Source organism: Glaciibacter superstes DSM 21135, from assembly GCF_000421145.1.
GTDB lineage: Bacteria > Actinomycetota > Actinomycetes > Actinomycetales > Microbacteriaceae > Cryobacterium > Cryobacterium superstes.
Map to the genome: position 1 here is coordinate 57438 of NZ_ATWH01000010.1, position 57671 is coordinate 115108.

The window sequence follows — 57671 nt, forward strand, 5'->3', positions numbered from 1 at the left end:
AGGCGGATTCGTGCCCCACTCGGTCGCGCCGCCCGTGACGGTCTCCACGGCGGCACACTGAGCGCCGACCGGCAGGGACGCGAGCTGCGCCGACGCGGAGTCGGGCAGCAGGGTGCCGTCGGGCGCGAAGTGCAGCGTCACCTTGCCGCCAGGGCCATGCAGCGGGTCGTCGTCGAGCTTGCAGGTCACCAGGGCCTCGAGAGGCACATTCGCGAAGGATGCCCCGGCGCCCGTATTGGAGACCGTGACGTCGAGCGCCGCGAGCGCGAACGCGATGTCGATCTCGACCACCGACGGACCGAGCAGCGCGTCGTTGATCGTGACTCGCAGCGTCGCGGCATCCACCACCGTGGTCGGGTCAGCGTGCACCGCTGTCATGGTTGGCACGCCGCCCGCGTCGTCGCCGATGCGCACGTCACACTGAGCGCCGACCGGCATCGCCTCGGAGGCAGCGATGCCACCGGCATGTCCAGGGCTGAACGTCCAGGCGCCATCCGGGGCGGGGTCGAACGCGATGCCGTCGAACTCGCACGCCTCGACGTGGATGATCGCGCCGTCGGAGTACTGCGCGCCCGGGCCGCTGTTGGTGACGTCGAGGTAGAGCGGAGCCGCCTCGAAGGTGTTGGTGACGGTGGCACTCGCGAAGCCGGTCTCGGGGATGACGACGGCAGCCGGTCCGACGACCGGGGTTGGATCCGCGCTCGTCACCGAGGTCACGGTCGTCGCGCCACCATCGGCAGTCTCGGTGACGGTGCACGTCGAACCGACGTCGGGCGTGTAGCTGCGCCATCCACCCTCGGGTCCGGTGCTGAACTCGTCGGCCGTACTATCGGTGCACGAGACTTGCACTGTGTACCCGCTGTTGGCCCAGTGCGAGCCCTCGCCCGCGCGGCCGACCTGCACGTGGAATGCGCCGGGCTGGAACGTGTTGGTCACCGTCGCGCTGGAGTTGCTTGAATCGACGCGGATCGTGCGCGAGGGCGTGTAGGTGACGACCCGCGCGTCTCCCTGGTCCGTCTCAGTGACGGTGCAGTCGGACCCAAACGGGATGCCCGACAGCGCCGCCGATGCACCCACAGCGATCGAGAAGTCGGACGGGGAGAAGCTCACGGGCTGTCCTCCGAGCGTGCACGTCACGGACCCCTGGTACACCGTTGCGGGCGGGGGAGTGCCGTCGCCGTCGGCTGCTTTGGCGATGGTGAGCGAACCGGTGACGAAGTGGTTGATGACCGCGAGGGATGACCCGGTCGCCGCGATGAGTGTCTCGCCCGGCAGCGGCTCTGGCGCTCCGCCGTCGGCGGAGTACTCGACCGACGTTGCGCCGCCCGTCACGGTCTCACGGATCGCGCACGCGGCGCCGACCGGCAAGCCGCCGATCGTGTCGGTCCAGCCCGCGCCCCAGGTGTCCGCACCCGGCACCGTGAACCGGCCGCTGTCCGGCACGGCGAGTGGGTGCCCGGCGACCCGGCACTCGACCTGCGCCTGCAGGTCGCCGAGCGTAATGGCCGTGCCGGGAACTGGGTCGCCGGATTCGTCGACGATCGCCGACGTGAGGCCGAGTTCCAGGTCGCCGGCGGCGAAGACGTTGTCCATCGTCACGGACTTCGAGGAGTCACCGAGGGTGAAAGCCTGCTCGGGAGCCGGTGTGGACGCGCCGCCGGTGCCGGTCTCGGTGACGGTGCAGTGCGCACCCTGCTGCACGTCGCTGAAGGTGTGCGCCTGGTCGGCCTTGAGCGAGAGTGTGTCCTCGAGCACCGTCTGTCCACCGAGGGCGCACTGCACCGCGATGTCGAACGGTGCTGCCGCGTAGCCCGCTGCCGGGCCGGACGCCGTCGCCGTGATTGTGAGTTCGGTCGCGCGCTCGACGATCGGGATGAGCAGCACGAAGCCACTGCCGAAGATCCCGCTCGGCGCCTTCGTGCCGCTCTTCACGCGCGAACTCGCGAGGTACGTTCCGCCCGCGCCGCCGCCGCCGCCCGCGGCCTCGTCATCGTGGTGGCCTCCAGCCCCGCCGGCCGGGTAGCCTGCGCCGCCGCCGCCGCCGCCACCGGTCGCGAGCGAGTCGGAAGGCGGCTCGACCCCGTGGCCGCCGTTGATGCTCAGGTGACCGTTCTCGTGGTGGCAGTTCGAGCATCCGCCGTCTCCACCGCCGGACACGCCGTCGCCGCCCTCCTGACCGTGCGCGGGGGTGGCGCTGTGCGACGAACCGCCGCCAGAACCGCCTGCACCGCCGCATTGACCGCCCGGGTAGGTGTCGCAGTCGCCTTCGTCGCCGCCAGTCCCGCCGCCGCCGCCCGCTACGACGAGCATCTGGCCGTCCGTGGTGGCCAAGGCGCTCGCCCCGCCGCCGCGTGCGCCGTCGTTGCTGTCCGCTGGAGCATGCCCACCTGCGCCGGGAGTGCCGAAGCCCGCGCCGTCGTGGTTGTACCCGGAGCAGCCGACCCAGTAGTCGAGCTGTGTGAGTCCGTGCACGTCGACCAGGCCGGTCGCGAAGGCCCCCATGCCCTCAGGGGCTACGTTGTGACCGTGCTCACCCGAGCCGCCCTGGAGTACGAAGGCGTACCCTGTGACATCCGATGGGATGTCGATTGTGATGGGATCGTGGGTGTCGGTGCACTCGAACCGCTGCAGCGTCTGGTTCGGGTAGATCGTGACCGAGCCATTGCCGAACGGCGCGAGACCGTAGCCGACCGCCTCGTGCACCTCGTCGTCGAGATAGGACGATCCGCCGCCTCCTCCGCCGCCTGAGCCTGCCAACTGCTTGTAGGCGATCTCGCCGTTCTCGCCCCCGCTGCCGCCGTTGGGGAACCCGCCACCGCCACCGCCACCGCCGGAGCCGAGATCCCCGCTGTAATCCCAGCCAGCACCGCCGGAGTAACTGTTCTCGCCGCCGCCCTTGCCGCCGGGGCCCCACACCGAGCTGGAGCCGCTGAGGCCCCGCGTGCCGTTCTGGGCAGGATTGCCCCCAGAACCTCCGTCGCCGCCGTCATTTAAGCCCGACCCGCTCTCGCCGCCGCCCCCGCCACCACCACCGGCGACCATGAGCACCTCGTCGGGCACCTGCGCCGTGTACGAGATCGCAGACGAGCCGCCTGCCGTGGCGCCATCTGAGGTCGACTGGCCTCCGCGACCGCCGGGGAACCAGCCCTTGGATGGACCTTTGAGCCCCTTCCCCTCCTGGCCAAGCCAGACCGTGAGCGCTCGATCCACCGGCAGGCGCAGGTCGATGACGCCGATCACCGAGCCGCCGAGACCCCCAGCGCCCTGGCCGTCGGTGTCGCCACCACCCGACGCTCCGTTGAGCACGATGGTGACGAAGTCAACGCTGTCCGGGATGGTGACTTGGGTCTCGCCGGGATGGTCGTCGTAGTCGAAGGAGCACGGCTCGCCGATCGCGAGCATTCCGCAGTCCATGGACTCGCCGGCGGCGGCGGCCGCTGGCTCCGGCGTGAGCACCGGGATGATGCTCGAGCCGAGCGTGAACGATGCGGCGAGCGCGAAGACCGCCGAACCTCGCAACAGACCCGTTCTCGTGGTGGAGCCCTGGTGCATCCTTGCGGTCATTATTTCATCCCTCGTTGCGCACGACGATCTCTCGCTGATCAATGTAGCGGGTTCCATGTACGCTGTATATGGAAACGGCGACATTTATCGACGCGGTGGGAAACGGGTGGCTGGGAAGCTCATGGCCATAGATCGATCGCACAAGGGTCTGTCGCGCGACGCCGTCGTACGCGCCGCACTGGATCTCGTCGAGGACCAGGGAATTGAGTCGCTCACCATCCGCGGTGTGGCGAGCCGCCTCGGATCGTCGCCGATGTCTGTGTACAACCACGCCGTCGATCGCGATGACCTGCTCGTGGGGATGCTCGAAGCTGCGACCGCCGACATCCCGTTCCACATCGACGAACCGGATGCCCTTGCGCGTCTTACCGCGCGCTATGTCGCGACGCACGACCATCTCGCAGCGCGCGCGTGGGTTCTGCAGGTGCTCATCCGGGGTGACCTCCTCGCGATCAACGCGTTCGCCGTCGCCGACGCGTGCATCGGGGACCTGCTCGAGCTCGGCCTCCCGCCTGCCGATGCCATCTACGCGCACGGGATCGCGTGGCATCTCATGCTCGGCGAGCTGCTCGACCGGCATCCAGCGCCACCGAAATCAACGCCGACGCAGCGAGAACTCGTGCTGCGGAGCATGGACGTCACGATCTACCCGCATTACGCGCACGTGCTCGGCGTGCTCGACCCGTCGGACGCACCGCCACCGTGCCAGTTCGAGAGAACGATCGCTGTCACGCTACCTGGCGTGGTGGAGCGACTGGCGAAACCGCGACCCGAGTAGACCGGACCCGTGCGCGCGGCGGCTCGATCAGTCCGCGACTTCCCAGCAGGATCCTCGCGGCCGTAGACGTCGGGCACGCGGCCCGGCGACCCGGTCGAACCGGAACGTCACGCAGTTGAGGAAGAGTCGTCGGTTCCGTCATCCCCGTCTGGCGTGTAAGTGGCACCTTCATGAATGTCGAGCGGATGCTGCAACTCATCGCTCGGCATCCGGAACAGGAAGATGGCTGTGACGGCCAGAACCGGCGGAACCAGGCCGGCGATCAGGAAGGTCGGCGCCAGTCCGACCGCTTCGCCGACGGGTCCTGCAAGTGCCATCGATACCGGCATGAGCGCCAGCGAGACAAAGAAGTCGAGACTCGATACTCGGCCGAGCATGGCCGGGGGTACCCGTCGCTGTAGGAGCGTGCCCCAGATCACCGCACCAGCCGAAAACGTGAACCCGACCAGGAATAGCACCACGACCATGAGCCACAATTGAGAGGTGAGTCCGATGATCGCGATGGGGATGCATCCGGCTCCCCAGAGCAGGTTCATGACGGTGAGATAACGACGAGGGAGTCGCAACGACGCAACCAGAATGGACCCGGCAGCGCCGCCGATGCCGAACGCCGCAAGTGCGAGCGCAAATCCGCCTGGCCCACCGTGCGCCTGGTCTTTCACCGCAAAGGGGAGCAGCACTTCGATCGGTCCCATCAGCACCAGGGTCAGCAGGCAGAAGTAGGCCAGTGTTCCGAACAGCCAGGGTGTTCGCACCATATAAACGAAGCCGTCCTTGACGTCGACGAGCACCGACATGAACGGATGCTGCGCTGGGGCATCCGCTGCCGGTGGGTCACGTCTGAGCGGTGTTTGCCGAAGTATTACCAGTCCGGCTGCTGCCAGCAGTTGGGCGGCGATGATGAACACGAACGCGAGGCCGGGGGAGAAGGCTGCGATGATCGCACTGGCTACCGCAGGACCCGCTGCCTGCATGATGATGGGACGCAGCATCCCCTCGACGCCGTTGGCGGCGAGCAGGAGTTCTGGCGGAAGGATCGACGGCAACATCGCCGAGTACGCGGGGTAGAAGAACCCCTCCGCGATGCCCAACACGAACGAGATCACCGCCAGGTGCCAGATCTCCAGGCTGCCAGTGAGGGCCAGGAATGCCGCGACGGATATCGAGGCGACCTTGGTGCACTCGACAGCGATGAGAATGCGCCGTTGTGGAATGCGGTCGGCTGCAACACCACCGAACAAGACTGCCGCGACCATACCGATGGCGGACCCGGTCGCAACTGTCGACAGCTCGATGGGGCCTCCGCCGAGCTCGATCACCTGCCAGACGACGGCCACGAGCCACATGCCGGCGCCGAAGAGGGAGAGCGTGAGAGCGCTGACGAGGATGCGGTACTCGCCGTCGCGGAACGGCTGCGCGGCGCGTGGCAATCTCAGCCCGCGCCGACGAAGGGGCGGTGGGGTCTCGGAATTCGTTGGCTGCGGTGCGGCCTGCTCCTCTGCTGGCACAGAATAAACACTGTCACGATCTACCGACAACGAACAGGGCCGAAGGCTCCTGCCCGTACGCTGACTATCGTGAACCGACCCCGCTCCGCGATCGACCGCACAAGCCGGGTGCCAGGGCTGCAACCCGTCCAGGCGCGACTGATGCCGCTGGTTGCCGCCATACTCGGCGGAGTGGCGGCCGGCGCGTTCGCCCGACTGCTTGACTCGGCTCTGCCTGCCCCGTGGAACACCCTCGCCAACCCGAGTGCGTTGTGGGGGCTGCTGCCGTTCGCGGCGGTGACGGCGCTTCGACTACGGGGCTGGCCGGCAGCATCCGTCGGCGCCGCAGCCCTCGTCTCGATGGTCACAGCCTGGATCGTTCTTGCTCCGTCTCCGGCCTCAGGGCGAGAGGTCGTGTTATGGGGTGTCGTCGGCGTCTTCGCCGGAGCCCTCTGTGGTCTGGCCGGCGACTTGGTCCGCCGTAGCGCACCCTGGTTCCATCGCGTCGGCCTGGCGTTCATGGGTGGAGTCGTGCTCGGCGAGGCGCTCTATGGCATCCTCCTGATCGGCGGCCCCCAATGGTTGGTTGAAGGCGCGATCGGACTTGCGCTCCCGCTCGCTCTTGGCCGCCGGGCGAACGACCGGATTGCCGGAGGTGCCGGAGCGGTGTTGGTCGCCGCCGCGCTCTTCGCCGTCTACTTCGCATACGACGCGATCGCGGCGGCCTGACGCTCGCTAACCCCGTGAACGGATGCGGCGGGCCAGGAGGGCGATACCGCGCCAGCCGAGCAGGAAGACGGCCAGGGTGAGCGTGGCGACGATGACGAACGCCAGCTGCGTGCCCTGGCCGGTCGCCACCCGCAGAAGCATGCCGACAAGGACGGTCGATACCCAGATGCCGATGCCGGTCCAGACGATCCGCCGCGGTGAACGCCAGGCACGCATGACGACCCACCCGACGAAGAGGCCGACCAGGAACGGCCACCAGGTTTCGAGCGCTCCGAGAAGACCTTCGTCGTGGGTGGCACGGCCGATCAACACGAAGACGAGCACCAACACCACATCGATGACCGCCGCGACGATGACGGTTGCTGCACGCGCTCGTTCTGATGCCATGCAGCAAGCCTATTGGCCTGGGTGACGCCTGCAGCAGTAGCTGTTCTACAGGGCCGCCAGGCCCGCTTCGGCCACAGTCTGGTCCTGCTCGCCTGAGCCACCACTGACCCCTATACCGCCGACCACGACGCCGTCGCGAGAAAGGGGAATACCCCCGGCGAAGATCATCACCTTGCCGCCGTTGCTGGCGTGGATGCCGTAGAACTGTTGGGTCGGCTGCGAGTTATCTCCGAGGTCTTTGGTCTGGATGTCGAAGGCGCGCGACGTCCAGGCCTTGTTGATCGAGATATCGATGCTGCCCATCCAGGCCCCGTCCATGCGTACGTGCGAGATGAGCTGCCCACCCGCGTCGACGACAGCGATGTTCATCGGCTGGCCGATCTCCTCGGCCCGTTTCTCGGCGGCGGCGATGACGGTGCGGGCATTCGCGAGGGTCAGTGCTGACATGGTGTGCTCCTTTGTGCTTGTGCTTGTGCTTGTGTGTGTGTGCTTTCGTGGACTCTTCCAACGTAGGGCGGTGAGGGCGCGGCGTCGACCCTTCGCTCCCACAGTGACTCGATCGGGGCGGCGCGATCGGGGCAGCGGGATCGGGATCTTTGCGCGCGGGGTGTGAGTCAGACCAGCAGCGCGATGGTGAAGGACGCGGCGGCTGCTAGCGACGCCGCCGCGCGGAGGTGATTCCACCTGGTCCAGTTTCGCAGGTACCGTTCCCACACCGCGGCGGAACCCGGCGTGCCGACATCCGTTGCCGCCAGCGCATTGTTGAGCGGCACGTGGTACCCGGCGGTCATACCGATGGCGCCGCCGAGATAGAGAACGGAGCCAGCCACCAGCAGCGCCGCAGTGGCGGTGCCCCAATTCAGAAACGCGTACAGCGTCAAGACGACGGCAAGGATGGCGGGTGCAAAGAGCATTGTCATGAACGCGGGACGCACGGCCGACACATTGATCGACTGCATCGCCGCCATCCCGTGTTCCGCAGGCAGGCGACCGAGGCCGTGCATGATGAACGTGGAGAACGCCAGGAACGCACCCGCCATCACGCCGCTCCCGAGCGCCGCGAGAATCGCAAGCATGACAAACACGATATTCATACCGTCACCATCCACATCGTCACGCTACCCCGCACGGAAGTGGTTTCAGCCATCAGGATTCAGCCGAGCCCGAGCAATCGGTGGTCCGGGTCGAGCGTGGTCAGCAGGCGTGCGCAGATCTCACTCAGTTCTTCGACCTGGCGCGCAGTCAACGGGTCGAAGACAACCGCACGAACCTCCTCAACATGGCCAGGTGCGCTGGCGACGACCTTCGTCCATCCGTCGTCGGTGAGGGTGGCGATGGAGGCCCGCCCATCGGTGGGGGAGGTACTCCTGGCCAGGAAGCCCTGGTCGTCCAGTCTGCCGACGACGTGTGAGAGGCGCGACAGCGAGGAGTTGGTGCGGGAGGCGAGCTCGCTGAGGGCGAGGACCTTCCCCTCGCTTTCTGAGATCATCGCGAGCACGTAGTACTCGAAATGGCTGAGTCCTGCATCGCGCCTGAGCTCCGCCTCAAGGCGTCCGGGAAGCAGCATGGTCACCGCGACCAGCCGAAGCCAGGCCACTCGTTCGTCATCTGTCAGCCAGCGCGTTTTCGTCATGGTTGAATTCTAACAGTTAACTTGACGCTTCAACCAAAACGGGCTATTGTTTAGTTGTCGCTTCAAGTAAGTGCTTGAACGAGGCAGGTTTTATCACTGACCAGCACGGATGCGACGCGCCAGACCCACCTCAACTTCAGGGAGAAAAATGACTGACATCACCATCATCGGAAGCGGCAACATGGCCCGCGGCATCGGCACTCGCGCGGTGGCCGCCGGACGCGCTGTTCAGATTCTCGACCGCGACGAGACCAAGGCGGCTGCCCTTGCTGCCGAGCTCGGCGACCAGGTGGCCTCCGGTGCCATCCAGGCCACGCCGGCCGGTGCCATCGTCGTGCTCGCCCTCCCGTTCGACGCTGCGAAAGAAGTTGTGACCGCCTACGGCGCCGCGCTCGCGGGCAAAACGATCATCGACATCACCAACCCTGTCGACTTCACGACCTTCGACTCGCTCGTCGTCGCCCCCGGCACCTCGGCCGCCGAGGAGATCGCAGCACTCGCAGACCAGGGCGCGAACGTTGTCAAGGCCTTCAACACGACCTTCGCCGGCACCCTGGTCGAGGGATCGGTCGACGGAATCCCGCTCGATGTCTTCATCGCATCCGATTCCGACGAAGCCAAGGCTGCCGTGTCGTCGTTCGTGTCCGCCGCCGGCCTCCGACCGATCGATGTCGGGCCCCTCCGCCGGGCCCGTGAGCTCGAAGGCTTCCAGTTCGTTCTGATGACGCTGCAGGCCGACCCTGCCCACGACAGCTTCAACTGGAACACCGGCCTGAAGGTTCTCGTCTAGCCTTTCTGGAGCAGGGACGGGTCGACGCAGCTGAGTGGCTCGCAGGAACCGCGTCAGTTCTCGCGGTAGAGTTTCATGTGGCCAGTATGTCTTGATGTCGAGCTACTTTCCGACAACGGATGCTGCGCCGACCCACCCCCACCAGGCATGAACGCTGAACGCGGATTGGAAGAACAGCGTGGATCTTTACGAGTACCAGGCCAGAGACCTGTTTGAACAGTATGGAGTCCCGGTTCTGCCGGGCATCATCGCGGACACTCCGGAGGAGGTGCGCGCAGCGGCCGAGAAGCTCGGCGGCGTAGTTGTGGTCAAGGCCCAGGTCAAGGTCGGCGGACGAGGCAAGGCCGGCGGCGTCAAGGTCGCCAAGACCCCGGATGAAGCTGAGGCAGCGGGCCGCGCCATTCTCGGTCTCGACATCAAGGGTCACACCGTCAACCGAGTGATGGTCGCCGGTGGCGCTCGCATCGCGCAGGAGTTCTACTTCTCCGTGCTGCTCGACCGGGCCAACCGCTCCTACCTCTCGCTGACCAGCGTCGAGGGCGGCATGGAGATCGAGATCCTCGCAGTGGAGAAGCCAGAAGCGCTCGCCCGCATCGAGGTCGACCCGCTCAAGGGCATCGACGCCGCGGCAGCCCGCGAAATCGCCATCGCCGCGAAGTTCCCTGCTGAGCTCGTTGACAAGGTCGCCGACGTGTTCGTCAAGCTGTACGAGGTGTACAAGGGAGAGGACGCGACCCTGGTCGAGGTCAACCCGCTCGTGCTGACAGAAGAAGGCGACATCATCGCCCTCGACGGCAAGGTCACGCTCGACGAGAACGCCGCATTCCGCCACCCCAAGCACGCCGCGCTCGAGGATGCTTCTTCTGCTGACCCGCTTGAGGCCAAGGCCAAGGAGAACGACCTCAACTACGTCAAGCTCGACGGCGAGGTCGGAGTCATCGGCAACGGTGCAGGGCTCGTCATGTCGACACTGGATGTCGTCGCATACGCGGGCGAAAGCCACGGCGGCGTCAAGCCGGCCAACTTCCTCGACATCGGTGGCGGAGCATCCGCTGAGGTCATGGCCGCCGGTCTCGACGTCATCCTCGGCGACCCGCAGGTCAAGGCCGTCTTCGTCAACGTCTTCGGCGGAATCACCGCCTGCGACGCCGTCGCGAAGGGTATCGTCGGCGCACTTGCCGAGCTCGGTTCCGCCGCGAACAAGCCACTGGTCGTACGACTCGACGGCAACAAGGTCGAGGAAGGCCGCCGCATCCTCAACGAGGCCAACCACCCGCTGGTCACCCAAGCCGCCACCATGGACGAGGGCGCCGACAAGGCAGCCGAACTCGCCAACGCTGCCCGCTGAATAGTTAAGGACTAGAGAATGTCAATCTTCCTCAACAAGGACTCCAAGGTCATCGTCCAGGGCATCACCGGCGGCGAGGGCACCAAGCACACCGCACTGATGCTGAAGGCCGGCACCCAGATCGTCGGCGGCGTCAACGCCCGTAAGGCCGGCACCACCGTCGGCCACCACGACAAGAACGGTGGCGACGTAGAACTGCCCGTCTTCGGAACGGTTGCAGAGGCCATCGAGAAGACCGGGGCGGATGTCTCCATCGCCTTTGTTCCACCGGCCTTCACCAAAGACGCGGTGATCGAGGCCATCGACGCCGAGATTCCGCTGCTGGTCATCATCACTGAGGGCGTCCCCGTCGGAGACTCCGCAGAGTTCTGGGCCTACGCGCAGGAGAAGGGCAACAAGACTCGCATCATCGGCCCGAACTGCCCTGGCATCATCACCCCCGGTGAGTCACTCGTCGGCATCACGCCTGCGAACATCACCGGCAAGGGACCAGTTGGCTTGGTCTCCAAGAGCGGCACTCTGACCTACCAGATGATGTACGAGCTGCGCGACCTGGGCTTCTCCACTGCAATCGGAATCGGCGGCGATCCCGTTATCGGGACCACCCACATCGACGCTCTCGCCGCGTTCGAGGCCGACCCGGAGACCAAGGCCATCGTCATGATCGGTGAGATCGGTGGAGACGCCGAAGAGCGTGCGGCAGACTTCATCAAGGCCAACGTCACGAAGCCGGTCGTCGGGTACGTCGCGGGCTTCACGGCTCCGGAGGGGAAGACCATGGGCCACGCCGGAGCCATCGTGTCTGGCTCTGCCGGAACCGCGCAGGCAAAGAAGGAAGCCCTTGAGGCCGCCGGCGTCAACGTCGGCAAGACGCCGAGCGAGACCGCCACGCTGCTGCGCGAGGTTCTCGCCGCGCTGTAGGAACGTTTGCATTCAGCTGAGCCCGTTTCCGCGCTGCGGAGACGGGCTCAGTGGTTGGAGATCGACGAGTGAAGTTCTTCGAACGATGGGCGATACTGGGAACATGGAAACCTTCCTCACCCTCGGCCTTGTCGCGTTTGTCTCCGTTGGTCTGCTGCTCGGAATCGCCGCTACCGTAGCGATGATCAAGGCGCCGTATCGCAAGTAGCGGGCCCGCGCGGAGCTGACCGAGATCCTGTCGGTGACGCTCTCGCGACGACCTTGCCACACTGGGTGACGCGCAGTGGGCGCTTTACTTCCGCAGCGCCGGGAACTCGGAGATGCTGTAGCCCACAGGGATTTCGTTGGTTCGTGGCCCTGAGGTCGCAGTCTTGACAACACTGTCACCGTCTGGCGAGAGCCCGCCGGTGGCAGTGAAGCTGTCAATCACCCATGCCACATTGTCGGCTGTGAGGAGCGGGCCCGCTGCAGTTGGAAGTGCAGGTGCGCTTCGCTCGTGTTGCCCGAGTTGCCCAGCCGACCGATTTCCTGGCCCTTCTTGACGGTGTCGCCGACCTTCACCTGAGCAGAACCCTGCTGCATGTGCGCATAGAGGGCATAGACGCCGTTGCCCAGGTCGAGCACGATCGAGTTCCCGGTGACATCGTCGACGGTTTCGACTTCGGTGAGAACCATCGGTGTTACATCGGGCTGGTCGGAAACCACTTTCACTACCGTCGCCTTCGCAACCGCGATCAGCGGCTGATCGAAAGCGAGATAGCTGGCGTTCAGGGCAGGGTCCCCTCGGTACGACTTCATTGATGTCGGGTCGATACGGAGGAAGTCGATCGCGAACCGCTCTGCAGAAGTGACCCGGCCACCCACGGGAATCACCACATCGCTGTGCGCGTTGAGCGCTTCAGATTCCAACCCGTTGTTCGCAAACCAGTTCTCGCCCGCCAGTGGTGGCCCGATCACCACGGGGGTCTCGGTGCTCACAGCGAGGTAACCCCCGATCTGCGCCACCTGGTCTGGGTACTTCGAAGCGAGCCTCGGATCATTCGGTTTCGCGGGCGCGAACGTGGCACTGATGCGATGCGTGAACGTGGCCGGAACGGCCTTCCTGGTCGGGTAGGCGTCGCGGAAGACGACGATCACGGTGCGTCCGGCCGGAATGTCCGTTTCAGCCAACGCCGACGAATTGCCGCCTGTCATCATCGTGTTGGCCGCGATGTGCTCCTGGTCCAGCGTCGCGATGACTGTGCCGCGGTCGTCGCCGGCAATGGTCTCCACCTTGGTCATCGTCGCATCCCGCGGTGCATCGTTGAAGACGCTGAGTTCGTACGCGACATAGTACTTGCCGTCTGAGGCCTTGACCGGAACGACCTCGGGCTCCAGCGCGCTGATGATGAGCGGCGAGAATTCCAGCTTGGTCTGATCCTGATAACCCGGCAGGATCCCAGTGCCGACGGCACCAGACTTATCGGCCTCGATCGGTGTGGCTGTCGATACGGCACCCGCTCCTGTGCACGCGGCCAACAGCAGCATGCATGCGACGCTGAGCGCCACAACCGTCAATCGGGCCGATGTGTGGAATTCCACCATGTCGGTAGCATCCTCTGGGTCGATTCTGGGTCGATTCCGGTCGATCTAGGCATCGACGCGGTAGCCTGCGTCCTTGTCTCCTCGAACTCTACTGCGGTGGTGCCGTGAGTGTGTCGCTCGGCGGCTGTGCTGCCCGACGAGGGCCTGGGCTCGGAATGTCGGTCGATTTCTGCAACGCACGACGGGTGAGAGGGGGATGCCGGGTGCCTGCGGGTAGGCTCAGAGGCCGATGAACCGCATAACGACAGCCCTGCTCGCCGCGCTCGAGGCGCTCATTGTGGTAGCCATCGGCGTGGGTATCGCCCTCGTACCGCTCACCATTCTCTGGGCCACCCACTTCGGCCTGGCCGTTGACTGGCTGGTGTTCTGGCGCGGGGCGGTGGACATCTGGCTGCTCGGCAACGGCGTCGACCTCACCGTGCAGCTCGACCAGCCCGTTGCGCTGGCACTCGGCCTCGCGGGAGCCGACGCGCCATTCGCGCTCACCATCGCACCACTTGGGTTTGCCCTCCTCGCCGTGCTGCTCGGCGTGCGCACCGGTCGCCGCGCCGCCGGAACCGCCGACGGCATCGTCGGCGTGGTCGCCGCCATCCTCACCTACGGCCTGCTCTCCGCCCTCCTGGCGGTATCGGCCGGAACCGGCACGGTAACCCCGTCACTGCTGCAGGCGATCCTTCTGCCCACGCTCGTTTATGCCGCGGGCGTGCTGATCGGCGCCAGCACAGAGAGGTCCGCTTCTGCCCCGCGACACGGCCAGTTGGGCAGAGGTTCGGCCGCAACCGACCCCGCGGTGCCACTCGCCGGCGCGGTTCGCCGGCGATACTTCGAACTGTCTGGCACGGCCCGCGCGGTCATCGCATCAGCGCTACCCGGCGGTGCGGCCGCGGTCGCCGGTATCCTCGCCGTCTCCGGCGTCGCCGTCGCCATCCTCATCCTCGTCAACTACGCGACCATCATCGGCCTCTACGAAACCCTGCAGGCCGGCATCGTCGGCGGCATCACCCTGACCCTGGCTCAGCTTGCGCTCATTCCGAACTTGGTGATCTGGGCGGCCGCCTGGTTCGTCGGCCCCGGTGTGGCCGTCGGCATCGGCACCAGCGTGTCGCCCGTCGGCACCGTGCTCGGCCCTGTTCCCGGTCTGCCGCTGTTCGGCGCGCTTCCGGGCGGCTCGCTGGCATTCGGCTTCCTCGGGCTGATCGTGCCTGTGGTCATCGGCTTCGCCTGCGCGGTCGTCATCAGGCAGCGGATGACCAGCGTCGGCGAGCCCGCACCACCCGTCTCGACTCTGTTGATGACGGGCCTGGCCATGGGCGTTGTCGCCGGTGTGCTGCTTGGGCTGCTCGCCTGGTGGTCTTCCGGAGCGCTGGGGCCGGGGCGCCTGGCGCAGGTCGGCCCTGACCCGCTGCTCGTGGGCGCCATCGCTGCGGCAGAGGTGGGGATCGCGGCCTGCCTCGGGCTGGTGTTCGGCGGCCGTCGCGACGCACGCTGAGGATGAGTCGCGGGCGCCGATAGCACCACGCGCCATCTGCGCGCGAATGCGCCACGCGCGCATGGCGCATTCGCGCGTAACTGGCGCGCGGTGGGGCATCCGCGGGACTGTCGCCCTCGTCGCACACCGGTGCGCGGAGGTGTGCACCCACCTTCGAACGGTAGGCTCGAACAGTGCTGTCACTGGTCGTGTTGATCTCCGGCGGTGGGTCGAACCTGCGCGCCCTGCTCGAAGCGTCAGAAGACGCCGAATTCCCGGCACGGGTCGTCGCGATCGGTGCGGACCGCGACGCAGACGGCCTCGAACTCGGCGAGGAATTCGGCATCCCGACGTTCACCGTCGTCTACTCGTCGCACGCGAGCCGGGAAGCCTGGGGAGACGAACTCCTCGAACAGATCCAACAGTGGCAACCAGACCTTGTCGTCTTGAGCGGGCTGATGCGATTGCTTCCGCCGCGCGTCGTGGCTGCGCTCTCCCCTCACCTGATCAACACGCATCCGGCCTACCTTCCCGAGTTTCCCGGGGCGCACGGTGTGCGCGATGCGCTCGCCGCGGGCGCCAAGCAGACCGGGGCGAGCATCATCGTCGTCGACGAAGGCGCCGATGCGGGCCCGATCATCGCGCAGGAGCGGGTGCCGGTGCTGCCTGACGACACCGAATCGTCACTGCACGATCGCATCAAACTCGTCGAACGCCGTCTGCTGGTGCAGGCGGTACTCGACATCGCCAATGGACACGTCGATCTCAAGGAGCATTCCGCCGTATGAGCAGTCAGGCAAACATGAGCAGTCACACCACCGCAGCGAGCCTCTACCGCGAGCGGGACACGATCCCGGTGAAGCGTGCGCTCATCTCCGTGAGTGACAAGACCGGGTTGCTCGAGCTGGCTGCGGCGCTCACCGCGACCGGCGTCGAGATCGTATCGACCGGGTCGACGGCTGCGACGATCCGCAGCGCAGGGCACGACGTGACGGATGTCGCATCCGTCACCGGGTTTCCCGAATCCCTCGATGGGCGTGTGAAGACCCTGCACCCCGCTGTGCACGCCGGGATCCTCGCGGACCTGCGGCTCGAGGCGCACGAAGATCAGTTGCGCGACCTGGGCATCGCCGCCTTCGAGCTCGTCGTCGTCAACCTGTACCCGTTTGTCGAGACCGTCGAATCCGGGGCTGAAACCGCCGAGGTGATTGAGCAGATCGACATCGGCGGACCGACGCTGGTTCGTGCGTCCGCCAAGAACCACGCGAACGTCGCCGTGGTCGTCGACCCTGAAGACTACGCCGAGATCATCACCGCGGTCGAAGCGGGCGGCACGACCCTTGCGCTTCGCCAGAAGCTGGCATCGTTGGCCTTCGAGCACACCGCGAGCTATGACCTCAGCGTGTCGGCCTGGTTCACGGAGAACGTGTTCGACCAGTGGCAGGAGAACGGCGATGTCGCGGCAGCTGGTGTTGCGTCCGAGTCTGAAGCACCTGACTCAGCCGCTCCTGATGCAGTCGACGGGCTGCTTGCGACCACCGCGGAGACGTCGTTCGACACCGAGACGCCGTTCCCCGACACCCTTGTGATCGAGGCAACCCGTGGCGCCGTGCTCCGCTACGGCGAGAACTCGCATCAGGCAGCCGCACTGTACCTCGGCGACGGCGGCGCTGGCATCGCGCAGGCCGAGCAGCTGCACGGCAAGGAGATGTCGTACAACAACTACGTCGACGCCGACGCCGCCGTGCGCGCCGCGTTCGACTTCGCCGAGCCGGCCGTCGCCATCATCAAGCATGCCAACCCGTGCGGAATCGCTGTTGCGGCACCCGACGCCGCGGATGCGATTGCCTCCGCCCACCTTCGCGCGCACGAGTGCGACCCGGTCTCCGCATACGGGGGAGTCATCGCGGCGAACCGCACCGTCACCCTCGCCATGGCAGAGACCGTCAGCGGCATCTTCACCGAGGTGCTCGTCGCGCCCGGTTTCGAACCGGCAGCACTCGAGGTGCTGCGCGCCAAGAAGAACATCCGCTTGCTTGAGCTTCCTGAGGAGTACCGTCGCTCGTCTCTCGAGCTTCGGCAGGTCTCCGGTGGACTGCTTGTGCAGGAGTCAGACACGTTCGAGGAATTCGACTCGGCCGGCTGGAGGCTCGTCGCCGGGGCCGGGGCCGATGACGCCATCCGGGCAGACCTCGAGTTCGCCTGGAAGGCCTGCCGTGCCGTGAAGTCGAACGCCATCCTGCTTGCGCACGCCGGGGCATCCGTCGGCGTCGGAATGGGGCAGGTCAACCGGGTCGATTCCTGCCATCTCGCCGTGAGCCGCGCGGGCGATCGCGCAGCCGGTTCCGTCGCGGCATCCGACGCGTTCTTCCCGTTTGCCGACGGTCTTCAGGTGCTGCTCGACGCGGGGGTCACCGCCGTGGTGCAGCCGGGCGGTTCTGTGCGAGACGAAGAGGTCATCGCCGCGGCGACGGATGCGGGAGTGACCATGTATTTCACGGGGGAGCGCCACTTCTTCCACTAGACCGCGAGCTAGACCGTCGAGGCTAAGCTGGAGGCAGCATGCGCGCCATCCCTGCGCGTGCCAATCTCGCCCACAAGGCCGCAGCTGAGGAGTACCACCATGACGCTCACGCACCCATCATCGTCGCTGGATGTAACAGGGACCGGTCCGTTCGATTCCGCTCCGTTCGAGCACGAACGCGTACTCATCACGACGGGAGCGAGATCCGGGCTCATGATGAGCATCGCGGTGCATTCGACGAAGCTCGGCCAGGCTCTGGGCGGCGCACGCATGTGGCAGTACGACACCTGGGCGGATGCCCTCGCTGATTCCCTGCGGCTGTCTGCCGCGATGACCCTGAAGAACGCGGCCGCCGGGCTGAACCGCGGCGGCGGCAAGTCCGTGATCCGCCTGCCGATGGGCACCGTGCTCACCGACGCACAAAAGCGTGACGCGATGCTCGATCTGGGCGACGCGATCGAGAGTCTCGGTGGCGCATATATGACCGCAGAGGATGTCGGCACCAGTGCGGAGCTGATGGCCGTCGTTGCCGAGCGCACGGCCCACGTGTGTGGCCTCCCGCCTGAGCAGGGCGGCGTCGGCGAGCCGGCGGACGCCACAGCGGCCGGTGTCTATGCCAGCATCGTCGCGACGCTGGAGTCTCTGTTCGACAGCCGCGCGGTAGCCGGGCGGCACATCGTCATCTCCGGACTCGGCCAGGTTGGCGGACGCCTGGCCAGGTCGCTGGCCGCCGCAGGCGCCAGGCTCACCGTCACCGACGTCAACCTGTCCAAACAGGAACTCGCTGCAGAGTTGGGTGCCACCTGGATCGATGTCGATGACGCCCACCGCACCTCGGCCGACCTGTATGTGCCGTGCGGGCTCGGCGGGGTGCTGACGGAGCGGGTGATCGGCGAACTCGGTGCGCTCGGGGTTGTCGGCGCAGCGAACAACCAGCTCGCGCATCGCTCTGGCGCAGCGCACCTGCAGGAGCGGGGCATCCTGTGGGCACCAGACTTCGTCGTGAACGCCGGCGGCGTCGTCTACCTGTCGCAGGCGGGCGAGGCGGATGCCGACCTCGACGCAGTCGCTGCCCGCGTCGACGCCATCGGCGAGACCGTTGCCCGCATCTTCGCCGATTCGCACGAACAGGGCGTGACCACGCTGGTGGCTGCGGAGCGCCTGGCGGCTGCGCGCCTCGGCAGCTGACTGAGCCTGCGCTGCGTGAGCCTGCGCTGTCCTGAGCGGCAGTGACTGTGACCTTTGATTTAGTGCTTGCGCGAGTCGTGCGCACGGCCATAGGCTGTAAGGCTGCTCGAACACGGGGCACACGATGAAGCACGATGACGTACCGATGTAAACGACGCGCCCAGGAGGCAGACATGACAAAGACAGCACAGACGACGCTCGCGATGGCTGCGAACAGCGGTGCTGCCCTTGGCGGCTTTCCCTCCGTTCCGGCCCCGGCCCGCGCGGCTTAGCGCCGCACCCGCCCGCGGGCCCGACCGCGCAGCATCCGTTCAGACCGTGAAGTCAGCGTTTCACAACGCCCGTTTCCGACCGTCTGAGTTCCACTGTTCCCTCTCTCGCAGGCCGAGCGCCGAGCGACCAGCCACTATCAGTTCCGGGATCTTCAGGACCCCACACATCAGGACATCACTATGACTGCCATCGCAGAACACGAACATCCTCCCCAATCTGAGAACAACGCATCCGGGAAGCGGAAGAGCACCTTCCGAACCCTGCTGCGCCTCTACCCCTATGCCAAACCGGCCATGCCGCGCATCTACCTCGGCATGCTCGCCGCTCTGCTCGCCGGCCTGGTGGCCCTGGCCATCCCGCAGGTGCTGCAGTGGCTGGTCGACGGTGCGCTCTCCGACGGAGACTCCAGCGAGATCTGGCCCGCCGTTCTCATCGTTCTCGGACTCGGGGTGCTCGAAGCCATCATGATCGCGCTCCGGCGCTGGTTTGTGCTGACTCCAGGCACGCACATCGAGGCCAGACTGCGCAATGGCCTCTATGCACAATTGCAAGATCTCCCGGTGACCTTCCACGATCGTTGGCCGAGCGGGCAACTGCTCTCGCGCGCCGTCAGTGACCTCAACCTCATCCGTCGCTGGGTCTCATTCGGCCTGGTGCTGCTTGTCGTGAACTTCCTCACCATCGTGATCGGTTTTGTGATTCTGATCGCAATGAACTGGTTCCTCGGCCTGATCTTCCTGGTCTGCTCCATTCCGATCTGGATCTACGGCTACGTTTTCGAGGAGAAGTACTCGATCATCGCGCGCCGGAGCCAGGATCAGTCTGGTGACCTGGCAACGGCCGTTGAGGAGTCGGTGCACGGCATCCGTGTTCTGAAAGCCTTCGGCCGTGGCAAGTACGCGCTCAAGAACTTCGAAACGCAGGCGGAGAGCCTGCGCGGAACGGAGATCGAGAAGGCGCGCGCCATCGCAGGGATCTGGCTGTGGTTGTTGCTGGTTCCGGATGTCGCATTCGCGCTCTGCCTGATGGCCGGCGTCTGGCTCGCCGCCCAGGGCCAGCTCACCGTCGGAGAACTCGTCGCGTTCTTCGCCACGGCGACCGTGCTGCGGTTCCCGGTGGAGTCGATCGGTTTCCTGCTGTCGATGACCTTCGACACGCGCACGGCGACCGACCGGTTCTTCGATATCCTCGACACCCCGAACGCGATCACCGATCCAGAGTCACCGAAGACGCTCACCCAGCCTCGCGGCCGACTCGCCTTCAACCACGTGCACTTCCGCTACCACGACTCGCCCGAGCGGTTCCCCGACCTGCTCGACGGGGTCGACCTCATGCTCGAACCAGGCGAGACGATGGCCCTGGTCGGCCTGACCGGCTCGGGCAAGTCGACGCTCACGGCGCTCACAACGAGGCTGTACGACGTGACATCGGGTTCGGTGACGATCGATGGAATCGACGTGCGCGACCTCACGCGCGAAGAACTCCGCGGGCACCTGGCGATGGCATTCGAGGATGCGACGCTCTTCTCGGCATCCGTTCGCGACAATGTGCTGCTGGGTTGTCCGGAGTTCGCCGAGCGGAGCCCTGAATCGGATGCGGCACTCGACGAGGCGCTGCAGATCGCCCAGGCCGGGTTCGTCTACGACCTGCCAGAGGGCGTCGACACCAAGGTCGGCGAAGAGGGCATGAGTCTTTCCGGTGGCCAACGGCAGCGACTCGCACTGGCCAGGGCTGTTGCAGCCAAGCCCGCCGTGCTGGTGCTCGACGATCCCCTGTCAGCACTCGACGTTGACACGGAAGCACTGGTGGAGGCCGCGCTTCGCAAGGTGCTGTCATCCACGACGGCGCTGATCGTGGCGCACCGGCCGTCCACGGTGATGCTGGCCGACCGGGTTGCGCTGCTGGAGAACGGCAGGGTGACGGCGGTTGGGCGGCACTCTGAGCTGCTGAACACGAACAAGCACTACACCTTTGTTATCTCCAGTCTGGAAGACGAAGTACGAAGAGAATCGATGCGAAAGGAGGAGACGCTGTGAGTGTGACCGGTGTTGAGGGTGAAGAGCGCAATGACTTCACCAAGGCGGAGAGCGCGCAGATCCGCAAGCGCTCGCTGCGACTGCTCGGGTCGCTCCTGCAGCCCGTGCGCTGGCAGGTGGCGCTCGCCATGCTCGTCGTCGTCGTCTCGACGGCGGCACAGGTGGCCGGCCCTGCGCTGATCGCGATCGGAATCGACAGGGGGCTCCCTGCACTGCTCTCGCAGGACTGGGTTCCACTGGTCGCGACCGGAGTGATCTACCTCGTCACCGGCGTCATCGGCGCCGTGTTGATCGCCTGGTACACCGTGCTGTCTGCGCGGATCAGCCAGGCGGTGCTGATCGACCTGCGGAAGCGCGTGTTCCTGCACACGCAGAAGCTGAGCCTCGAGTTCCACGAGTCGTACACCTCTGGACGCATCATCTCCCGCCAGACCAGTGACCTCGACGCGATCCGCGAGCTGCTCGACTCCGGTATCAACCAACTGGTGCAGGGCGTGCTGTACATGGTGTTCATCGCCGGCGCGCTGTTCCTGGTCGATTGGACGAGTGGCCTGGTGCTGTTCGCCTCTCTGGTTCCGCTGTTCTTCCTCACCCGCTGGTTCCAGAAGCGGTCTCAGACGCTGTTCCGGCAGTCGCGCGTGGCATCGGCCCGGCTGATCGTGCAATTCGTGGAGACCATGACCGGCATCCGCGCGGTCAAGGCGTTCCGCAAGGAGAAGCGAAACGAGAAGGAGTTCGGCGGGCTGGTCGAGGACTACCGCGATGTCAACGCGAAGGTCATCCAGCTGTTCGGTATCTTCGATCCGGGCCTGATCCTGATCGGCAACGTGACCGTGGCTGCGGTGCTGTTGGTTGGCGGCTTCCGGGTGGTCGACGGGCAGCTGGCCATCGGTGCCCTGCTGGCCGCGATCCTCTATGCGCGTCGGTTCTTCGACCCGATGGAGGAGATGGCGATGTTCTACAACTCCTACCAGTCGGCTGCCGCGGCACTTGAGAAGATCTCCGGCGTGCTGGAGGAGCGTCCGAGCGTTCCCGATCCGCTGAAACCGGTTGACCTTTGGGAGGCGCGCGGCGACGTGGACTTCCAGAACGTGCAGTTCGCATACAAGACCGACCGCGTCATCCTGCCGCACTTCGACCTCGCCATTCCGGCTGGGCAGACGATCGCGCTCGTCGGTTCGACGGGGGCCGGTAAGTCGACCCTGGCGAAGCTGATCTCGCGGTTCTACGACCCGAGCGACGGTCGGGTGTTGCTTGATGATATCGACCTGCGCGACCTGCATCCGAAGGACCTGCGCCGGGCGATCGTGATGGTGACGCAGGAGGCCTACCTGTTCAGCGGGTCGGTCGCAGACAACATCGCGATCGGTAAGCCGGAGGCCGGATTCGATGAGATCACGGCGGCGGCGAAGGCCGTTGGAGCGCACGAGTTCATCGAGGCGCTGCCGAACGGGTACGACACCGATGTGAACAAGCGCGGTGGGCGCGTTTCCGCGGGTCAGCGCCAGTTGATCTCGTTCGCGCGGGCGTTCCTCGCGAACCCGGCGGTGCTCATCCTCGACGAAGCGACGTCGTCACTCGACATCCCGAGTGAGCGGCTCGTGCAGGAGGGGTTGCAGACGCTGCTGGCCGACCGCACCGCCGTGATCATCGCGCACCGTTTGTCGACCGTCGCGATCGCCGACCGGGTGCTCGTCATGGAGCACGGGATCATCGTTGAGGACGGGACGCCGGAGGCACTCATCGCCGGCACCGGACGGTTCGCCCAGCTGCACGCGGCCTGGCGGGACTCGCTGGTGTGAGTTTCGGTGTCGCCGGTGTTCTCGCCAGTGCTCCTGCGCGTCCAGCCAGCGGGCGACGTTCGCGGGGAGTTCAACGTCGACCTGGCGCCCGCCCGACGACAAACGTCTCACCGTCCACCAAGGCCGATGGTTCCCGGCGATGACCGAAGTCAGAGCCGAAGCAGCCGGTCCTGGGCCAACTGCACAGCCCTTCCCCTCGGATCCTCAGTCGCGTGGCTCGCAAATGACCACGGGAATCTCGCGGGTGGTCTTTCGCTGGTAGCCGGCGTAGCCGGGGTATGCCTTGACGATGCCGGGCCACAGCTCGGCTCTCTCGGAGGGAGTGGCGGTTCGGGCCCGCATCGGCATCGTTGTGTCTTTGACGGTCAGGTCCACGTTCGGGTTCGCCAGCAGGTTGAGATACCACTGCGGATGCCGGTCGTCACCGCCCTTGGACGCATCCAGACAGTAGCGCCCCGCTTCGTGCACGGGAGAGTTAAGCATGGTCGAGCGCTGCTTGCCTGTTGACCGACCGATCGTGCGCAGCTCGACCATGGTGACGGATCCGAACGACCAACCGATTCGCCCTCGTGAGACTGCCAGCAGACCCCGGTGGGATCGGCCCATCGACTTCATCAGCAAGTCTTTTATCCGGTTGCGAAGCGTCATGATCTGAGTCTGCCACCGTCGCACCCGTCGCACCGTCGCACCGGTCGACTGGAGGTCACCACGTGGTGCGGTGGCCGAGTGCGAGTCGTTAGAGCTTGACGAGGCCGATGACGATCAGTGCTGCCCCGACGAACAGGATGGCGACGCTGCCGATCGTGCGGATGTGGCGAAGCAGCCACCCCCTGGCCGAGCGCACAGCGCCCTTGACCCGATCACCCCCGAACGCGAAGATCACAACGGGAGCCACGATGGTCAGGGATGCGACGACGCTGAACACGACGACCATGATCGTGACCTCAGCGAGGTCGTGGCCTCTCTGCCCGATGACCAAGCCGGCCGCGACCGAGATGACGAAGTTCTTCGGGCGGAACGCGGCATAGGCGAATCCGACCAGCGAGGCCCTCGCAGGGGACAGCCGGTCTACTCTCGACAGCCAGCCAGGCAACTCGGCGTCTGGTGCCACGCGGGAGCCTCGAACCAGCTGCACTATCCCGAGCGCCACGAACCCGGCGCCGAGCACGATCGGCACAGCGGCCAGAAGGGGATGTGACTCCGCGGCGCTGAGCGACGGCAGGATCACCAGCGATGACAGCGCACTGGCGCCTGCAGTGATGAACGCGACACCGGTCACCCAACCGACGGAGAAACCGATACTGCTGCCCTTGCCACGCGATGAGAGCAGCATCAGGATGACGCCGAGCACCGGCATCGGACTGATCGCAATGGCGAGTGCATGCGGGATCAGTTCAGCGATCCCACCGATCATCGCGGTCACCCCTTTCGGCGGCACTGTTGACCGCCATTACCGTGCCATCCAACTCACTGCAGCGAGGACGTGAGCCTGGCCAGGTTGTCCCGTACTTTCTGACCGAGCGGCCTCTCGAGCCAGTCTGCCAGTTCGAGCCGGTCGCTGTTCGCGCGATAGGAGTCTTCCACCCGGCGCATCCGTTGTACAAAATCACGACCGTGGACCATGACAGAGACCTCCATGTTCAGGCTGAACGAACGGATGTCCATATTGCTCGACCCGATCACCGCCACCTCGTCGTCGATGGTGAAGTGTTTGGAGTGCAGCACCGTCGGAGCGCGGTACAGGTAGATCGACACCACAGCGCGCAGGAGCGCTTCGTAGTATGACCGCTGGGCGTGATACACCAGCGGCTGGTCGCCGACCGCTGAGACGAAGAGCTCAACATCGACACCCCTGGACGCAGCGGTCACGATCGCGAGGAGTGTGGACTCCTCCGGCACGAAGTACGGGCTCGTGATGCTCACCCGATGTTCCGCCTTGTGGATCAGCATCGCGTACAGCTTGAGATTGTTGTCGTTGTCGAAGCTGGGTCCGCTCGGAACCACCTGGGCATCGAGAACGTCGGCGCCATGGCCAGGGATGACGCCGCTGGTATCGAGCGGAAGCAGCTCATCCGTCTCGCTGTACCAATCCGTCGCGAACACGGCCGCCAGTTCTCGCACGACAGGTCCCTCCAGGCGCACCATCAACTCGTGCCAGTGCAGGCCGCGACGCTGGTTCGACTTCTTGAGGTAGCTCGCGTCGATGAGGTTCTGCGATCCGGTGAAACCGACGCGGTCATCGATGACGACGAGCTTGCGGTGATTGCGCATGTCAGCGCGCTGCCATTGCCTGCGGAGTGGTCGAAGCGGCAGCATCGCCCGCCATTCGGCACCCATCGTGCGAAGCGTCTCCAGAGTCTCGCGGCGCCCGGGAAAGAGGAAACCGGAGACGTGATCGGAGAGAACGCGCACCTTCACACCGCGCCGGGTGGCTCGACCGAGAGCATCGAAGAACGCGGCGGTGCCCGAGTCCAGCACGAGGATGTAGAACTGCACGTGGACGAAGTGCTCTGCCGCATCGATGTCCTCGATCATCCGGTCGAACGAGCCCTGGTAGTCATCCAGCAGCTCGGCGCGATTTCCGCCCACCATCGGCAGACCGCCAAGTGTTCGGTTCAGCCGCGCTGCCGACCTCAGCCAGGTCGGCCACTCATCGTCGTGGCTGACCTCCGACAGGCCGGGGGTCCTTTCCAGCACCAGTGTGTTGACTTCGCGTTGCTTGTCCATGCGGGCCTTCGGGAGCCGGCCGAAGCCGATGAGGAGGAAGACGAGCGCGCCGAGGAAGGGGATGAAGATGATCGTCAGCACCCAGGCGATGGCGGCGGACGGCCGCCGGTTCGCAGAGATCAGTACCGTGGCGACAAAGCCGATGAGCACATGCAACAGCAGCAGGACAAGAGCGAGAACCGAGTAGTCGGGCATCGGCGACCGGATCAGCGGGCGTTCTGGGCTGGGACGACGATCTTCTTGATTATCAGCAGGATCGACGCCGTTACCGGGCAGGCCACCAGTGCGCCGAGCAGCCCGAGCAGCGTGCCGCCGACGAGGGCCCCGATCAGCACGAGCGAACCCGGGATGCTGATGGCCTTCCCGACGATGCGCGGGGTGAGCACATATGCCTCGATCTGCATGTATACGAGCATTGCGATCAACACAACGAGAGCAGTGCCCGGTGACGTGAAGAGGGAGACCACGGTCACGATCACGGTATTGATGACACTCCCGACCAGGGGGATCAGGGTGATCGGAAGGGCGAGGGCCGCGAGGACTGCTGCATACCGCACCCCGGCGACCGAGAGCAGCAGGAAAGTGAATGCCGCGTTGATGATGGCGAGGATGAACATGCCACTGAGGTACTTTCCGACTGAGTCACCGATCTGCTCGGCGATTTCGGTGAACGCGGGCCGTTTGGTGGCCGGTATCAGCGAGTACAGGCTCTGCTTCATGGTCTCGAGCGACGCGAGGAAGTACAGCGTGAGAGCCACGACAAAAATCACCCCGAAGGTGCCGTTGAGCACGTTGGCACCGACTCGGAGGGCACCTCCGCTGATGGCCAGCCACACGGCCGGGTCTGCGGCAGAGTGCTGAAGCTGGTGCACGAACGGGGTGAGCGCACCTCCGACGCTGGAATCGAAGGCGACGAACCAGGCCTGGTGCTCGATCTGTCCGAGTCCGCCTGGCAACTGCCTGATGAGCGCGCCGGCCTGGTCGGTGATGATCGGAACGACAGCCCAGAGCAGCAATCCGACCAGGACCAGGAAGATCGCCATGACGATGAGCACGGCGCCGACCCGTGAAATGCGGCGTGACTCGAGCTTTCGCACCAGTGGATAGAGGCCGAGGGTGATGAACAATGCGAAGAAGATCAGGGTAAGGGCATAACTGAGATTGGCGATGGCGGCGCCCAGCACCAGCGCGAGCAGCACTCCGAGCGTCGTGATGAAGCCGAATCGAAAGGGGCCCGATCTCAGGAGGCTGGTCGAACTCATGGGGTCAGGCTATTGCACCGTGGCCGAATCAGCACCGGAGGCGCGCTACGAGGGCGACCAGCGGGCGGATGCGTAGTCGACCCGGTACGCATCCGTTGACGACGACGTCTTCAGCGGCGTTCCCTCTGCCTCGTAGTGCTCGAGTGCGCGGTTCTCATGGCAGACCGGCGGATGACCCCCTGAGCGGATCACGCGCCACCATGGCACGTCTGAACCGTAGTGGGACATGACCTGGCCGACCACGCGCGCGCCCCGCGACCCGAGCACGGCGGCGATGTCGCCATACGTCATTACGCGCCCCGGCGGAATCTGGTCGACGATATCGAGCACATTCATCACGAACGGACTCTCTGGTGCAAGACGCATGGTTTCGACCCGGATGTTAGAGCTGCAGCGCGCCGATGATCTCGCCGTACTGGGTCTCACCGACGTCGGTGAAGCCGATGCGGTGGAAGAACGCCTCCGGGCCTTCTTCTCCCGATTCCCAGATCACGGTGATGCGCTCGAATCCTCGTGAGCGCGCTTCCTCCGCGAGTGCGTCCGCGGCGAACTTGCCGACACCCTGGCCCTGGGCATCCGCGTCGACGTTGATGCGCCAGATGCACGCACGCAGTTCCTCTTGTTCGGACTCCGGGTCGAAATTGCCGTGGATGAACCCCACGACCTGGTCTCCCTGCAGCACCACCCGCTGCCAGGATGTGGCCGGGTTGATCGTTGCCGCGGCGACCGAATAGGTGACCGGTGCGATGAATTGTTCCTGGCCAGGCTTCAGGCTCAGGCCATTGGCGGCAACCACGTTGCCGGCGGACAGTTCTTCCAGTCTCAGCTCACCCATGTGAACAGGCTAACCTGCCGCAGGGCCGCCCGGTAGTCGGGTTCGCAAGCGCCCTGGTACGTGCTGCACGAGCAAATTATCTCGATGTCAAGATACTTATGATCCTCTAGTAAGCTTGACGCTGGCCAATCGGCCCCCCGTTGGTTCGGGGAAACAGGCTTTCGGAGGAGAACGTAGTGTCGAAGATCAAGGTTGAAGGTAAAGTCGTCGAGCTCGACGGCGATGAGATGACCCGCATCATCTGGCAGGCGATCAAAGATTCACTCATCCACCCTTACCTCGACGTCGATCTCGAGTACTACGACCTGTCGATCCAGAAGCGTGACGAGACGGATGACCAGATCACGATCGACGCTGCCCACGCGATCCAGAAGCACGGTGTCGGCGTCAAGTGCGCAACAATCACGCCAGATGAGGCGCGCGTTGAGGAATTCGGCTTGAAGAAGATGTGGCGCTCTCCCAACGGCACCATCCGCAACATCCTCGGCGGCACCATCTTCCGTGAGCCGATCATCATCTCCAACGTCCCGCGCCTGGTTCCGGGCTGGAACAAGCCGATCATCATCGGCCGTCACGCGTTCGGCGACCAGTACCGCGCCACAGACTTCCGCTTCGAGGGCGAAGGCACCCTCACCATGACGTTCACCCCGAAAGACGGCACAGAGCCGCAGTCGTTCGAGGTCTTCCAGTCGCCAGGCAGCGGTGTGGCGATGGGCATGTACAACCTCGACGAGTCGATTCGCGACTTCGCCCGTGCCTCGCTGAACTACGGCCTCGAGCGCAACTACCCGGTGTACCTTTCCACCAAGAACACCATCCTGAAGGCATACGACGGTCGTTTCAAAGACCTGTTCCAGGAGGTCTTCGACGCCGAGTTCAAGACGAAGTTCGAAGAAGCCGGCATCACCTACGAGCACCGCCTCATCGACGACATGGTCGCGGCGAGCCTCAAGTGGGAGGGCGGCTACGTCTGGGCGTGCAAGAACTACGACGGCGACGTGCAGTCAGACACCGTCGCGCAGGGCTTCGGTTCGCTCGGCCTGATGACCAGCGTGCTGACCACTCCGGACGGCAGCGTAGTCGAGGCAGAGGCCGCACACGGCACGGTGACCCGTCACTACCGCCAGCACCAGCAGGGCAAGCCCACCTCGACCAACCCGATCGCCTCGATCTACGCCTGGACCCGTGGCCTCGCCCACCGTGGAAAGCTCGACGACAACCAGGCCCTGATCGACTTCTCGCACACGCTGGAAGACGTCGTCATCAAGACGGTTGAGAGCGGCAAGATGACCAAGGACCTCGCCATGCTGGTCGGGCCGGAGCAGGCCTACCTGACGACCGAAGAGTTCCTCGGCGCTCTCGCCGACAACCTCAAGGCGCGCCTGGCGTAACCTCGCGCGCGCTTTCGAAAGGGCCCCGACCATTTGCGGTCGGGGCCCTTCTGCATGACTTGATGACGGATGCCGCTGCACCAAACTAGGAGATCCGGGTTTCAGAGGGCGAGTTTGTCCTTGTTTCGGTGCGCTGCGGTGAATTCTTCCTATTCTCGGCAAGTGGCGGCAACGGACGCGGGCCGGCCTGCGGCATCCGTTGTCGTGTGCGTCGCGGCGTTTGTCGTCCGTGTATGTGACGGATGCCGCTGCACCAAAGTAGGAGATCCCCGCTCCAGAGGGTCAATCTGTCCTTGTTTGGGTGCGTTGTGGTGGATTCTTCCTATTTTCGCGACGAGCGGCGGGCGGCACCGCACGGCAGCCAGCGCGGCAGGCGCGGCAGGCGCGGCAGGCGCCGGATCAGCCGGCGGTGACCAGCCGGCCGTCGTGCAGCTCGAGCACGCGGTCTGCTCGCGCCATCAGCAACGGGTCGTGCGTCGCCACGATCGCGGCCACTCCCTGCGCATGCACGAGGTCGGCGATCAGATCCATCACGGCGGCGGCCGTCGCACTGTCAAGCTGACCGGTCGGCTCATCGGCCAGCAGGATGTCTGGCCGAGACACCAGCGCCCTGGCCAACCCCACCCGCTGCTGCTGGCCGCCGGAGAGCTCATACGGACGCTGGGCGCCGTGCTCTCCGAGCCCGACCACGTCGAGCACTTCGGCGACACGGGCGTCGCGCGTGGCGGCATCCGTTTGCTGAATGCGAAGCGGCACCTCGACATTCTCCGCTGCCGACAGCACAGGGATCAGCCCGAACGACTGGAAGACGAATCCCAGGCGCTTCTGCCGCATCTCACCCAACGCTCGCTCGGGCATCGAGCCCAGGTTCGTATCTCCGAGCCAGACCTCACCGGAATCCGGCCGGTCGAGCCCGCCGAGCAGGTTGAGCAGCGTCGTCTTGCCGGACCCTGACGGCCCGCGCACCACAAGCAGTTCACCGGCGCCGACCTCGAGGGAGATGTCTGTGCAGGCATGCACGTCGCCGGCCTGGGTGTGAAAGACGCGTGAAACGGAGGCCGCGCGCAGCACGGGTGAGCTGGTCACGGTGTCTCCTCGGTGCTGTGGGAGTCTTCGGTGTTGCCGGAATGCTCGGTGTTGCCGGAATGCTCGGTGTTGCCGGAATGCTCGGTGGTGCCGGCGGGCGCGGCCTGCGGCGCTCCGCTGTGGCGACCGTGGCGCTGAGCAGCACGAGCATCGGCATCTTGTTCGGCCATGCGCTCCGCCTCGCGCTCCCGTTGCCCTGGCCAGACGCCGACGTGGTCTGGCTCGAGGGCGAGTCGAACCCGATCGCGCAGGTTCAGGCGGTTCGTGAACTCGGCCGGCAGCTGCATGCGTCCGGCCCGGTCAAGCACCGCGAACTCCTCAGCGATGTGGTGTTCGAGCCCGTCTTCGTCGACGTGGGAACGCCGCAGCACCTCTGTCGAGGTGCGCCCGTCGCGAATCTGAACCGTGCGCCGCACCTGCCCAGACACCGCGGGGTCATGGGTCACGATGAGGATGGTCACCCCGCGTTCGCGGTTGACGGCTTCCATCGCCGCAAGCACTTCGACGCTGGTTGCCTCATCGAGCTCTCCGGTCGGCTCGTCGGCGAGCAGCACGGCTGGCGAGTTCGCAATCGCGACGGCGATCGCGACCCGCTGCTGCTGACCGCCAGACATCTCGCCCGGACGCCGGTCGCGGCAATCGCCGACCTCGAGCAGGTCGAGCAGTTCGATGGTCTTCGCCTGCCTCTTGGCGGCCGGCACCGAGCGACCGACGACCATCGCCATCGCGATGTTCTCGGCTGCGGTGTAGTAGGGCAGCAGGTTCCGGGACGTCTGCTGCCAGACGAAGCCGACGCTGCGCCGCTGGTAGGCGACCCGCTCAGCGCGCTTCATCGACAGCAGGTCGTGCCCCGCGACTCTGGCGACACCCGCGGTGGGGGTGTCGAGGCCGGAGAGGATCGTCATCAGCGTGGACTTGCCAGAACCGGATGCGCCGACCAGCGCCACCATCTCGCCCTCGTCGACGCGGAGGTTCAGGCCCTGCAGCGCCTGAACCTCGACACCCTGTGCGGTGAAGATGCGCACCAGGTCGACGCAGAGAATATGCGGTTCGACCGCCTCGGCGGCTCTCACGGCCGTCTCCATTGAGGTTGTATCCGTCACGGGATCATCCTTCCTCGATTGTGCGAAGTGTGCCTGCGGCATCCGCCCGGCGCGCGGTCAGCAGCGCGATGGCCGACCCGGCGACAACCACCAGCAGGAAGCCGCCGAGTACCAGTGCGAGCAGCAGTGGGCTCTGTGTAACAGCCGGCTGCACCACGCCTTCAGTGAACGGCCGAAGGTCGACGCCCGCAAGCACAATGAACGGCAGGCCGGTTCCGAGCAGTGTCCCAGCGACCAGCGCGGCCACGGCGAGCGGGCCGATCTCCCAGCCAACGAGCGCCCGCTTCGTGCTTCGTTCGAGCCCGAGCGCACCGAGCAGGGCGAGTATGCGATCGCGTGCCGGTGAGATCAGCACCAGGGTCATCACCACGGTGACGGCGGTGAGCAGCCAGGCCAGCGCGATGGCAAGCACGAGTGCGATCCGCAGGCCCTGCACAGACGGGGTGCTGTTCACCGCTTCGGCGAGGTCAGCCGGCAGCACGACCTCTGCGCCGTCACCCGCAGCAGAACGGATGCCGGCGCTCACCAGTGCTGGATCGGCTCCGTCGTCGAGGTCGACCAGCGCGATCTCCGGCGAGAAGGTCGATGACACCAGCGCGTCGGCGTTGGCCCGGTCGACAATCACCCACGACTGCTTCGGGGTCAGCGGAATCTCGCTGGCTCCAGTGGCGACGACATCGAGTTTTTCGTCGCCCAGTTCGATGCTCGATCCCTCTTCGATCTCAGCGGCGAGAATGTCGGAGAGCACAACGGGCACCGTGTCTCCTGCCGGTGCGCTGAGGGACTCCGGCAGGTCGAGGGCGCCCGCACCGCCGGCCTGCACAGCACGGAGTTCGGCGGCGTCGACGACAATCACGCTCACGGTGTCCGGTCGGTGCCCGTCGATGCTGAGATTGGCGGCAACCCTGGCATAGACGGGAGCGAGAGCGGCAACGCCGGACACATCAATGATTGCGGCCAGCTGCTCCTTGGTCAGGTGCGGTGCGCTCACGCGCAGGTCGGCGCCGACCTCGCTGCGTGCAGCGGTTTCGACCCCGCTCTGCACTGTCGCGAGCATGCCGGCGCCGAAAACGGCGACGGAGACTCCGACCACCAGCGGCAGGATCGGCGCGAACCCGGCGGCAGGGTCCCGCACGGCCCGCGCAGAACCGAGGAAGTTGGTCAGCCCCGGCCTCGCCTTCAACCGCTCGGACAGCCAACGCAACGGAGCCGGATACACCCGCATGACGACAACGCAGGCCGCCAGGGAGAGCAGGAGCGGAGTGGCGGCCAGGAGCGGATCGACGCCGATCGAATCAGACGAGGTGGTGAGCCCTCTCTGGGTGAGCAGCACCACCGACACGGCTGCAACGCCGAGTACCAGCACTTCGAGCACCCACCGGGAACGGGAGGCAGTGCCGACACCGAGATCGCTGCGGAAGCGCCTGAGGCTCTTCTCCGAGGTCGACAAGGCCAACAGGATCGCCGGCCCGATCGCCACCAGGGCGGGGAGGATGAAGGTCGCCGGTGTCGCCTGCCCCGACACGACCAGCAGGCCGATGGCAGTCCCGACGGTGGCCGCCGGGATGCCGATCACCGCTCCCTCGATTGCCAGCACGCCTCTCAATTGCCCCGTCGTCGCGCCGCGCGCGGCTGCGAGGCCGAGGCCGGTGCTCCGGCGGTGGCCGATCAGCCTGGCTCCAAGCACCAGCACGGCGAGTACCACTCCGATCGGTCCGGAAGCCGCCATGGCGAGCACCGCGCTGGTCACCGATGTGCGCACGAACACGTCTTGCAAGGTGAGGCCGAGTTTCGTAGAGAAACTCATCCCCGAGTCGCCGACGTAGCCGGTCGTTCCCTCCGTTGAAGCCATCGCGTGCGGAAGCCGCGTGAAGGTGCGGAGGCTCTGGGCGAAGTCCGTAGCGCCCGATGAGCTGAGTTCTGCGGCCTCGACCGGGAACCACACCTGGTTGATGAAGTTGGAGGAGAGCTCGCCGGCTACGGCCCAGGACGCCGGGTCCAGGTACGCGACGCCGGTATAGGTCGGCTCCAGTCGCCCTGCGCTCAGCACCGATGGCTCGAGGGCTCCTGGTACGTGCTTCCAATAGGTGCTGTTCTTATCTGCGGCGTCGAAGGTGCCGGAAAGGCGCAGCACCTGTTGTCCGCCGTTCGGCAACCCCATCACCCGTTCGTCACCGACTGCCCACGCCATCGACTCTGCGCTCGCGGCCGACAGAAGAAGCTCGACCGCGGCATCCGTTGGCAGGGCCGACGCGAAGGCGACTGGTGCCTTCCCCTCCACGATGTCGATACGCTCCGCCAGATGCGGATCGAAGCCCAGTGAGAGCTCTGTCGCCGGCTTCTTTATTGACGGGTCGGCGGGGCTCGCGCCAAGCGGGGGCAGGGTGACGACGTAGCGCGCCGGGTCGACGGCGGCGGCGAGAGCCTGCGGCATCTCGGCCTGCACCGAGGTGATCGAGTCTTCCTGCAGGCCCCAGACTGCTTCCAGCTCAGGTGAGAGCCCGGATGCGCCTGGCCGGGAGGCCGGGCCGGACAGCGGGCCGCCCCTCGCGGCGCCGACGAGGTCGCGCTGGGTCGCCGGCAGCTGCGCGACGGCCAGTTGGAGACCGTCGGTGAACATGTTGTTGATAGCCCGCGGAACCCCGGTGGCGAGCGCGGCCATGACCAGCACGATCGCCGCGACGGTGATCGACCCGCCGAGGTTGGCCGAAGCCTGGCGCCAGATCAGCCAGGGAACGCTGAGGTGGGAGGAGTGCCGGTGCGCGCTCTGGCGGCGGGTCATCTGGTCTCCTCCCTCGACGTCGTGTCCTGGGCCTGGCGCCTGACCCTGGCGGCGTACGCCGCGCAGATCGCGGCGAGCACAACAGCGAATGAACCGACGAGCACGGTCCAGAGTGCCCAGTCCGGCTGGAGCGGTGCCGGCATGGCGTCGCCGAGACCGGCAACGGCTGTGCGAGCCAGGATGCCGACGGTGAACCAGGAGACGACCAGCCCGGATGCAAGGCCGAGTACGGCCGCCGCAACGATCACCGTCGCCAGCTCGATCATGCGCAGCCTGGCCTGCTCCCTATTCGAGACGCCCAGTGTGCGAAGCACAATGACCTCGCCCCTTCGCGCTGCGGCCAGGGCGACCGTGATCGCCAGCACGGCGATCGCCGCGAGCAGGAGCGCGCCGCCCATGCCCCAGTAGAGCGCCGTGACGACGGGCGCCAGCATGGCAGCGGTCGATTCGGAGGCGATGGTGCTCACCTTGGCCGGCAGGTCGGGTATCCGTGCGGCCGCTTCGGCGACGGATGCCGGTTGCTGGGTGCGAATCCACACCTCACTGAGTTGCGGCACGCGTTCGCCTGCGCCCAGCGCGTATTCGCTGAGGGCCGGCAGGTCGGCGAGGATCCCGTAGGCGCCGGTGGATCCGGGGACCAGCGCGCTCGTGCCGCCGACGATTGCGTCAACGCTGGTACCGGTCGTTGGGATGAGGAAGGCGAGCTTGTCGCCGACATTCGCGTTCAGCCTGGCGGCGAGGGCGTCGGTGAGCACGACGGTCAACGGCGCCGCCTGCGCGTTCGTGTCGCTGGCTGCAGAACCAAGCAGCACCCGGCCGGTTGGCTTGTCCCAGGCGAGAACGGTCTCGAACCGGGAATCTCCCGTTGCCTTCGACAGGTCGACTCCTGCGCCACTGAATTCGATGTGCACGCCGGTCGCTCCGTCTGACCCGGCGAGGGTCGCCTCCAGCGCGAGAATGCTCCACGGCGCGGTGCCCTTCGGGAGGTGGGCTTCCAGTGCGACCGGAGCCGCACCGAGATCAGCGAGGGACTCGGTGTGGAACGCGAGCCGGGCGACGGCGCCGGCGGCATCCGTCACCCATGCGGCGGTCGACACTGTGCCGGCTCTCGACACTGTGCCGGCTCCGGTGGCGCCAGGTGCGGCGACGGTGATCGACACCGTCGTCGTCGCTGTCGGGAGCGGAGTGCCGACTGTGTCGTCGCCACCCTGGTCGTCATCCGGCCTGCTTGTGCCGAGCTGCAGGGCCAGGCGGTCTGGATCCAGCGAATCACCCTGTTCGCCGACCACCCCTGGCAGCGCTTCGCGGGCAATGGCCGTGAGCGACACGTCTTCTGCTCCGACGGTGACCGGGGTGATGAGCACGGGGCGGCGGCGCTGACGCCGTCCAGCGCGGCATAGGGTGCGGCCGAGATGATCGTGTCTGGACCGGCCACCGAGCGTGCGGTCTCCACGTCGACCCGCACGTCGCTGCCGTTCCGCATCATCGCGGCGCTGGCGTCGAGCGCCGACCAGGTTCCGGCGTAGGCCACTGCCAGCGTCGTGCCGCCGACCGACAGGGTCACCAGCAGCACCGCGACTGCGAAGACGCCGACCCGCCTGCCGACCTGGCGGCTCGGCAACACGGCGGCGAGCGAACGCGACCTCGCCGCCAGCGCCTGAACGACCGCGAGCAGTGGGCCGAACGCAAGAAGCGCGACCATGGCCAGCGCGATCAGGGCCAGCGCGGGCGCGAAGACGGCGAGCGGGTCGACGTGCAGCGAACCGTCTGGCGAAGCGGCCAGTGGCGACCGGTAGAGCAGGAACTGCCAGAGCGAGAGCCCGGCAGCACCGGCCACCAGCACGAAGACTCCGACAGTGGCAGCCTGGCCGGCGCGGCCGGAATCTTCGCCGCGCCCCGGTCCGCCCGCCAGCACCGCGCCGCGCAGGGCGACAACCGTGCAGACCACACCGCCGCAGACGACAACACAGACGACGACACCGACGATGAACAGGGCGGCGATCATCCAGCCGGCCATCGCATCCGTTTGCCCGAATGCGGCGGGTGTTGCCCCGAAGGCGGCAAGAAGGAGGGAGGCCAGAGCCGCGCCGACAACGGCCGCGGGCACCAGCACCACCAGGGCCTCGAGGGTGGCGAACCGGGTGAGGCCGGCGACGGATGCCCCGCGCGCGCGGATCAGCGCGGATTCCGTTGCCCGCGTGGTGACCAGCAGACGCGCCAGCTGGGCCAGGGTGATCAGGCCGATCGTCGCGACCAGCAACACCGGAACCGCTGCCACCCCTTGCACGGCGCCGAGGCTCTGCTGCAGTCGGGTCACGGTTGCCGTGAGTCCGCCGGTGATGCTCGCAGTACCCGATGCTGTGACGGTGTCATCGTCGATGAGTTCGTTCAGCCCAGGGATCGCTCTGGCCAGGGCAGGCAGGTCTCCCGGCAGGAAGGTGGCCGTGTCTGGAGCCATCGTCCAGGCGACGGTGGCCTGCTTCGCCAGCGGGCCGATGGCGTCGTCGCTGATGATGAGTGTGCCGGCGTTCAGTTTTCCGGCGGCGCCCTGGGCGTTGCCGGACACAGCGAGGGGGTCACCGAACCAGTAAGGGGCCGCGGCATTGCGCGGCAGCCACGTGCCGACGATGACTGCGCGGATGGCCGCAGGGGCCGTTCCGACCTCGATGATGTCGCCGGGGGCCAGGCCGAGCGTCTCGGCGGCGGCGGCGTGCAGCATGGCCGGTACCGGTGCATCCGATTCGGCGGCAGCGCCGTCCGTCGCCCCCTCGCCGGTCCACTCACCATCGACGAGAGTTGCCCAGTCGGCCAGCTGCGCGTCGGTGCCTACGACAAATCGAGTCTGTGCCCACGACATTCGAGTCTTCGCCTGGCGTGAGCGAATCTTCGCCTGTCACGTCGGCCGGCAGCACGACTGTCTGCTCAGGCGATGCCCGGCTGAACGGCAATGGGTCGATCCGCACGGTGCGCCACGCGGTCGTGTGCGTTCCGCTCAGTCGGTCTGTGAGCAGTGCCGCCGTCGACTCTCGCTGTTCGTTTCGCTCTGCCGCCTCGGCAGCCAGGGGAGTTTGCAACTGGAGTGCGGCGTCTCGTGCGGGCGTCTGCTCGAGCACCGTGCGCGTGCCGGTCACACTGGAGGCCGAGAGGTACCCGGTGATGCCGGCCAGGAGCGCGGTGGCGACGAGTCCGACGGCGAACAGGGCTGCGAGCAATCCGCGGCGAGCGAGTGAACGCTTCGCCGCGAGAGTACCGGAACGCACTGAAAACCCCTCGTCGCGCCGCGGAACGGGGCGATCATCATCGATCGAGGATCCGGATGCCCGGTCCCGCCGAATGCTGGTGCGCCGAGTACGGGCACTCGCATACGGTCACCCAGCATAGCGACAGGCGTTCTGCCCCTGACCACTACTTTTGAGGCGCGAGATTTGCCCCGTGCCCAGTGCTGGCGCAGCGAATCGGGCCTTCTGCCCACTGGCACGTACAACATCCGCGCAGATTGCCACTAGTGGCCGGGCCGCGGGGTGCGATAGGTTCAGCATCACGTCCTGCCCCCAAATGGGGGAGGTTATCAACGCAGATATCTCGGATTGGACAGGCAGTTGAGTTCACAATTCCGGCGACGTCCATCGTCGCCCATCCCGCGAGCACCCCTCGCAGCAGCACCGCTTAAGACCGTGCGCGGCATATCCGCCGTCACGTTGACCGCCGCGCTGGTCGCCACCATGGCCATCGTCGGCGGGGCCCCGGCCGCGCTGGCGGCACCGGCCGATTCCGTCGTTCCCGGCGTCACCATGCCGGCAACGGACCTCACCGCCGGTCGCTACATCGTGACCCTGGCCGACGACGCCGTCGCGACCTATGACGGCGGTGTCAATGGCTACTCGGCCACCGCGCCCGGCGCCGGCGCCAAACTCGACGCGCAGAGCGGCGCGGCCGAGGAATACGCGGGATACCTCGACGAGCAGCAGCAGGAGGTCGCGGCATCCGTCGACGCCACGATCGACTACTCGTACACGCTCGCCCTGAACGGTTTCGCTGCCGACCTCAGCGCAAAGCAGGCCGCGAAGCTCTCAGCAGACAAGAGCGTTGCCTCGATCACGAAAGAAACCCTCCACCACGTCACTGCGGCTGAGCCGTCCACTGACTTCCTCGGGCTGAGCGGCGACGACGGCGTGTGGGCGGGTATCGGCGGGCCAGAGCAGGCAGGGGAGGGCGTCGTCATCGGCGTGCTCGACACCGGCATTGCGCCGGAGAACCCGTCGTTCGCCGGCGACCCGCTCGGCACAGAACCAGGCGCTGCGCCGTATCTGGACGGCGACACCATCACCTACCAGAAGGCAGACGGTAACACCTTCACCGGGGCGTGCGTGACCGGCGAACAGTTCGAGGTGGCCGACTGCAGTTCGAAGATCGTCGGTGCACGCTATTACGTCGACGGCTTCGGTGCTGACCGCATCGGCGGCGCAGACATCGGGGAGTACGCCTCCCCGCGCGACGGCGACGGCCACGGTTCCCACACGGCATCGACAGCGGGCGGCAATCACGACGTGCAGGCGAGTGTCGGCGGACTTGGCTACGGACTGATCTCCGGTGTGGCTCCGGCCGCGAAGATCTCGATGTACAAGGTCTGCTGGTCTGGTCCTGATCCGATCGGCACAGAAGACGACGGATGCGCGTCTTCCGACCTGTTGGCCGGCATCGACCAGTCGGTCGCAGACGGTGTCGACGTGATCAACTACTCGATCGGCGGCGGCGCTGCCGCCACGACGGTTTCCCCCACCGACCAGGCTTTCCTTGGCGCGGCATCCGCCGGCATCTTCGTCGCAGCATCCGCTGGCAACGCAGGGCCTGGCGCATCGACGCTCGACAACGCCTCGCCGTGGATCACCACCGTCGCAGCAAGCACCATTCCGAGTTGGGAGGCCACAGCCACCTTCGGTGACGGAACGGCGCACGCCGGGGCATCCATCACCGTCGACCGCACGCCAGAGGCTCCTGCGCTGACCGGAAATCTGGTGCGAGCCGACCTCGTTGGCGTTGCCGGGCACGATGCGGCCGACGCGCTGCTCTGCGCACCGGATTCTCTCGACCCGGCGCAGGTCGCCGGCAACATCGTGTTCTGCGAACGCGGTGTCTATGACCGAACGGCCAAGTCGGCCGAGGTCGCCAGGGCCGGTGGAATCGGCATGCTCCTCGTGAACCGCACCTCGAGCTCGATCGACACCGACCTGCACGCCGTACCGACGGTGCACCTCGACGGTCCGTATTGGGACGAGACTTACGCCTACGCGGCAACGCCGGGCGCCACGGTCACGTTCACACCGGGCAACTCGACGGACTACATTCCGCCGGTGCCGCAGGTTGCCGGCTTCTCGTCGCGCGGCCCGGTGGAAGCCGACGGCAGCGACATCCTGAAGCCAGACATCACGGCTCCCGGCGTTGCGATCCTCGCCGACGGCGCGAACGCAGAGGGTGAAGATCCGAGCTGGCAGTTCATCTCCGGCACGTCGATGGCGTCTCCGCACGTCGCCGGTCTCGCTGCCCTCTATCTGGGCGAGCGCCCGAACGCGACCCCGGCAGAGGTCAAGTCGGCCATGATGACGACGGCGTACAACACCGTCGACGCAGCAGGGGCCGAGGTCACCGACCCGTTCGCACAGGGCGCTGGGCATGCAGACCCGACCAGGTTCTTCGAACCCGGTTTGCTGTACCTGAACGACACCGATGACTGGTGGTCGTATATCCAGGGCATCGGGTACGACGTCGGGGCAGAACCGATCGACCCGAGCAACCTGAACCTGGCCTCGATAGCGATCGGTTCGCTGGTCTCGACCGAGACCGTCACCCGAACGGTCACCTCGACGCAGGCCGGCGTGTTCGAAGCTCAGCCGATCGACATGCCGGGCATCGAGGCGGTCGTCGAACCGGCGACCCTCGAGTTCGGCGCGGCTGGGGAGACCCAGAGCTACACGGTGACATTCACCAGAACGGATGCCCCGCTGAACGCGTACACGACGGGCTCGCTGGACTGGGTGAGTGGAGACACTGTGGTGCACAGCCCGATCGCCGTGCAGCCGGTTCCGCTGGTTGCTCCGCCGCTGGTCGAAGGCACCGGCGTCGACGGTTCTGCCGACGTGTCGGTCACGCCGGGTGCAACCGGCGAGATTCCGCTGAACCTCAGCGGTCTCGCTGCCGGGGTGCACCAGCCGAACCCGGCTGACCCCGCTGACCCGAACACCGGGTCTGGAACGGCCGGTGACGAGTTCACCTACGAGGTGGTGGTGCCGGACGGCACCCAGCTGGCCAGGTTCGATCTTGACGCGGTCGACGACACCACCGACCTCGACCTGATCGTCTACCAGCTCGACGGGCCAGGTGGCGCACCCGTTGCCGGGTGGCAGTCAGCGACCGGATCCGCAGACGAACGGGTCGACCTCGTCGCGCCAGAAGCGGGGTCATACCAGATCATCGCTTCGGTGTTCGGAGGCACCACCGCGTTCGACGTCGACACCTTCTCGGTGCTCGAGGGAGCCGGTGAGGGTTCCTTGACGGCAACGCCGCCGGTGATCGCCGGCGAGCAGGGGGTGCCATCCGACTACGCGCTGTCGTGGGCCGGGCTGGCACCTGACGCTTCGTATCTCGGCCTGGTTGCCTATGGCGACACGGGCGTATCCACCGTCGTTTCGGTCGAGTCCGGCGAGGCGCCGGAGCCGGAGGCGCCGGTCAACACGGTTCCTCCGGTGATCGAAGGAACGCCGGAGGTTGGCGAGACACTGACGGCGAATCCAGGGGAGTGGGACACGGCGGAGCTCGTGTTCGGCTTCCAGTGGCAGGCTGACGGCGTCGACATCGCGGGCGCGACGGCGGCGACATACACGCCGGTCGAAGCCGATGCCGGTGCCACCCTCACGGTGGTCGTGACCGCGGCGAAGGATGGGCTGCCATCTGGCACGGCGACCTCGGCCGGTGTCGTGGTGAAGCACGAAGCCACGGTGAGCCTCTCACTGAACAAGTGGCTGGCGTTCTCGTGGCAGAAGGTCAAGGCCACGGTGCAGGTCGAGAGCGACGGCGACGTCTCCGGCCCGGCGACCGTCGTCGTGGACGGGGAGAGCTACGACGTGGTGCTCGATGCGAACGGCAAGGGGAAGGTGACCCTTCCGCCGCAGGAGCGCGGCTTCCACCGCGTGGTCGCGGAGTTCGCGGGCAGTGACACGGTCGCCCCGGCGACCAGCCGGGCGACGCTGCTCTGGGTGATCCTCTAACCCAGTACAGGTCACCCCGTACAGCGGAGGGGCGCAGGATGCATCGCATCCTGCGCCCCTCCTTCGTGCCCGTCGCGAGGGGACGCAAAATGCTGCATTTCGGCTCGATTCAGAGCACTTTGCGACCCCTCACGGTTGACTTGGCTGGAGCCTGTGGATAACTTCCGCGCCCGCGGACGGTGATGGTGCACTCTGGACGCGTGAATCCCCTTGAGCCCCTGCCGCGCGGCCTGTACACCGGCGCATTCACCACTGGCGCATTCACCACCAGGGAAGCCGCAGCCAGGGGCGTCGGCAAGGGCAGGCTTCGCGGACGAGACCTGCAGAAGCCGTTCCACGGAATCCGTTCGGTAGTGCCGCTTGTTGCAGTGACCGACCGAGCGAGAGCGTTGCAGTTACGGATGCCGCCTGGCGCATTCTTCAGCGGCGTGACGGCGGCCCTGATCATGGGTATTCCGCTCCCGCTGAGGCTCAGCAAGGCGGTGGAGCTCCACATCGGTGTTGCGGCACCGATGCGCGCGTGCCGTGTGGTGGGAGCTGTGGGCCACAAGCTGCAGTTGAGTCCGAGCGATCTGCGCGACTGGGGTGGTCTGCGCGTGACCACGTTGGCCAGAACGTGGTGCGACCTCGCATCCGTGCTCGACCTAGAGGACCTGGTCGCTGCCGGCGACTACATCATCCACCACCGACAGCCGCTGGCCAGCCGCGAGGAACTGGCCGCCGCGGTGGCCGCCCACCCAGGCCGTCGGGGCCGAGCGCGTCTACTCGAGGCACTGGACCTTCTTGACGATCGAGCGGATTCTCCGCCGGAGTCGGTCATTCGCGTCACGATCGTGCGCGCCGGGATCTCCGGTCTCCACGCCAACTATCCGATCTGGGACGCTCGCGGCGTCAAGATTGCTTCGGCGGACCTCTGCTTTCCCGCACATCGGGTGATCTTCGAATACCAGGGCGATTATCACCGCACAGAGCCCGAACGGTGGCGGAAGGATCGAACGAGAATCGCCCGGCTGGCCGCCGCTGGCTGGCATGTCATAGAGATTGCCGCTGACGAACTGCGCGACCGTCACGTGCTGCTCCAGCTGATCCGTGACGCTCTGGCCCTGTATCCGGCGGCGCTGCACCGCTGAGGGGACGCAAAGTGCTCTCTTTTGGGCCGAAACCGCGCACTTTGTGACCCCTCACGACAGCTCGGGCGGTCGAGAGGTGAGGCTCGAGGCGGGAGGTCACGGCACGGTAAAACGGGCAGCGGGGGTTGCGCTGAATTAATTCGTAAGCTTTACTAACAAACAGGACGGCAACGGATGCCCAGCGACGGGTTCACTCTCGTGCTCTACGCACCACCGCGAAGTTGCTGCCCGGCCCGCGGAGTTCGACGCAGAACTCATCGAAGCCTCACAACTCGCAGGTCACGTAACGTCCCGTTCGCACCATGGGTGCCAGCAATTCCGTTGACACCATCGATTGAGAAAGGAAACAACGCTCATGAAGAAACTCCCTCTTGTCGCACTCGGCGCGGTTGCCGTACTGGCACTGGCCGGATGTGCAGCCGGAACCAATGCCGCGTCTGGCGAGGATGCCGGTGACGGCGCAGAGATCCGCGTCTGGCTGGTCGGCACCGATACCCCGGATGCCGCGCGCGAGTACCTGAAGACCACCTTCGAGGAAGGGAACCCGGGCAGCACCCTCACCATCGAAGAGCAGTCCTGGACCGGCCTGGTCGACAAGCTGACCACCAACCTCTCCGGCAGTGACAGCCCGGACGTGGTCGAGGTCGGCAACACCCAGGCATCCGCGTTCACCTCCGCAGGCGCGTTCCTCGACCTCACCGACAAGTACGAGGCGCTCGGCGGCGACGACCTGCTGCCCGGCTTCGTCGAGGCCGGCACCTACGATGACAAGTTCTATGCCGCGCCCCTCTACTCCGGCGCGCGCCTGGTGTTCTACAACAAGGAGGCCGCCACCGCCGCAGGCCTGGGTGTGCCGGCCACACTCGACGAGTACATCGCCGGGGGCGAGGCCCTTGCGGCGGCCAACCCCGGCAAGTCGGGCATCTGGTGGCCTGGGCAGGACTGGTACAACGCCCTCCCCTATATCTGGGAGAACGGCGGAGAGATTGCCGTGCCAGACGGCGAGGAGTGGGATGCGCAGCTGTCGTCCGCTGAATCCATGGCCGGGCTCGAGCAGGTGCAGCAGGTCATGACCACCGCATCGGCCGCGCCGAAGGATGGTCAGGAGACCAACCCGCAGGTCGGCTTCTGCGACGGCACCACGCTCCAGCTGTCCGCTCCCAGTTGGGTGAAGTGGTCGATCCTGGCGCCGGCGGATGCCGAGACGCCCGGCTGCCCAGAGCAGGAAGCCAACCTCGGCGTCTATGCCCTGCCGGGCATCGACGGCGGCGCGGCCCAGGTCTTCGCCGGTGGATCGAATGTCGCGGTGTCAGCGAAGTCGGCACACCCCGAACTGGCCACCAAGGCGCTGGAGATCATCCTGAGCGACGAGTTCCAAACCATCTACGGTGAGAACGGCCTGGTGCCGGCCAAGCTGTCGCTCGCCAGCACGCTCGGCACCGACGAGGTGGCCCTCGCGACCACCGAAGCCGCAGGCAACGCCAAGCTCACTCCGGCATCGCCGAAGTGGGCAGACGTGGAGGCCAGCGGCCTGTTGACCGACCTGTTCGTGAAGATCGCGCAGGGCGGCGACGTGGAGCAGCTCGCCACCGAAGCCGACGAGAAGATCGAGTCGATCCTGAACGGTTAGGAGAACGGATGCCCGGCCGAGCTGGCTCGGCCGGGCATCCGTCACCCTGTCTTTCTGCCCGGAGTCACCGATCCATCCTGGAGTCATGATGACCTCGCTCACCTCCGCACATGAGGCTGCGCCCAGCGCCGTTACCGACGAGCGCATCATCGCTCCCGAGCCGCCGCCGGCGCGTTCGGGTCGGCGAAAGCGCGCCGGCGGACTCACGCCGTACATGCTGCTCGTGCCGTCGGTTGCCGTGCTCGCGGCCATCATCGGCTGGCCGTTGATCCAGCTGTTCATCATGTCGTTCCAGGACTTCGGCCGCGCCCAGGTGTTCGGGGCGCCAGCGCCGTTCATCGGGCTTGACAACTACGCGAAGATCCTCATCGACGAGGCGTTCTGGCAGGTGCTGCTGCGCAGCTTCGCCTTCTGTGCAGTCTGTGTGGTGGCGACCATGATTCTTGGCACCCTGATCGCCCTCATGATGATGCGCTTGGGCAGGTTCTTTCGGCTCCTGCTTTCGGTCGGGCTGCTCCTGGCCTGGGCGATGCCTGCCCTCACCGCGACCATCGTCTGGGGCTGGATCTTCGACACCGACTACGGCGTCGTCAACAACGTTCTGGTGAACGCCTTCGGCCTCGATTTCGTTCAGCACTCCTGGCTGATCAACCCGCTCAGCTTCTTCTTCGTCGCGGCCATCATCGTCATCTGGGGTGCGGTGCCGTTCGTCGCGTTCACCGTCTACGCCGGCCTCACCCAGGTGCCGGACGAAGTGCTCGAGGCCTCGCAGCTCGACGGCGCGAACTCCTTCGCCCGGTTTCGCCTGATCATCTATCCGTACCTCAAATCGATCTTCCTGGTGGTCATCATCCTGCAGGTGATCTGGGACCTGCGGGTCTTCACCCAGATCTTCGCTCTGCAGGGCATCGGCGGAATCAAAGACCAGACCAACACCCTCGGCACCTACATCTACCAGGTGTCGATCGGCACCGGGCAGTACGGCATCGGCGGCGCGATCGCGGTCATCACGGTGATCATCATGATGGCGATCTCGCTCTATTACGTGCGCCAGAGCATCAAGGACGAGGAGCTGTGATGACTGCCACTTCCACCCGGCGTGCCCCTGCGGCATCCGTCGCCCGCCCGCGTCGGTACAAGGCTCGCAGGCGCTGGTCGAGCGCACTGCTGAGCGTGCTCGCCGTCGTGATCTTCCTGGCCAGCGTGTTCCCCGTCTACTGGATGGTGAACACGTCATTCCAGCCGAACAATGAGATTCGCGGGTCTGTGCTGCACTTCTGGCCAGACAACTTCACGCTGCGCAACTACGAGACCGTGCTGTTCGATCCCGGTCGTACCCCGTTCCTGCCCGCGCTCGGCAACTCGCTCATTGTCACGATCCTGACCGTGGCCATCGCACTCGTCTTCGCGTTCCTCGCCTCCCTCGCTGTGACCAGGTTCCGGTTCCGCAGCAGGAAGGGGTTCATTCTCGCCATCCTGATCGTGCAGATGATCCCAGCGGAGGCCATGATCGTCTCCACCTATCGGGTGCTCGATGACTGGAGCCTGCTGAACACCATCGCCGGCCTGACCTTCGTCTATGTGGCGACGGTGCTGCCGTTCACGATCTGGACCCTCAGGGGCTTCGTCAACGGTGTGCCGGCCGACCTCGAGGAGGCAGGCATGATCGACGGGCTCAGTCGAACCGGGGCGTTTTGGCGCATCACCTTCCCCCTGCTCGCGCCCGGGCTGGTGGCTACCGGGGTGTTCGGGTTCATTCAGGCCTGGAACGAGTTCCTCCTCGCTCTCGTCGTGAACTCCCGGCCGGAGATGATGACACTGCCGGTGTGGCTCCGCACCTTCCAGACGCTGACAGGCACTACCAACTGGGCGGCGATCATGGCAGGCTCGACGCTGATGGCCATCCCGGTGATTATCTTCTTCCTCATTGTTCAGGGACGTATGACCAGTGGACTCGTGGCCGGCGCGGTGAAGGGATGAGCGGTGAAGGGATGAGCGGTGCGGGGATGAGTGGTGAGGGGATGAGTGCAGGGGAGGCCGAGGTCGATCCGGCAGCTCTGCGCCGGCAGATCGCCACCACCCTGATGCCCGGTTTTGCCGGAACGACCCTGCCTGAATGGCTGGCACAGCGACTGCGTGACGGGCTCGGTGCCGTGTGCATCTTCGGCCCGAACATCGTCTCCTGGGCTCAGCTTCGCGACCTGACCGACGACATCCGTGCCGCCAACCCGCTTGCTGTCATTGCGATCGACGAGGAGGGTGGCGATGTCACCCGGCTCTATTACGATTCGGGATCGCCGTACCCCGGGAACGCGATACTCGGGCGGCTGGATGACATCGGCCGCACAAAGGAGATCGGTAGAATGGTCGGCTGGGAGTTGCGCGCGGCCGGGTGCACGATGACGTTCGCGCCGGATGTCGACATCAACTCGAACCCGGACAACCCGGTGATCGGGGTGCGCAGTTTCGGCACAGTCGCCGAGCGAGTGGGCGCGCACGGCGCGGCCTGGGTCAGCGGTCTGCAGTCCACCGGCATCGCGGCAAGCCCGAAGCACTTTCCAGGTCATGGCGACACCGCGCAGGACTCGCACCTCGCTGTTCCGATCGTCGATGTCGGCCTTGATGAGCTGCGGTTGCGTGAGTTGTTGCCGTTTCGCGCGGCCATCGCCGCCGGCGCGAAGACCGTGATGACCTCCCACATCCTGCTTCCGCGGATCGACCAGGTGAACCCGGCCACTCTGTCGCGGAGGATCGTTCAGGGACTCCTTCGCGACGAGCTCGGTTTCGACGGAGTCATCGTGACCGACGCCCTCGACATGACGGGGGCGAGCGGCGTGCTCGGAATTGCTGGGGCGGCCGCGACCGCCCTCGCGGCGGGGTGCGACCTCCTCTGTATAGGCACGGCGAACACGGATGCGCAGCTGCACGAGATCGAGGAGCGGGTGCTCGCGGCCATCGATGCCGGTGAACTCACCAGGGCACGGGTGGCCGAGGCGGCCGGCCGCGTTTTGGCCCTCGCCGAGGATTCTGCTGCAGCGGCGATTCGCATTCCCATTCCGGAATACATCAAGAATGACGAGCCAGAATTCGACCTCGGCCAGATATCGGCGACGTTCGAGGTCGGTGAACGGGGAAATGCGTGGCTCGCGGATCCGCCGCGCACCTGCTCCGTCATCCGTTTGGATACTGTGGCCAACATCGCCGTCGGCGGTGCACCGTGGGGGCCGTTCGCCGAACTCGTGGCCAACCCGACCTCACAGATCGCCGAGGAGTGGGGAGATCGCCCGATTGTCGCTTGCACGGGTCGCTCAGACAGCGACGTGGTACTTGCGTCGTTTGCCCCGGTGCTCGTCGTCGGCAAAGACAACCACCGTCATGCCTGGGCGAGTGAACTCATCGATCGGCTCCGCGCCGAGGGGCGCGAGGTGCTCGTCGTCGACATGGGCTGGCCGAGCGACGACCGCGCCTACGCCGACATCGCCACCTTCGGGGCCTCACGCCTGGTCGGGCGCTCCTTGCTCAACCTGCTGTCCTCGCGCTGAGGCGACGGCGGCGCGCACCTCTTCGGCGATGAGGTCGGCATTGATGGTGGCGCCGGCCTTCAGCCCGGCAGCGGCGGACGTGACCACCTGCGCCATGAGGTCGGTGACGTTGCCCACCGCCCAGACACCAGGAACCGCGGTCTGGCCCACCTCGTCGGATTCCACGTGCGTGCCGACCCCGAACGGGTGCGCTGTGGCTTCCAAACCGAGGTCGGTCAGCACACCGGCGCGAGCCGTGAAAGTAGGAGCAACGACGAGCGCGTCGATCTGGTGCTCTGTTCCGTCCTCCATCAACACGCCGGTGAGTGCGTCGCGCGTGACGGTCAGCGATTCGACGCGGCCGCTGACCACACGGATGCCGCGCGCGGCCAGTTCTTCGAGCTCCTCAGCAGACGGCTCAGGGGCGGCGTGGAGGAAGAACGTGACGCTCTGGCTCAACTGACGGAACAGCTGGGCCTGGTGCATGGCCATCGGTCCGGTGGCGAGAATACCGATGGAACGGCCCCGCACTTCCCAGCCATGGCAGTAGGGGCAGTGCAACACGTCGTTGCCCCAGCGCTCTGTGAGGCCGAGGATGTCGGGAAGCTCGTCGACGAGGCCGGTTGCCACGAGGAGTCGGCGGCCCTGTACGGAGGTGCCGTCATCGAGAATCACCCGGAAGCCGTCATCCCTTCGACTCGCGGCCGTCGCCGTCGCCTCGACCAGGTGTGCGCCATAGGTCGCGGCCTCAGCGCGGCCGGTGGCCAGCAACTCGGCGGGACTCACGCCGTCGCGAGTGAGGAAGTTGTGCACTCCGGCGGCCGGCGCGTTCCGGGGCCTGCCTGAGTCGATTATCAGGACGGAGCGACTGGATCGACCGAGTGCAATGGCAGCGCTCAGCCCGGCCGGGCCGCCGCCGATGATGATCACGTCGTAAATGGTGTCGCCGCTTGGGGTATTCATGTCTTCATGTTCCAGCTGTCGAGTATCGTTTGGCAAGCCCACTTGCTGATGTGGCAAACTGTGATCATGGACGAATCCACAGAGGAAGTTCTCACCCTTGTCGGCACGAGGCTCAAAGCCCTCCGGCTGAACCGAAAGGCGACGCTGGGCGACATCTCTGCTTCGACTGGCATCTCGGTGAGCACACTGTCACGACTGGAGTCTGGGCAGCGCCGCCCCAACCTGGAGTTGCTCCTGCCGCTTGCGCGCATCTATCGGGTTCCGCTCGATGACCTGGTCGGGGCGCCGGCGACGGGCGATCCGCGGATTCATCTGAAGCCTGTGGTGCATCACGGGATGACGATCGTGCCCTTGAGTCGCGGATCGCAGGGGCTCCAGGCGTTCAAGCATGTCATCGCCGCCGGCACCCCGGTCGGGGAGCCGAACCCGCAGACGCACGAAGGCTACGAGTGGATGTATGTGATTCGCGGTCGCCTGCGGCTGGTGCTCGGAGAGCACGATTTTGTCCTGACCGCCGGTGAGGCCGCGGAGTTCGACACGCACACGCCGCACTGGTTCGGCAGGGCAGGATCCGGGGACGTCGAGTTCCTCAGTCTGTTCGGTCGCCAAGGCGAACGGGTGCATGTTCGCGCGCGTCCGAACCGGCCAGGCGGGTGACGTGAAGCCGAACGAGGCGCTCAGCCTGCCTGCCTGCCGCGGGTCACCGAAGCGGCGATCAGGGCGGGAGGCACGTTTGCCTTCGGCCGTGACTGCCGCTCGATGACCAACGCCGTGAGGACGCCATCGTGCTCGGGGCCTTTCATGCAGCGGCATTGACAGGGGTGAACGCAGATCCGGATACTACATTGGGCGCTCCGCGAGCTCTCGTGCGATTAGTGCCGGACCAGCTCAGACGCGCGCTCGAACTCGATCCAGCGCTGCAGACCATCGACCCGGAACTCGACAGTGACCTGATTCTGGCCACAATCAGCGGGCTGAGCCAGGGCATGCTTCCCGGTCACTACTCTGCGGATACCGCCATCCGACTCATCGACCGCGTCCTTGATCGGTTGCTTGGAACGGCTGTTCCACCTCACCCCGCTGAGGCGACAAGCCGCGACCATGGTCGGGGCCCGTCGAGCCGAGCGTGAGCCCCGATCTACCGGTGGGGCGGTGGCGAAGTGATCGAATGTGATTGAAACCAGTAGGATTCTTGCAGCGACAATCGTTGTCGCCTCGTTGGGAGCGTGTAGTGGCTGAAGTCGTCATCGTTGAAAACGCCGCCGCGGCGGGGGAGCTCGTCGCGGAATCGCTGCGCAGCCTCATTGAAGCCAGGCCGGATGCCGTACTCGGGCTGGCAACGGGATCGACGCCGCTTCCCGTCTACAGCGCGCTGGCGGCATCCGTTCATCGCACCCCGCTCGACGTCACGCTCGTTCGCGGCTTCGCGCTCGATGAATACGTCGGGCTGCCAGAGGGCCACCCACAGAGTTATCGGGCCGTGATCACCCGCGACGTCGTCGAGCCGATCGGTCTCACCCCGCAGAACATCCAGGTGCCAAACGGCAATCTCGAGACCATCGAGTCGGCGGGTCGCGATTACGAGCAGGCGATCCTGGATGCCGGTGGTGTCGACGTGCAGATCCTCGGCATCGGCCGCACAGGGCACATCGGCTTCAATGAGCCGGGCTCCTCGTTTGCGTCGCTGACCCGCGTCAAGACGCTCACAGAAGAGACCAGAGCCGACAACGCGCGGTTCTTCTCATCGCCTGATGACGTTCCGATGCACTGCATCACCCAGGGGCTCGGCACGATCCGCCGGGCCAGGCACCTGGTGCTGCTCGCGTTCGGCGAGGCGAAGGCGGATGCTGTTGCCGCGGCTGTCGAAGGACCGATGACGGCGAGTGCTCCCGGCTCGGCAATTCAGTTGCATCCACACGTGACCGTCGTCATCGACGAGGCGGCCGCGAGCCGGCTTGCGAACCTCGATTACTACCGTCACGCCTGGGCGAACAAGCCGGCCTGGCAGGGCATCTGAGAACCCGGAAGCGTCTCAGCTGAGTTCTCTGCGCCCGGAGATCACTCCGCTGGCGGTGGCGACAACCGCGAAGACGACGGCGACGATGGGCTGGCCGAGGTCCCACCAGGCCAGGGCTGCAGCGCCGAAGACGAAAATCTCGATGATGGCCTTGCCGAATGGGTCGAGCCGGAAGACAGCCTTGGGAGAGCGGAACAGCGCCCAGACCAGGATGGCCAGTACCGGCGCGCCGATGCCGATGAGGACACCGGGCCAGGGGAGCGGCCACGCCAGGAAACCCCAGAGGCCGAGGCTCACGAACGCGAACAGTTCGAGCACAAATCTCAGGATGTCGTTCGGGCCGATCTTCACTTCTTCACGCTGGCTCGTCACCGCCCAAGTCTACCCGGGCACTGGCTACTTGAAGATGATGGTGCGGGCGCCGTCTTGCAGCACCCGGTTCTCTGCGAACCACTTGACCGCCTGGCTGAGCGTGCGGCTCTCCTCGTCTTGCCCGATCGCCACCAGTTCGCTCGCCGTGCGGGAGTGGTCAACGCGCACCACGTTCTGCTCGATGATCGGGCCCTCGTCGAGGTCGCTGGTCACGAAGTGCGCCGTCGCCCCGATCAGCTTCACCCCGCGGGCGTGCGCCTGCTTGTACGGGTTCGCCCCCTTGAACCCCGGCAGGAACGAGTGGTGGATGTTGATCGCCATGCCCTCGAGCCGCGCACACAGTTCCGGCGAGAGGATCTGCATGTACCGCGCCAGCACCACCAGCTCGATGTCGTGCTTCTCGACCGCCTCAACCACGCGGGCCTCGAAGGCTGACTTGCTCGCGGCATCCGTTATCGGCAACGACTCGAACGGCACGCTGTAGAAGCCCACCAGGTCGCGCAGCGTTCCGTGATTGCTGAGCACCAGGGGAATCTGTACCGGCAGCTGCCCTGCCCGCTGGCGGAACAACAGGTCATTGACGCAGTGCCCGGCTGTGGAGGCCAGAACAAGCGTGCGCAGCGGCCTGCCGACGACGTCGACGATGGCATGCATGCCATAGCGCGCGATCACCGGGTCGAGGGCCGACTGGATCTCATCGCGGCCAGCCGGTGATTCCACCTGAAGGCGGATGAAGAACCGGCCGGTGTCAGCGCTGGAGAACTGCTGGCTCTCGGTGATGTTGCCGCGGGCCGATACGATCGCGCCGCTCACCGCGTGCACGATGCCCGGCTGGTCTGGGCACACCAGTGAGATCACCCAGTGGTGCAGCGCCTCGTGCGGTGCGGAAGGAGTCATCCGCCCAGAATACCGGGAGCCGGACGCAGGCCGGACCCCGGGCGTATGCCGGAGGCAGGGTGTTCATCTAGACTGGGCGACGGTCGATGGATCAACATCGGCCCCGGGCGCGCACGCTGGCGCGAAGTCGATCCCGTACCTGCTCCCAATTGAGTGAGCGGCGGATCCGCCGTCCGTGAGCGTTCATCATGTCAAAAGCTGTGTCACAGCATCCCGCCACAACGTCGAAGCCTTTTCCCTGGCTCGGCCTGATCACCCTGTCGGCGGCCGTGTTCCTCTCGGTCACCTCGGAGATGTTGCCGACCGGTCTGCTGCCGGATATGAGCGAATCCCTGGGGGTCAGCGAGTCTCAAGTCGGACTGCTCGTGACCTGGTTCGCTTTCACGGTCGTGCTCACCAGCACCGCCCTGACCCACCTCACCAGACGGATGCCGCGGCACGGCCTGGTCGTCGGGGTGCTCATCGTCTTCGCGATCAGCAACGTGCTCACCGCCATCGCACCGAGTTACGAATTCGTCATCGCCTCCCGCGTCGTCGGCGGCATGGCCCACGGGCTGTTCTGGGCCGTCGTCGGTGCATACGCTGCTCATCTCGTCCCCAAGGAGCAGATCGGCCGGGCTGTCTCCATCACCATCGCAGGCGGAACCCTGGCCTTCGTCTTCGGTGTTCCGATCGCGACTGCGGCCGGGCATGTCCTCGGATGGCAGCTGTCGTTCGTGATGCTCGCGGTTCTCATGCTGATCGGGGCGCTCCTGGTGTGGCGGTTCCTGCCACCGGTCGACCACTATGGAGCAGCGGCACCGAATACGACGACGGGTGCCATAGCGGTGGGCCCGGCCGCGGCAGGCTCCCGCCGAGACCCGACCATCACGGCCGTCGCGCTGATCTGCTGCATTACCGGTCTCATTATGGTCGGTCACTACACCTTCTACACCTACGTTGCGCCCTTCCTCATCGACGGCCTCGGCGCCCCGACCGCCGCGGTGGCTCCGCTGCTGTTCGCGTACGGGGTCGCCGGGGCCGGCGGGCTGGTCATCGCCGGCACGGTCTTCGGGCCGCGGCCTCAGTTGGGACTCGTGGTCGCGATTGTGGTCAGTGCGATCGGCGTCGCAGCCCTTGCCGTCTTCACGGCGAATCTCCCGGTCGCTATCGTGGCGTTCATGCTCTGGGGACTTGCCTTCGGGGCACTGCCGCCGTTGTTGCAGACGCGGTTGCTGCACGCAGCATCCGTGCGCATCCGTGACACCGCCAGCGCGTTCTACACGACCGCGTTCAACCTCGGAATCGGCGGAGGCGCGCTGCTCGGAGCGGTGCTGCTCGATGCCGTCGGTCTGGAGATCGTGCCGTTCGTCTACCTCGGAATCCTGGTCGTGGCACTCGCGCTCGTTCTGGTGACAGACGTCCTCATCCGCCGCCGCGCCAGGCTCTGACCCCGAGGCGGTCTCGATTCGACACGGTCGTGTTCACAACCGCTGTAATTTTCGCCTGAGGGCCCTGAATCGAGCCGATTTCGCTGTCCCGGCCGAATATTCCAGCAGTTGTGTACCGCGTGCCGCGAGCGAGCGCGACTCAGGTGAGCAGAGCGCCGGCGGCGAAGACCGCCTGCACGGTGAGATCGTCGTCGAGGAGAACGGCGTCGGCCGCATAGCCGACCGCGAGCAGACCGAGATCGTGGCTGCGCCCGACGGCCCTGGCCGGTGTCTCGGTGACGGCGGTGACGGCATCCTCGATCCGCACCCCAACGTCGGCGACAGCTCGCCGCAGCGCAACGTCGAGGGTGAGCGTCGAGCCCGCGATCGACCCGCCGTCGGTGAGCCGGGCAACACCATCGGTGACGGTGACGGAGAGGGTTCCGAGGTCGTAGAGCCCGTCTGCCGCTCCGGTCGCCGCCATCGCATCGGACACCAGCGCGATGCGCCCCGGTGCACCCGCGAACGCCAGGCGCACCACCTCAGGGTGCACGTGCACGCCGTCATTGATGACCTCGAGGATCACCCCGGGAAAACGGGTTGCGGCCGCAACCGGGCCAGGCGCACGATGATGGATGCCGCGCATGCCGTTGAAGGCATGCGTCAGTATCGATGCCCCAGCCTCGAACGCTCGCAGGGTGGTTTCATAGTCTGCGGCGCTGTGTCCGACAGCCACGGCGACACCTGCACCCGTGAAAGCAGCGATCGCCTCCTCGGCTCCTGGCAGTTCCGGTGCGAGAGTCACCTGGCAGATTCGCCCGCGTCCGGCATCGAGCAACCTCCTCACCGAATCGGCGTCCGGCGCTCGCAGCAGGGCAGGATCATGCGCACCGCGGAAGGTGTCGTCGAGGAACGGGCCCTCGAGGTGCGCTCCCAGCACCAGCTGGTCGCTCTCCGCGACATCGGCGATGACGGCCAGCCGCGCTTCGAGATCGGCCTGGCTCGCGGTAACCAGCGAGAGAACCGATCGCGTGCTGCCATGCCTGCGATGCACCGCCAGTGCGGTACGGATGCCGTCGGCCCCGTCGTCGAACGCGGCACCGCCTGCCCCGTGGCAATGAATGTCGATGAATCCGGGGGTGAGCCAACGGCCAGCAGCATCCGTTATCGTGCCTGAACCGCGCGTGCCCACATCGGCCACGTCGCGCCATCCGTCGCCGATGCCCACCCGTGAAACGGTGTCGCCGTCGAAGGCCACCCAGGCGTCGGCGGTGACGGTGCCGGCCGAGACGAGACGGGCGGAGTGGATCACGCTCTGCGGTGCCATCAGCCGACGATCACTTCGATGTCGTTGTCGGCGAACGCCGAGAGCTGGTCTGCCGTGATTCCGTCATCGGTGATGAGCATGCCGAAGAGGCCGGAACCGCCCATGGCAGCGAACGCGGTGCGGCCGATCTTGCTGGAATCCGCCACCACGATCGCGCGGGTGGCCCTGCGGGCCATCAAGATATTGACAGCGGCCTCCCTCTCGTCGTGCACGGTGGCGCCGAGCACCGGATCGATGCCGTTCACGCCGAGGAAGGCGATGTCCATGGTGATCCTCTCGAGGACGACGTCGCTGTACGGCCCCACGAGCTCATAGGAGCGCGGGTGGACGACGCCGCCCGTCACGACGGTCTTGATCTGGGGCCGCATCGCGAGTTGTGCAGCGATGTTGATGGCGTTGGTGACGACTGTCAGCGTGAAGTGCGGCGAGGCCTCCATGATGTCCGGTCGTGCACTAAGGGCGGTCGCTATCGCGGTACTCGTCGTGCCGCCGCACAAGCCGATGACGGCGCCACGCGGCACCAGCGCGCTCGCCGCGAGCGCGATCTGCTGCTTCTCTGGCGCGTGCTGTTCTCGCTTGTAGCGGATGGGCAGGTCATAGGCCACGGACTGACCGATAGCCCCTCCGCGGGTGCGGGTGAGCAGCTGCTGGCTCGCCAGGTGGTCGAGGTCCCTGCGCGCGGTGGCGGCGGAGACGCCGAGTTTGGTGATGATGTCGTCGACGTCGAGCTGGCCGGTCTCGGACAGGAGGTCGAGCACGGAGTTCAGGCGCTCAGCACGATTCATGCGGCTCCCTTGTCGGTGGACGGTGCGCTCTCCGCCTGCCGGGTTTCGCCAGTGACACCGGGACCACCGACCGTGTCGCGCGCCCGGAGAGCAGCGCCGATCAGCCCGGCATTCTGGCCGATCCGCGCCGGGAGGAGCACTGGCCGGCGGTGAAAGCTGAGTAGCTCGTCGACGCGGTGCCGGAGCGGCGTGAACAGTGCGTCCCCCGCTTGCGCGAGACCGCCTCCTATCACGACGGCCTCTGGCGCAAGGAAGGCCGTCAACTGGGCGATGCTGACGGCGAGGGAGTCAAGCGCGCTCTCCCAGACCTGGGTGGCAGCGTCGTCGCCGACCTGCGCGCGGGCGAGCACGTCACGGGCGCCATCGGGCCGGATGCCGGTGAGCGACTGGTAGCGGCGCGCGATCGCCCCGGCCGATGCGATGGTTTCGAGGCAGCCCCGTGCGCCGCAGCTGCACGGGAAGCCGTTGGGATCGACGATCGCATGGCCGATCTCCCCAGCGTATCCGTGTGCGATGTGAGCGCGGCCGTCGATGAATATGGAGCCGGCGAGGCCGGTGCCGATCACGATCACCACGACGTCTCGGTATGGCTGCGCAGCACCCAGCCGGAACTCGGCTTCGCCGGCAGCACGAACATCATGCGAGAACGACGCCGGGAGCCCGAGGCGTGCCTGGACGAGTTGCTTGAACGGCACATCCTTCCAGTCGAGGTTCGCCGCCTGGAGCGCGATGCCGAGATCGTCATCGACGAGTCCGGGCGCGATCAGTCCTGCGGCCACAGGGTCGACGGACGGGAAGTCGATGGCGTAGCGCGCGGTGAGCTCCTGCACGAGATCCAGCACGGCGTTCGCCGTCTCTCCGGCGTGATGCGGAGTCTGCGTGCGCTTCAGTCCGAGCATCCGTCCGGCGTCGTCGAAGAGTGCGGATTTTGTATCGGTGCCGCCGACATCGAAGGCGACAACGGCTTGCCCGGGGCCGAGGAGCGGCGTGTGGTCATCGTCGGTGACGGGCGTAGCAGCTTCGGTCACGAGACGAGAGCGCTCCCTGTGATTGTTTGTGATCGGTACGCAGAACTAATCAGCATGTTAGCTCAAAGCCGGTGAACTCATTGTGAATCGCCAGCGAGCCGTGCGGCATCTCGGAGTGCGGTGATGCCGTTGGTGATCTGTTGGAACGTATCCTCGTCGACGGGGATGCCGGCGCGCTCGAGCCCCAGCACCGCTGCACCCGCGATACCGTCTGGGACGGTGATCGGCGGGGCGCCCTCACGTATGCTCCTGGCGAATGGACCGCCTGGCAAGGCGAGCAGCAGCCCACTCGACACGCTGCCTCCGAGCACCAGCGGCCCATCGACAGCGGGGTCTCTGACCGAACTCAGAGTGTCGACCAGTGCGGCCGCAGCGTCGACGAGGATGGAGCGTGCGACCTCGTCGTCGCGGGCCTGGAAGGCAAGTGGGGCGAAACGGGACAGCTCGGCCGGTCGCATCGCGTACAGTGCGCCCAGGAGTTGCAGGAGGACGACTGGGCGCTCGTCTCGGTGCTCGGCCAGCGCTGGGAGTTGCAGCGCTGGGAGTTGCAGTGCGGCCAGGAGTAGATCGGTGAGTGCGGTTTGTGGTGCGCGGCCGTCGAGGTATGCGGTGACCGCACTGGCCACTCGATGACCGATCCAGTACCCGGAGCCGGCGTCACCGAGAAGCCAGCCCAGGCCGTCGGAGACAGCGGCGAGCCTGCGGTCTTCGATTCGGGCTGCCACCGCGCCCGTGCCGGCGACGAGGACGTAGCCATCCGGCGCGAGCGCTCCGGAACAGTACGTGGCCAGGACGTCTGGCACGATCTCCACAGGTCCGCGCAGGCCGAGCGGGGCGAGCGCCCTGCTGATCTGCTCCAGGGGAGCGTTCAGGCCTGCACCGGCCATCGCGACCACCGCCGAGGTGAACTGATCGGGTTCGGCTCCGTTCTGTGACCCTGCCCCCATGGCCGCGCGCGCACGCTGTGTGGCGGAAGCCAACGAGGCCATTGCCGCATCGATTCCACCCGAGACCGGGTTGCCGCTTGAGGCCAGTCCGAGTCCGAGGCAGCGTCCGGACCGGTCAACGATCACCGCTCGCGTGGTGGTACCACCCGCGTCGATTGCCAGGACTGTGCACATCGTTACCGTTTCGTGTTCCGTGTAATGTGAACACACTGTAACGTAAGAATTGTTTTCAGATTCACTCCAATGAAGGAGAAACGGATTCCCGTGAGTGCCACTGCCATGCGAACTTTCACCAGGGAACCCGCCATCGGCGTCATCAACCGGATCAAGGCTCGGCTTCCGGAAATGTCCGGAACGATGAGAAAGATCGCGGCCTTCCTTCTGGAGAACCCGCTGGCTCCCCTCGAGGGGTCGATCGGCGACCTGGCAAGGAGTTCTGGCACCTCCGCAGCAACCGTCACTCGTTTCTGCCGGCTGATCGGTTACCCCGGTTACGCCTCGTTCCGGGTCAGCATCGCAACCGAAGTCGGGCGCACGTCGGCCCAGGACACCTGGACCACCGACATCGGTCGCGCATTCGGCGCTGATGACCCGGCGTCAGAGGTGCTGAGCACCCTGATGAATGCGCACATTCGCTCGCTGCAGGAAACCGCCTCGATCATGGATCTTCCGCTCATGAAGGAGA

49 protein-coding genes (2 of these 49 cut by a window edge) are annotated in these 57671 nt (G+C 66.2%); 23 read left to right on the forward strand and 26 right to left on the reverse strand.

Annotation, left to right across the window (positions count from 1 at the left end; translation table 11 throughout):
* A protein-coding gene (locus K323_RS0114380; protein WP_169515664.1) for a DUF5979 domain-containing protein crosses the window boundary here: on the reverse strand, positions 1 to 3564 show its 5' portion. Its footprint begins 1152 nt before the window's first position; only the first 3564 of its 4716 coding nucleotides appear in the window; it begins with the start codon at positions 3562 to 3564; the stop codon falls past the left edge of the window.
* A gap of 121 nt (positions 3565 to 3685) precedes the next feature.
* On the opposite strand from K323_RS0114380, the gene K323_RS28960 reads away from it, so the two are divergent.
* The gene (locus K323_RS28960; protein ID WP_169515665.1) at positions 3686 to 4342 is read left to right on the forward strand and encodes a TetR/AcrR family transcriptional regulator; all 657 of its coding nucleotides are present in this window, start codon (positions 3686 to 3688) and stop codon (positions 4340 to 4342) included.
* A 107-nt stretch (positions 4343 to 4449) separates the two neighbouring features.
* On the opposite strand, the gene K323_RS26290 is transcribed toward K323_RS28960, so the two are convergent.
* Positions 4450 to 5778, reverse strand: a complete 1329-nt coding sequence (locus K323_RS26290) for an MFS transporter (RefSeq protein ID WP_051147383.1) — start codon at positions 5776 to 5778, stop codon at positions 4450 to 4452.
* 141 nt (positions 5779 to 5919) lie between these two features.
* On the opposite strand from K323_RS26290, the gene K323_RS0114395 reads away from it, so the two are divergent.
* Positions 5920 to 6558 (forward strand): DUF6518 family protein, encoded by a 639-nt coding sequence (locus tag K323_RS0114395; protein ID WP_022885981.1) that lies wholly within the window; start codon positions 5920 to 5922, stop codon positions 6556 to 6558.
* A gap of 6 nt (positions 6559 to 6564) precedes the next feature.
* Here the strand turns inward: K323_RS0114395 and K323_RS0114400 are convergent, their stop codons facing one another.
* The 4 genes from K323_RS0114400 to K323_RS0114415 form a co-directional block, all read right to left on the reverse strand.
* Positions 6565 to 6945 (reverse strand): DUF3054 domain-containing protein, encoded by a 381-nt coding sequence (locus K323_RS0114400; RefSeq protein ID WP_022885982.1) that lies wholly within the window; start codon positions 6943 to 6945, stop codon positions 6565 to 6567.
* A 45-nt stretch (positions 6946 to 6990) separates the two neighbouring features.
* Positions 6991 to 7392, reverse strand: coding sequence for a GlcG/HbpS family heme-binding protein (locus K323_RS0114405; protein WP_022885983.1), 402 nt, complete (start codon positions 7390 to 7392; stop codon positions 6991 to 6993).
* Between the two features lie 167 nt (positions 7393 to 7559).
* Positions 7560 to 8039: an anthrone oxygenase family protein gene (locus tag K323_RS0114410; RefSeq protein ID WP_022885984.1), complete on the reverse strand. Its 480-nt coding sequence runs from the start codon at positions 8037 to 8039 to the stop codon at positions 7560 to 7562.
* Between the two features lie 59 nt (positions 8040 to 8098).
* Positions 8099 to 8578, reverse strand: a complete 480-nt coding sequence (locus K323_RS0114415) for a MarR family winged helix-turn-helix transcriptional regulator (RefSeq protein WP_022885985.1) — start codon at positions 8576 to 8578, stop codon at positions 8099 to 8101.
* Positions 8579 to 8726: 148 nt separating this feature from the next.
* Between K323_RS0114415 and K323_RS0114420 the strand changes: the two genes are divergently transcribed.
* From K323_RS0114420 to sucD, 3 genes are all read left to right on the forward strand, one after another.
* On the forward strand, positions 8727 to 9368 hold the full coding sequence (locus K323_RS0114420) for an NADPH-dependent F420 reductase (RefSeq protein WP_022885986.1): 642 nt from the start codon (positions 8727 to 8729) through the stop codon (positions 9366 to 9368).
* Positions 9369 to 9546: 178 nt separating this feature from the next.
* Entirely contained in the window at positions 9547 to 10716 is a 1170-nt protein-coding gene (gene sucC, locus K323_RS0114425) for an ADP-forming succinate--CoA ligase subunit beta (RefSeq protein ID WP_022885987.1), read from the forward strand.
* 18 nt (positions 10717 to 10734) lie between these two features.
* Entirely contained in the window at positions 10735 to 11637 is a 903-nt protein-coding gene (sucD, locus tag K323_RS0114430; protein WP_022885988.1) for a succinate--CoA ligase subunit alpha, read from the forward strand.
* 426 nt (positions 11638 to 12063) lie between these two features.
* On the opposite strand, the gene K323_RS0114445 is transcribed toward sucD, so the two are convergent.
* Positions 12064 to 13221 carry a M23 family metallopeptidase gene (locus K323_RS0114445; protein ID WP_026851674.1) on the reverse strand — a complete coding sequence of 386 codons (1158 nt, stop codon included), beginning with the start codon at positions 13219 to 13221 and terminating at the stop codon, positions 12064 to 12066.
* 229 nt (positions 13222 to 13450) lie between these two features.
* Here K323_RS0114445 and K323_RS0114450 point away from each other — a divergent pair, with 229 nt between their 5' ends.
* From K323_RS0114450 to K323_RS0114475, 6 genes are all read left to right on the forward strand, one after another.
* On the forward strand, positions 13451 to 14710 hold the full coding sequence (locus tag K323_RS0114450) for a cell division protein PerM (RefSeq protein ID WP_022885990.1): 1260 nt from the start codon (positions 13451 to 13453) through the stop codon (positions 14708 to 14710).
* A 173-nt stretch (positions 14711 to 14883) separates the two neighbouring features.
* Positions 14884 to 15477: a phosphoribosylglycinamide formyltransferase gene (purN, locus tag K323_RS0114455; protein WP_022885991.1), complete on the forward strand. Its 594-nt coding sequence runs from the start codon at positions 14884 to 14886 to the stop codon at positions 15475 to 15477.
* 14 nt (positions 15478 to 15491) lie between these two features.
* The gene (purH, locus tag K323_RS0114460; RefSeq protein WP_026851675.1) at positions 15492 to 17213 is read left to right on the forward strand and encodes a bifunctional phosphoribosylaminoimidazolecarboxamide formyltransferase/IMP cyclohydrolase; all 1722 of its coding nucleotides are present in this window, start codon (positions 15492 to 15494) and stop codon (positions 17211 to 17213) included.
* Between the two features lie 99 nt (positions 17214 to 17312).
* Positions 17313 to 18401 carry a Glu/Leu/Phe/Val dehydrogenase family protein gene (locus K323_RS0114465; RefSeq protein WP_022885993.1) on the forward strand — a complete coding sequence of 363 codons (1089 nt, stop codon included), beginning with the start codon at positions 17313 to 17315 and terminating at the stop codon, positions 18399 to 18401.
* Positions 18402 to 18853: 452 nt separating this feature from the next.
* Positions 18854 to 20710 carry an ABC transporter ATP-binding protein gene (locus K323_RS0114470; RefSeq protein ID WP_022885994.1) on the forward strand — a complete coding sequence of 619 codons (1857 nt, stop codon included), beginning with the start codon at positions 18854 to 18856 and terminating at the stop codon, positions 20708 to 20710.
* A complete protein-coding gene (locus K323_RS0114475; protein ID WP_022885995.1) occupies positions 20707 to 22512 on the forward strand; it encodes an ABC transporter ATP-binding protein in 1806 nt (601 codons plus the stop codon). Before K323_RS0114470 ends, K323_RS0114475 begins: the two co-directional genes overlap by 4 nt.
* 204 nt (positions 22513 to 22716) lie before the next feature.
* Here K323_RS0114475 and K323_RS0114480 read toward each other — a convergent pair whose 3' ends face one another.
* From K323_RS0114480 to K323_RS0114505, 6 genes are all read right to left on the reverse strand, one after another.
* Positions 22717 to 23160, reverse strand: a complete 444-nt coding sequence (locus K323_RS0114480) for a nitroreductase/quinone reductase family protein (RefSeq protein ID WP_026851678.1) — start codon at positions 23158 to 23160, stop codon at positions 22717 to 22719.
* 88 nt (positions 23161 to 23248) lie between these two features.
* Positions 23249 to 23926: a GAP family protein gene (locus K323_RS0114485; protein WP_022885997.1), complete on the reverse strand. Its 678-nt coding sequence runs from the start codon at positions 23924 to 23926 to the stop codon at positions 23249 to 23251.
* A gap of 53 nt (positions 23927 to 23979) precedes the next feature.
* Positions 23980 to 25434 carry a cardiolipin synthase gene (gene cls / locus K323_RS0114490; protein ID WP_022885998.1) on the reverse strand — a complete coding sequence of 485 codons (1455 nt, stop codon included), beginning with the start codon at positions 25432 to 25434 and terminating at the stop codon, positions 23980 to 23982.
* A gap of 11 nt (positions 25435 to 25445) precedes the next feature.
* Positions 25446 to 26501, reverse strand: a complete 1056-nt coding sequence (locus K323_RS0114495; RefSeq protein WP_022885999.1) for an AI-2E family transporter — start codon at positions 26499 to 26501, stop codon at positions 25446 to 25448.
* A gap of 45 nt (positions 26502 to 26546) precedes the next feature.
* Positions 26547 to 26867, reverse strand: coding sequence for an MGMT family protein (locus K323_RS0114500; RefSeq protein WP_022886000.1), 321 nt, complete (start codon positions 26865 to 26867; stop codon positions 26547 to 26549).
* Between the two features lie 16 nt (positions 26868 to 26883).
* The gene (locus K323_RS0114505) at positions 26884 to 27336 is read right to left on the reverse strand and encodes a GNAT family N-acetyltransferase (protein ID WP_022886001.1); all 453 of its coding nucleotides are present in this window, start codon (positions 27334 to 27336) and stop codon (positions 26884 to 26886) included.
* Positions 27337 to 27512: 176 nt separating this feature from the next.
* Here K323_RS0114505 and K323_RS0114510 point away from each other — a divergent pair, with 176 nt between their 5' ends.
* Positions 27513 to 28727, forward strand: coding sequence for an NADP-dependent isocitrate dehydrogenase (locus K323_RS0114510; RefSeq protein ID WP_022886002.1), 1215 nt, complete (start codon positions 27513 to 27515; stop codon positions 28725 to 28727).
* Between the two features lie 399 nt (positions 28728 to 29126).
* Here K323_RS0114510 and K323_RS0114515 read toward each other — a convergent pair whose 3' ends face one another.
* From K323_RS0114515 to K323_RS0114540, 6 genes are read right to left on the reverse strand one after another with little or no spacing between them, the layout of a single operon-like run.
* Positions 29127 to 29813: an ABC transporter ATP-binding protein gene (locus tag K323_RS0114515; RefSeq protein WP_022886003.1), complete on the reverse strand. Its 687-nt coding sequence runs from the start codon at positions 29811 to 29813 to the stop codon at positions 29127 to 29129.
* Positions 29810 to 30898, reverse strand: a complete 1089-nt coding sequence (locus tag K323_RS26295; RefSeq protein WP_022886004.1) for an ABC transporter ATP-binding protein — start codon at positions 30896 to 30898, stop codon at positions 29810 to 29812. Before K323_RS26295 ends, K323_RS0114515 begins: the two co-directional genes overlap by 4 nt.
* 22 nt (positions 30899 to 30920) lie before the next feature.
* Positions 30921 to 33698 carry an FtsX-like permease family protein gene (locus K323_RS0114525; protein WP_022886005.1) on the reverse strand — a complete coding sequence of 926 codons (2778 nt, stop codon included), beginning with the start codon at positions 33696 to 33698 and terminating at the stop codon, positions 30921 to 30923.
* Positions 33695 to 34795: an FtsX-like permease family protein gene (locus K323_RS0114530; RefSeq protein ID WP_169515666.1), complete on the reverse strand. Its 1101-nt coding sequence runs from the start codon at positions 34793 to 34795 to the stop codon at positions 33695 to 33697. Before K323_RS0114530 ends, K323_RS0114525 begins: the two co-directional genes overlap by 4 nt.
* Positions 34774 to 36555, reverse strand: coding sequence for a hypothetical protein (locus K323_RS30055; protein ID WP_022886007.1), 1782 nt, complete (start codon positions 36553 to 36555; stop codon positions 34774 to 34776). Before K323_RS30055 ends, K323_RS0114530 begins: the two co-directional genes overlap by 22 nt.
* Entirely contained in the window at positions 36479 to 36958 is a 480-nt protein-coding gene (locus K323_RS0114540) for a hypothetical protein (RefSeq protein WP_022886008.1), read from the reverse strand. The genes K323_RS30055 and K323_RS0114540 overlap by 77 nt, the downstream gene beginning before the upstream one ends.
* 414 nt (positions 36959 to 37372) lie before the next feature.
* Here K323_RS0114540 and K323_RS26300 point away from each other — a divergent pair, with 414 nt between their 5' ends.
* From K323_RS26300 to K323_RS0114570, 6 genes are all read left to right on the forward strand, one after another.
* Positions 37373 to 40960 carry a S8 family serine peptidase gene (locus K323_RS26300; RefSeq protein ID WP_022886009.1) on the forward strand — a complete coding sequence of 1196 codons (3588 nt, stop codon included), beginning with the start codon at positions 37373 to 37375 and terminating at the stop codon, positions 40958 to 40960.
* Positions 40961 to 41160: 200 nt separating this feature from the next.
* Complete coding sequence (locus tag K323_RS26305; RefSeq protein WP_157509451.1) at positions 41161 to 42090, forward strand: hypothetical protein; 930 nt, start codon at positions 41161 to 41163, stop codon at positions 42088 to 42090.
* A 355-nt stretch (positions 42091 to 42445) separates the two neighbouring features.
* Positions 42446 to 43720, forward strand: coding sequence for an extracellular solute-binding protein (locus tag K323_RS0114555; protein ID WP_022886011.1), 1275 nt, complete (start codon positions 42446 to 42448; stop codon positions 43718 to 43720).
* A gap of 85 nt (positions 43721 to 43805) precedes the next feature.
* Complete coding sequence (locus K323_RS0114560) at positions 43806 to 44798, forward strand: carbohydrate ABC transporter permease (RefSeq protein WP_022886012.1); 993 nt, start codon at positions 43806 to 43808, stop codon at positions 44796 to 44798.
* Complete coding sequence (locus tag K323_RS0114565; RefSeq protein WP_022886013.1) at positions 44798 to 45700, forward strand: carbohydrate ABC transporter permease; 903 nt, start codon at positions 44798 to 44800, stop codon at positions 45698 to 45700. The genes K323_RS0114560 and K323_RS0114565 overlap by 1 nt, the downstream gene beginning before the upstream one ends.
* Positions 45697 to 47262 (forward strand): glycoside hydrolase family 3 protein, encoded by a 1566-nt coding sequence (locus K323_RS0114570; protein ID WP_245570993.1) that lies wholly within the window; start codon positions 45697 to 45699, stop codon positions 47260 to 47262. Before K323_RS0114565 ends, K323_RS0114570 begins: the two co-directional genes overlap by 4 nt.
* Here K323_RS0114570 and K323_RS26310 read toward each other — a convergent pair.
* Positions 47215 to 48204 (reverse strand): NAD(P)/FAD-dependent oxidoreductase, encoded by a 990-nt coding sequence (locus K323_RS26310; protein WP_022886015.1) that lies wholly within the window; start codon positions 48202 to 48204, stop codon positions 47215 to 47217. The two genes, K323_RS0114570 and K323_RS26310, sit on opposite strands and share 48 nt — an antisense overlap.
* Positions 48205 to 48270: 66 nt before the next feature.
* On the opposite strand from K323_RS26310, the gene K323_RS0114580 reads away from it, so the two are divergent.
* From K323_RS0114580 to K323_RS0114595, 3 genes are all read left to right on the forward strand, one after another.
* Entirely contained in the window at positions 48271 to 48861 is a 591-nt protein-coding gene (locus K323_RS0114580; protein ID WP_026851681.1) for a helix-turn-helix domain-containing protein, read from the forward strand.
* Between the two features lie 218 nt (positions 48862 to 49079).
* On the forward strand, positions 49080 to 49334 hold the full coding sequence (locus K323_RS28965; protein WP_051147374.1) for a hypothetical protein: 255 nt from the start codon (positions 49080 to 49082) through the stop codon (positions 49332 to 49334).
* 101 nt (positions 49335 to 49435) lie between these two features.
* On the forward strand, positions 49436 to 50221 hold the full coding sequence (locus K323_RS0114595; protein ID WP_022886019.1) for a glucosamine-6-phosphate deaminase: 786 nt from the start codon (positions 49436 to 49438) through the stop codon (positions 50219 to 50221).
* A 15-nt stretch (positions 50222 to 50236) separates the two neighbouring features.
* Here the strand turns inward: K323_RS0114595 and K323_RS0114600 are convergent, their stop codons facing one another.
* On the reverse strand, positions 50237 to 50593 hold the full coding sequence (locus K323_RS0114600) for a YrdB family protein (protein ID WP_022886020.1): 357 nt from the start codon (positions 50591 to 50593) through the stop codon (positions 50237 to 50239).
* Between the two features lie 24 nt (positions 50594 to 50617).
* On the reverse strand, positions 50618 to 51490 hold the full coding sequence (purU, locus tag K323_RS0114605) for a formyltetrahydrofolate deformylase (protein WP_022886021.1): 873 nt from the start codon (positions 51488 to 51490) through the stop codon (positions 50618 to 50620).
* A 188-nt stretch (positions 51491 to 51678) separates the two neighbouring features.
* On the opposite strand from purU, the gene K323_RS26320 reads away from it, so the two are divergent.
* Entirely contained in the window at positions 51679 to 52920 is a 1242-nt protein-coding gene (locus K323_RS26320; protein ID WP_051147375.1) for an MFS transporter, read from the forward strand.
* 139 nt (positions 52921 to 53059) lie between these two features.
* On the opposite strand, the gene K323_RS0114615 is transcribed toward K323_RS26320, so the two are convergent.
* The 4 genes from K323_RS0114615 to K323_RS28970 form a co-directional block, all read right to left on the reverse strand.
* Positions 53060 to 54226, reverse strand: coding sequence for an N-acetylglucosamine-6-phosphate deacetylase (locus K323_RS0114615; protein WP_022886023.1), 1167 nt, complete (start codon positions 54224 to 54226; stop codon positions 53060 to 53062).
* Entirely contained in the window at positions 54226 to 55011 is a 786-nt protein-coding gene (locus K323_RS0114620; protein ID WP_022886024.1) for a DeoR/GlpR family DNA-binding transcription regulator, read from the reverse strand. The genes K323_RS0114615 and K323_RS0114620 overlap by 1 nt, the downstream gene beginning before the upstream one ends.
* On the reverse strand, positions 55008 to 56039 hold the full coding sequence (locus tag K323_RS26325; RefSeq protein WP_022886025.1) for an ROK family protein: 1032 nt from the start codon (positions 56037 to 56039) through the stop codon (positions 55008 to 55010). The genes K323_RS0114620 and K323_RS26325 overlap by 4 nt, the downstream gene beginning before the upstream one ends.
* Positions 56040 to 56116: 77 nt before the next feature.
* Entirely contained in the window at positions 56117 to 57160 is a 1044-nt protein-coding gene (locus K323_RS28970) for an N-acetylglucosamine kinase (protein ID WP_022886026.1), read from the reverse strand.
* Positions 57161 to 57229: 69 nt separating this feature from the next.
* Between K323_RS28970 and K323_RS26335 the strand changes: the two genes are divergently transcribed.
* Positions 57230 to 57671, forward strand: partial view of a MurR/RpiR family transcriptional regulator gene (locus K323_RS26335; RefSeq protein ID WP_022886027.1) — the 5' portion only. The gene runs 545 nt beyond the window's last position; 442 of the gene's 987 nt are visible here — the first part of the coding sequence; it begins with the start codon at positions 57230 to 57232; its stop codon lies off the right edge, out of view.

Bases quoted from the DNA above. Each gene is read 5' to 3' on its own strand.
- K323_RS28960 (WP_169515665.1), top strand. From the start codon at position 3,686: ATGGCCATAGATCGATCGCACAAGGGTCTGTCGCGCGACGCCGTCGTA.
- K323_RS0114400 (WP_022885982.1), bottom strand. From the start codon at position 6,945: ATGGCATCAGAACGAGCGCGTGCAGCAACCGTCATCGTCGCGGCGGTC.
- K323_RS0114405 (WP_022885983.1), bottom strand. From the start codon at position 7,392: ATGTCAGCACTGACCCTCGCGAATGCCCGCACCGTCATCGCCGCCGCC.
- K323_RS0114410 (WP_022885984.1), bottom strand. From the start codon at position 8,039: ATGAATATCGTGTTTGTCATGCTTGCGATTCTCGCGGCGCTCGGGAGC.
- K323_RS0114415 (WP_022885985.1), bottom strand. From the start codon at position 8,578: ATGACGAAAACGCGCTGGCTGACAGATGACGAACGAGTGGCCTGGCTT.
- K323_RS0114420 (WP_022885986.1), top strand. From the start codon at position 8,727: ATGACTGACATCACCATCATCGGAAGCGGCAACATGGCCCGCGGCATC.
- sucD (WP_022885988.1), top strand. From the start codon at position 10,735: ATGTCAATCTTCCTCAACAAGGACTCCAAGGTCATCGTCCAGGGCATC.
- K323_RS0114445 (WP_026851674.1), bottom strand. From the start codon at position 13,221: ATGGTGGAATTCCACACATCGGCCCGATTGACGGTTGTGGCGCTCAGC.
- K323_RS0114450 (WP_022885990.1), top strand. From the start codon at position 13,451: ATGAACCGCATAACGACAGCCCTGCTCGCCGCGCTCGAGGCGCTCATT.
- purH (WP_026851675.1), top strand. From the start codon at position 15,492: ATGAGCAGTCACACCACCGCAGCGAGCCTCTACCGCGAGCGGGACACG.
- K323_RS0114465 (WP_022885993.1), top strand. From the start codon at position 17,313: ATGACGCTCACGCACCCATCATCGTCGCTGGATGTAACAGGGACCGGT.
- K323_RS0114470 (WP_022885994.1), top strand. From the start codon at position 18,854: ATGACTGCCATCGCAGAACACGAACATCCTCCCCAATCTGAGAACAAC.
- K323_RS0114480 (WP_026851678.1), bottom strand. From the start codon at position 23,160: ATGACGCTTCGCAACCGGATAAAAGACTTGCTGATGAAGTCGATGGGC.
- K323_RS0114485 (WP_022885997.1), bottom strand. From the start codon at position 23,926: ATGATCGGTGGGATCGCTGAACTGATCCCGCATGCACTCGCCATTGCG.
- cls (WP_022885998.1), bottom strand. From the start codon at position 25,434: ATGCCCGACTACTCGGTTCTCGCTCTTGTCCTGCTGCTGTTGCATGTG.
- K323_RS0114495 (WP_022885999.1), bottom strand. From the start codon at position 26,501: ATGAGTTCGACCAGCCTCCTGAGATCGGGCCCCTTTCGATTCGGCTTC.
- K323_RS0114500 (WP_022886000.1), bottom strand. From the start codon at position 26,867: ATGCGTCTTGCACCAGAGAGTCCGTTCGTGATGAATGTGCTCGATATC.
- K323_RS0114505 (WP_022886001.1), bottom strand. From the start codon at position 27,336: ATGGGTGAGCTGAGACTGGAAGAACTGTCCGCCGGCAACGTGGTTGCC.
- K323_RS26295 (WP_022886004.1), bottom strand. From the start codon at position 30,898: ATGGAGACGGCCGTGAGAGCCGCCGAGGCGGTCGAACCGCATATTCTC.
- K323_RS0114525 (WP_022886005.1), bottom strand. From the start codon at position 33,698: ATGACCCGCCGCCAGAGCGCGCACCGGCACTCCTCCCACCTCAGCGTT.
- K323_RS30055 (WP_022886007.1), bottom strand. From the start codon at position 36,555: ATGTCGTGGGCACAGACTCGATTTGTCGTAGGCACCGACGCGCAGCTG.
- K323_RS0114555 (WP_022886011.1), top strand. From the start codon at position 42,446: ATGAAGAAACTCCCTCTTGTCGCACTCGGCGCGGTTGCCGTACTGGCA.
- K323_RS0114560 (WP_022886012.1), top strand. From the start codon at position 43,806: ATGATGACCTCGCTCACCTCCGCACATGAGGCTGCGCCCAGCGCCGTT.
- K323_RS0114565 (WP_022886013.1), top strand. From the start codon at position 44,798: ATGACTGCCACTTCCACCCGGCGTGCCCCTGCGGCATCCGTCGCCCGC.
- K323_RS0114570 (WP_245570993.1), top strand. From the start codon at position 45,697: ATGAGCGGTGAAGGGATGAGCGGTGCGGGGATGAGTGGTGAGGGGATG.
- K323_RS26310 (WP_022886015.1), bottom strand. From the start codon at position 48,204: ATGAATACCCCAAGCGGCGACACCATTTACGACGTGATCATCATCGGC.
- K323_RS0114580 (WP_026851681.1), top strand. From the start codon at position 48,271: ATGGACGAATCCACAGAGGAAGTTCTCACCCTTGTCGGCACGAGGCTC.
- purU (WP_022886021.1), bottom strand. From the start codon at position 51,490: ATGACTCCTTCCGCACCGCACGAGGCGCTGCACCACTGGGTGATCTCA.
- K323_RS26320 (WP_051147375.1), top strand. From the start codon at position 51,679: ATGTCAAAAGCTGTGTCACAGCATCCCGCCACAACGTCGAAGCCTTTT.
- K323_RS0114615 (WP_022886023.1), bottom strand. From the start codon at position 54,226: ATGGCACCGCAGAGCGTGATCCACTCCGCCCGTCTCGTCTCGGCCGGC.
- K323_RS0114620 (WP_022886024.1), bottom strand. From the start codon at position 55,011: ATGAATCGTGCTGAGCGCCTGAACTCCGTGCTCGACCTCCTGTCCGAG.
- K323_RS28970 (WP_022886026.1), bottom strand. From the start codon at position 57,160: ATGTGCACAGTCCTGGCAATCGACGCGGGTGGTACCACCACGCGAGCG.